Origin of the sequence: Micromonospora sp. C28SCA-DRY-2, assembly GCF_030519475.1 — a bacterium.
Lineage (GTDB): Bacteria > Actinomycetota > Actinomycetes > Mycobacteriales > Micromonosporaceae > Micromonospora.
Genome location: NZ_JAUMKD010000008.1, coordinates 228,332 through 283,574, shown reverse-complemented (window position 1 = coordinate 283,574; position 55,243 = coordinate 228,332). Strand labels below are relative to the sequence as shown.

Sequence of the window (55,243 nt, the reverse complement as noted above, 5' to 3'; positions counted from 1 at the left end):
AGCAGCTCCCGCAGGGTGACCGGCGGCCCCAGGTAGGCCAGGTGGCGACACATCAGCCGGCACCGCCGCCCGCGCGCCGGGTGGCTGGCGCCGCTTGGCTGGTACGCGTCGCGGCTGCCGGGGTCACCCGTGCGCCTCCTCGGCGGTGGCGTCGCGGGCGCAGCGGAAGCCGCTGAAGATCTGCCGGCGGATCGGGTAGTCCCAGTTGCGGAAGGTGCCCCGGCAGGCGGCCCGGTCGGTGCCGAACGACCCGCCGCGCAGCACCCGGTAGTCGTCGCCGAAGAAGACCTCCGAGTACTCCCGGTAGGGGAAGGCGGTGAAGCCCGGGTGCCCGCGGAAGGTGGTCGAGGTCCACTCCCACACGTCGCCGATCAACTGGTGCACGCCGAGCGGCGAGGCGCCGTCCGGGTAGGCCCCGACCGGGGCCGGCCAGAGGTGCCGCTGGCCCAGGTTCGCGTGCGCGGCGGTGGGGTCGTCGTCACCCCACGGGTAGCGCCGGGAGCGGCCGGTGGCCGGGTCCCAGCGGGCCGCCTTCTCCCACTCCGCCTCGGTGGGCAGGCGCTTGCCCGCCCAGGTCGCGTACGCCTGCGCCTCGTGGAAGCAGACGTGCACCACCGGCTCGTCGTCGCGGACCGGGGTCCACCGGCCGAAGCGGCGGCAGGTCCAGCCGTCGCCGTCGCGCCGCCAGTGCATCGGCGCGGTCAACCCGGCCTCGGTGCGGTGCCGCCAGCCCTCCGGCGTCCACCAGCGCGGGTCGTGGTAGCCACCGTCGGCGATGAACGCGCGATAGGCGCCGTTGGTGACCGGCGCGGCGTCGATGACGTACGCGGGCAGCTCGACCCGGCGGGCCGGGCGCTCGTTGTCCAGCGCCCAGGGGTCGGTGTCGGTGCCCATGGTGAACGGCCCCGCCGGCACCAGCACCTCGGCGCCGACCCGGGCCCGCGGCTCGGGCGGCGGGGGCGCGTCCAGCACCGCCGGGCCGGCGCGCAGCTGGTGGGTGGCGAGCATCGTCTCGTCGTGCTGCTGCTCGTGCTGGACGATCATCCCGAAGGCGAACCCGTCGGCGACCAGCGGCCGGTCGGTGAACCGGATCCCGTCCAGCAGGTCGAAGACCTTGTCGCGGACGGTGCTGACGTAGGCGCGGGCCTCGGCCGGGGGCAGCAGCGGCAGGGCCGGGCGGTCCTTGCGGGGCTGCTTGAACGCGTCGTAGAGGTCGTCGATGTCGCGCCGGACCGGCTCGCGCCCGCCCACGTCGCGGACCAGCCAGAGTTCCTCCTGGTTGCCGACGTGGGCGAGGTCCCAGACCAGCGGGGACATCAGCGGCGAGTGCTGCCGCATCAGGTCGGCGTCGTCGACCACCTCGGTCAGCAGGGCCGTGCGGGCGCGGGTCCGTGCCAACTCCTCGGCGATCCGGCCGCGCAGCCGTTCCAAGCCGTCCCGCTCGGTCACTTCTCCGGTCACCGGTGTCCCCTCTCCGCGACGGCGCGCCGCCGCCGTACGCCTCGGTGGATCTCGTCGTGCAGCGCCGCCGGCAGGTCGAGCCGGGGCAGCGCCGCCAGGGCCAGGTCGAACAGGGTCGCCGCGGCGGCGGCCAGCGCCCGGTCGCGCAGGCCGAACCGGGCGGCGGCGTGCCAGCGGTGCGCCACCGGCGCGGCGACCGCCCGGGCCGCGTCGACGGTGTCGGGGCCGCTGAGCAGGGCGGCGAGCACCCCCAGCGGCAGCGTCCAGCCGCGGCCGGGCTGCGCGTCGAGGTAGCGCAGTTCCAGGTAGCCGCGCGGGCGCACCGGCGGGAAGAGCGTGCTGACGTGGTATTCCAGGTCGTCGGTGGTGGGCGGCCGGGGCAGCGCGCCGTCGATCCAGTCGGCGAAGGTGACCCCGGGTGGCGGGGTCCAGTCGGCGCCGGTGCCGCGCAGGCAGAGCAGCGGCGCCGCCAGCACGTACGCCGTCCAGGCCGGCACCGGGTCCAGGTCGGCGTGCCGCGGCGTCCAGACCGGCCGGGTGCGGGCCGGGTCGATGCTCAGCCAGGCGGCCATCCGGGCCGACGCCCAGCCGGTGGGCCGGCCGGCGTGCCGGTCGGCGGTGGCGAAGGCGGCCAGCAGCGGCGGACCGACCGCGTGCACCAGTGCCCAGCGGGCGGCGAGCCGCTCCGGCTCGCCCGCGTCGAGGCAGATCTGCAGGCCGGCGGTGCTGTACATCATCGTCCGGCCGGCCGGCCCGCGACGGTCGAAGACCTGCCGCATGGCCCGGTAGCGGGGCGTCTCGACGACCGGGCGCGGGAGCCGGTGGGGGTCGATGCCGCTTCGCCCGAGGGTCAGCCCGGCGCCGGCCAGCAGGCCGGTGAGCTGGGCGATGTCGGCCTCGGTGGCCTGGACCAACGCGGCGATCGAGGGCCGCGGCGCGGTGGAGACCTCCAGTTGCCCGCCCGGCTCCACGGTCACGGTGCTGCCGTGCCGGAGCTGCTCGGCGGGGCTGGCGGGATCGAGGGTGACGGGGCTGTGCCGCCCCAGTGCCGTCCGGAGCCGCTCGCCGCCGATCGGGCGGGCGGGATCGGCGGCGTCGTGCACGGTCCATTCCAGTTCGACGCCGGTGCGGGTGGGCGGGCCGGTCTTGAAGCAGATCCGGGCGAGGTGGCGGGCGGCCGCGCCCGACTCGCGCAGCACGGTGGACTGGTCCAGCTCCGGCGACGTCACCACGGGATTCCCCCTCTCCCTGCCGACCTTGGGCCACCGTAACCCGGCCCACCGACAACGACGCGGGCGTCCGCGGCGATCAGCCCCGGGTAGCGGCGCACGGCGCACGGGGACCCGGCCGTGCGAGCGGCCGGCGCCCAGGTGGGCCGGGCCGGCGGTGTCCAGGCAGCCGGCCGGGCGGTGCTGCGCTTTGAGCTGGGCGGACCGGCGCCCGTCCCGGCCGCCGGGGTGGGCGGGAGCGCCGGGCGTTCCCGTGGAACGGCGACTCGAGCGGGGCGAGAAGGGGCCGGCAACCCGCCGGGGCGGGCGCAGGGCCGGTGCTACCGGGGCGCGGCGCCTCGGAGCCGGACGAACGGGGGCCGGGTCAGCCCGCCCGGGGCAGGGGCGGGGTCGGTGTTACAGCGGCGCCTCGGAGCCGGACGGATCGGGCCGGTCAGCTGGCCCGGCGGGCGGGCGGCCTCGGGTTCCGGCCGGCCGGCGGAGCGTCCGGGTCCGCCGACGGAGCGTCCGGGTCGGCCGACGGGATGTCGCGGCCGGCGGCGGGCGCGGCGGGCGGATCGGCGGCGGGCCGGTTCGCCGGCTTGGCCTTCGAGGACTTCTCCGGCTTGGCGTTCTCGGACTTCGCCGGCCTGGCGCTCGCCGGCGTGGCCGGCTCGGCCGCGGGAGACCCGCCCGGCTCGACGGCGTCGGGCGCCAGGGCGTGGCAGTAGTCCTCGACCCGGTCCCGACCACCGGCGGCGGTGACCAGCCGGCCGAACGCCGGCGTGTCCAGCGCCTTCGCCCGCTGCGCCGGCGACTTCGCCAGGAACGCCCGGCACAGCCCGGCGAGCTGCTGCTCCCCGGCGGGCGACGAGGGCCCGCCGGCGGGTCCGCTGGTGGGTGCCGCCGGGTCGGGCGCCTCGGTGCCGCCGGGCGTGGCGGGTCCGCCGCCCCGCTCGCTGCTCGGGGCCGGCGCCGGGGTGGCCGGCGGGGCCGGGGGCACCGGATCGTCCGGGCGGTCCAGTGTGGCGGCGGCGAACGCCGCGCCGGCGGTCGCGGTGGCCGCGATGCCGGCGATCCAGGCCACGGCGCCGGCGGTGAACCCGCGACGGCGCGGGGCGCGCGCCGGCGCGGCGGCCGGACCGGCCGCGCGGGCGGCGCGGAAGGCGGCCAGCGCCGCTTCCTCACCGGCCAGCTCGCCGGGACGGGCCGGGGCGGCCGCCGCCGACAGCAGCCGGGCGAGCGGATCGGTCCCGGTGTCAGCGCCGGGACCGGCGGCGTCGAGCAGCCGGTCCGACTCGGTGCGGTCGGCGGGCCGACCGGACCGGCGCAGGCTCATCCTGAATCCCCTCACGTCAACCGTCCGCCGGCTCGGCGTGCGGCGTCTGCCGCCGCCCGGTACGGGCACGGGGCGGGGTGGTGCTCTCCGACGTGGCCGGCTGGTCGGCGGGGTCGTGGCGTTCCATCAACGCGGCGAGCCGCCGCAACCCGCGGTGCGCGGCGGTGCGCACCGCGCCGGGCCGCCGACCGAGCACCCGGCCGGCGGTCTCCGCGTCCAGCCCGATGACCGCCCGCAGCAGCACGGCTTCGGCCTCCCGGGGCGGCAGGGTGGAGATCAGTGCCAGCGCCGCCTCGGTGCCGATCGTCTCGCCGGCCCGTTCGGCGGTGTCGGCGTCGCCGGCGAGTTCGCTGAGCGCCTGCACGGGCACCGGCAGGGACGGTCGGCGGCGCTGCCGGCGCAGGTGGTCCATTGCCCGGTTGCGGGCGATGGTCACCGTCCAGGCACGGAACTCGCCGCCGGTGAAGCTGGGCAGGTCGCGGGAGATCTGCAGCCAGGTCTCCGAGGCCACGTCCTCGGCGTCCGCGCCGACCAGGGCGGTGAGGTAGCGCAGCAGGCCCGGCTGGAGGCTGCGGTAGAGGTAGCGGAACGCGTCCTCGTCGCCGGCCTGGGCGGCGACGACCGCCTCGGTCAGTTCACCGGACATGGGTCCGCCGGCTCTGGGGCAGGGTGCGGCGGCGCACGCCGGACGTGGCGTGCGCGACGCCAGCCCGGTCCGGCAGCCGGACCTGATCCCGCACCCTCAGCCCCCCGCTGACCTGTTCGCACCCCCGACCGCCGTGGCTCGGACGGTATGTCTGGACACTCGCCACGGCGCGGGCCGGCGGCGTGGGGCCGCGGCGGGGCCGTGGGGCGGGCCCGAGTTCGGCTAACGCTAGGAGCCGGTGGCCGATCCGACAAGTCGGTGACCGTGGGGAAAAGAGTGAGATTTATCTGGCCGAACGGACGGCGAGTCGCCGTAACACCATCCGCGCACGGGACGCTGCGGCGTCACGAATGGGACGACCAACGCGGTCTTTCCGGCCATTCGCCCAGCCCAGCGCGGACCCGAGCGGATCACGTCACGCATCGTCCCGGCCCGGTCACAGCGTATCGGAGGAGATCGAGGTTCCGCTGCCCCGCCCGCCCCGGCCCGCCGCCGGGGACGCCCCGGTCGCGGCGCGTGCTTTCCGGCACCGCTGGGTACGGTAATGCCTGTGTTGTCATCGGAGGTCGTGCTCAGCGGTCGCTACCGCTTGGACGAACGTGTCGCCACCGGCGGCATGGGCGACGTCTGGCGTGCCTCGGACCTGGTCCTCGGCCGTTCGGTCGCGGTGAAGGTGCTGCTGCCGGCGCTGGTCTCCGATCCCGACTTCATCGCCCGCTTCCGCGCCGAGGCACGGATCATGGCCGCGCTGCGGCACAAGGGCATCGTGCAGGTCTTCGACTGCGGTGAGGACGAGCTGCCCGACGGCTCCCGGGCCGACTACCTGGTCATGGAGTTCGTCACCGGCGAGCCGCTGTCGAAGCGGATCGAGGCGCTCGGCCGGTTGGACGTGGCCGAGACGATGTCGATCGTGGCCCAGGTCGCCCAGGCGCTGCACGCGGCGCACACCGGCGGCATCGTGCACCGCGACGTCAAGCCGAGCAACCTGCTGGTGCAGGAGGACGGCTCGGTCGTGCTGGTCGACTTCGGGGTCGCCCGGTCGACCAACGTCACCAGCATCACCAGCACCAACGCGGTGCCCGGCACCGCCCTCTACATGGCCCCCGAGCAGGCCGCCGGCCGGCCGGTCTCCGGCGCCACCGACATCTACGCCCTGGGCGCGGTGGCGTACTGCTGCCTGACCGGCAGCCCGCCGTTCACCGGCGACAACCCGCTCCAGGTGGCCGTCCGGCACCTCGACGACGAGCCGCCGGAGCTGCCGCACGACATCCCGGAGGCGGTCCGCGCCCTGGTCGGGCGCGCCCTGGCCAAGGATCCGGCCGACCGGTTCAGCAGCGGCGCGGCGATGGCCGCGGCGGCCCGGGCCGCGGTCTCCGACCCGTCCGCCCCGACCGCCATGGTGCCGGCGGCGGCGGGCGGGCTGCGCAACGCCGGGCCGGACACCCGCACCGACGTGCCGGCGGCGGTCGGCACGCCGGGCGGGCGGCGGCGCGGCACCCTGGTCGGCGCGGGCGCGGCGGTGCTGGTCGCGCTCGCCGCGCTCGGCGCGGCGCTGGGCGCGGCCCGCGAGGCCAACGCGCCGGCGGTGGAGATGCCGACCAGCGTGCCGGCGACCGCGCCGAGCGGCCAGGCGGAGCAGCCGGTGTCGGACGGCGAGAGTTCGGTCAACCCGGGAAACCGGCCGTTCCGCCCGGCCGGCTCCACCGGCAGCCCGTCGGCCTCGGTCAGCCCGACCCCGAGCGCGCAGCCCAGCGAGACCACCAGCCCTAATCCGGTGCCGAGTGAGACCGCCACGACGCCGGACGATCCCCCGACGTCGTCGTCGGCACCCCCGCCCGCGTCGGACCCGCCCGTCACGCCGTCGACGGAGGCGGGTGGCGGCGGTTCGGCGCAGTGAGCACGGGCCGCCGGGCACTGCCGTCCCACTGACCCCGTTGTTCCCAAAACGGACTCATGATGGCAAGGACGGCGCTATGGTCGGGGGCAGGCGGGGCTTCGGCGCGTACCCCAGGAGGGCAGCCGCGCCGCGGCACCGGTTGACCCGGCACCGCTGGCCGGTCCCACCGCCCTGACGGGCGGCGGGACCGGCCGGCGGGTGTCACCCGGGCGCGGTCACTGGTCGCCGAGGGCCTCCACCACCGGCCGGGACAGTGCCCGGCGGGCCGGCAGCACCGAGGCGCCCAGCGCCGCCAGCACCGCGACGCCCAGGATGAGCCCGAGCTGTCCCAGCGGCAGCACCACGTGGAAGTCCCCGCCGATCCGGCCGAGCAGGGCCATCGCGGCGGCGCTGACGCCGGTGCCCAGACCCACCCCGAGCACCGCGCCGACCAGCGCCATCAGCACCGCCTCGACGGCCAGCATGGCGCGCATCCGGCCCCGGGTCAGCCCGACGGCCCGCAGCACCGCGTTCTCCCGGGTGCGCTCCACCACCGACAGGCTCAGCGTGTTGGCCACCCCGACCAGCGCGATCACCACGGCCAGGCCGAGCAGTGCGGTGACGAACGCCAGCAGCATGTCCACCGTGCTGGTCAGCATCTGCTTGTACGCCCCCTGGTCCATCAGGTTGACCGTCGGGTAGCGGGCCAGGACCGCCTCCACGGCGGCGCGGGCCGAGCCGGCGGAGACCCCGTCGGCCGGGTCGATCTCGGCCAGGAAGCCGCGCCGGTCCGGGAAGAGCGCGGTGAAGTCGTCGTCCGCCACCTCGATCACGTGACCGGGCGGTACCGAGCTGCCCGCCGGCCCCGGCCCGTCGTCGGTGACCACGGCGGCGACCCGCAGCGCCCGGTCCCGCACGGTGACCGTCGAGCCCGCCGTCCAGCCCCGCGCCCGCGCCAGTTCCCGGTGCACCAGCGCCGTGCCGGGGCCGAACCGGTCGAGGTCGCCGGCGACCACTCCGGTCAGCGTCCGGGCGACCAGCGCCGGGTGGGCGGCCCGGATCTCCATTCCGGCGCTGACCGCGCTGCGCTGCTCGTGCACCACGCCCAGCTCGGGGCGGGCGCGCAGCTCGCCGGCGAGGGTCGCCGGCAGGTCGCCGCCGATCCCGGTGACCACGAGGTCCACCCCGATCTCGGCGTCCACGCTGCGCTCGATGCCGTCCTTGGTGCTGCGGGCACCCACCACGAAGGCGGAGACCAGCCCGATCCCGATCACCAGCGCGGTGGCGGTGGCGGCGATCCGGCGGGGATTGCGCACCGCGTTGGCCACGGCCAGGCCGGCGGTCGCCCCGAACAGCCGGCAGGCCGGCCAGCCGAACAGCCGCACCAGCGCCGGCACCAGCACCGGCCCGAACAGCACGATGCCGAAGAAGGCCAGCACCCCGCCGGCCGCGACCAGCACCACCTGGACGGCGAACGCGGCGCCGACCAGCGCGGCGATCCCGGCCGCGAAGACGACCGCGCCGACGGCCAGCCGGAACCGGCCGGCATCCCGGGTGGGCTGCACCGCCGCGTCGGTGAGCGCGGCGACCGGGGCGACCCGGGTGCCCCGCCAGGCCGGCAGGAGGGCCGCGCCGACCGTGATCGCGGTGCCCAGCACCAGACTGAGCAGCACCGTCGGTGCGGTGACGGTGAGCCCGCCGGAGGCCGGCGCGTCGAGGCGGGACATCAGCTCGCCCAGGCCGGCGGCCAGGCCGACGCCGATCAGCACGCCGGCCGCCGAGGCGGCCAGCCCGACCACCGCCGCCTCCAGCAGCGCGGCGCGGAACAGCTGGCCGCGGGTCGCGCCGACCAGCCGCAGCAGCGCGGTCCGCCGGGTCCGCTGGGCCAGCACGATGGCGAACGTGTTGGCGATGACGAACCCGGCCACCACCACCGCGACCGCGGCGAAGGTGAGCAGCACCATGTTGAACTGCTCCAGGCTGCGGACCGCCTCGTCGACCGCGTCGTCGAGGATCTGCTGGCGGGTCTTCACGCTCGGCCCGGCGCCGGCCGCCGCGGCGACCCGGTCGACCAGCTCCGCCTCGGACACACCCGGCCGGGCGGCCACCATGATCCGGCCGTAGCCGCGCTCCCCGGTGACCGCGAGGGCGTCGGAGCCGACCAGGCCGATGAACGGGCCGCCGACGTCGCGCGCGGTGTCGGCCACGTCGACCGTGCCCACCAGGGTGTACGGCCGGGCCGCTCCCCCGGCCCCGCCGACGCGGACCGGGGCGCCGAGGGTGAAGCCCTCGGCGGCGACCGTCGGGGCGTCCAGCACCACCTCGCCGGGACGGTCCGGCAGCCGCCCGGCGACCACGTCGTACGAGCGCAGGGCCGGCTCGACCGGGATGGCGGCGAGCACGGCGTAGCCGAGCACCGGCCGGCCGTCGGTGCCGAGCACGCCGCCGGAGCCGGTCAGCTCGCCGGCCGCGGCGGCCACCCCGTCGACCGCGCGCACCCGGTCGACCAGGGCCGGCGGCAGCGCCTCGGACTCGGCGTAGACCCCGAGGTCGGTGTGCCGGTCGAAGGTGCCGGCCCGCTCGTACGCGCCGGCCCGCATGCCGTCCACGAAGATCAGCGTGCCGGCGACGAACGCCACGCCGAGCACGATGGCCAGCGCGGAGAGCAGCAGGCGCAGCGCCTCGGCGCGCAGTGAGCGCAGGGTCAGCCGGATCACCGGGCCACCGCCTCGCGGGTGGCCGGGCCGGCCGGGTCGAGCCCGGCGAGCGCGTCCAGGACCCGCTCGGCGGTGGGCGCGGTGAGGTCGCGCACCAGCCGGCCGTCGGCGAGGAAGACCACCCGGTCGGCGTGCGCGGCGGCCCCCGGGTCGTGGGTCACCATGACGACGGTCTGCCCGAGGGTGTCGACCGCCTCGCGGAGCAGCCGCAGCACCTCCGCGCCGGCCCGGGAGTCCAGGTTGCCGGTGGGCTCGTCGGCGAAGACCACCCACGGCTTGGTGATCAGGGCCCGGGCCACCGCCACCCGCTGCTGCTGGCCGCCGGAGAGCTCCGCCGGCCGGTGCCGCAGCCGGTCGGTTAGCCCCACCGCGGCCACCACCTGGCGCAGCCAGCCGGGGTCGGGGCGGCGGCCGGCGATGGCCAGCGGCAGCACGATGTTCTCCTCGGCGCTCAGCGCGGGCAGCAGGTTGAACTTCTGGAACACGAAGCCGACCCGGTCGCGGCGCAGCAGGGTGAGCCGGCGGTCGTCCAGTCGGCCAAGGTCGGCGTCGCCGATGCGCACCGCGCCGGCGGTGGGCCGGTCCAGGCCGGCCAGGCAGTGCATGAGGGTGGACTTGCCGGAGCCGGACGGGCCCATGATGGCGGTGAACCGGCCGGCGGCGAAGTCGACGTCGACGCCGTCGAGGGCGACGACGGCGGCCTGGCCGCTGCCGTACCGCTTGGACAGGCCGCGGGCGGTGACCGCGACGCCGGCGGCGGCGTGCGCGGGAGGTGCGACGGACACGTGGGACTCCCCGTGGAGATCGTTTGGTGGGACGTCTCCGACGCTATGGGCGGGCCGGCCCGGTGGCGTCCACCCGCGCGCTCGACCCCGCTGCGACCTCGGGCTCCCCTGACCGGGCGGACCCGTACGACCTGGGTCGTACGCCGGCTCAGCCGCCGGGGGTCACCAGCCCGCTCTCGTACGCCAGCACCACGGCCTGCACCCGGTCGCGGAGCTGGAGCTTGGCCAGGATCCGCCCCACGTGGGTCTTCACGGTGGCCTCGGCCACGTGTACCCGGGCGGCGATCTCGGCGTTGGACAACCCCTGCGCCACCAGCAGCAGGATCTCCCGCTCCCGCTCGGTGAGCTGGGCCAGCCGGGGATCCTCGGTCGGGCCGGGGCCGAGCTGGCCGGCGAACCGGTCGAGCAGCCGCCGGGTGATCGACGGGGCGACCACCGAGTCGCCCCGGGCGACCACCCGGATCGCGGCCAGCAGCTCCTCCGGCGGGACGTTCTTGAGCAGGAACCCGCTGGCCCCGGCCCGGAGGGCGGCGAACGCGTCGGCCTCGGTGTCGAAGGTGGTCAGGACCAGCACCCGGGGCGGGCCGGCGGGCCGCCCGGCGCAGAGCCGCCGGGTCGCCTCCACCCCGTCCATGGTCGGCATCCGGATGTCCATCACCACCACGTCGGCGGCGACCCGGTCGAGCACCCGCAGCGCGTCGGCGCCGTCGATCGCCTCGCCGACCACCTCGAGGTCGGGCTGGGAGTCGAGCACCATCCGGAACCCGGCGCGCACCAGCGCCTGGTCGTCCACGATCACCACGCGGACCGTCATGCCGCCACCACCTCCGTTCCGGCGCTCGACGGTAGCGGCAGCCGCGCCCGCACCTGCCAGCCCCCGGCCAGCCGGGGTCCGGCGATCAGGCTGCCGTCGTACACCGCCACCCGCTCGCGCATGCCGACCAGGCCGTGACCGCCGGCCGGCGCCGGGCCGACCACTGTCCGGCCGCGCCCGTCGTCGACCACCTCGACCAGCACGGCGCCGGGCTCGTGGGCGAGGGTGACCTCGACGGCGGCGCCGACCCCGGCGTGCTTGAGCGCGTTGGTCAGCCCCTCCTGCACCACCCGGTAGACGGTCAGCTCCAGCCCGGCCGGCAGCGGCGCCGGCTCGCCGGTCACCGTGTGCCGCACCCGCAGGCCGGCGGCCCGGAACCGGTCCAGCAGCGCGGGCAGTTCGGTCAGCGCCAGCCGGCGGTGCTCCGGGTCCGCGGCCACCCCGGCGCCGCCGGGCTCGGCCGCCGCGCCCGGTCCGGCCGCCGTCTCCGGCCGGCCCTCCTCCCGCAGTACGCCGACCAGCCGGCGCATCTCCTCCAGCGCCGCCCGGCCGGTGTCGGCGACCACCTTGACCGCGGCCCGGGCGGTCTCCGGGTCGCGGTCGAGCATGTACCGCGCCCCGTCGGCCTGCACGATCATGACGGCCATGCTGTGCGCCACCACGTCGTGCAGCTCGCGGGCGATCCGGGTGCGCTCGCCGGCGACCGCGGCCCGCGCCTCGGCCTCGCGCTCCCGCTCCAGGGTGGCGGCCCGCTCCTCCAGGCTGAGCACGTACAGCCGGCGGGTGCGCACGTTGAGCCCCATCAGCCAGACCGCCCCGGTGACCAGGGCGAAGTAGATGGCCGTGGTCCACCAGGAGAGCACTCCCCTGGTCTGCACGGCGGCGAGCACCACCCCGACGGCGGCGACCGCGCCGGCCAGGATCCCGTCGCGGAGCCGGTCGGCGTACTTGACCACGCTGTAGAGGGCGATCAGCACGCCGAGGTCGAAGGCCAGCGGGCCCCAGCCGGCGAACACCTGGACCAGGGCGAGGACGGCCACCACGGCGGCGACCGCCGACGGGTGGGTCCGGCGGAACAGCAGCGCCACCGCCATCGCCACGCCGACCAGGGTGGCCTTCCACCCGCCCGGCTGGGCCACGACGCCGGCGACGGCGAAGAGCACCACCACGCCGGAGACGAAGGCGTCGAAGGCGACGCTGCGCAGCGGGCGGCCGAAGATCGTGCGGTTCACGGTCACCCAGCGTACGTGCCCGGTCGGTCGGGCGGGCGGTCCATGATCGTCGCGGCGGGCCGGGCGGGTCAGGAGGCGAGGAGTTCGCGCATCCGGTCGATCTCGACGGACTGTTCGGTGGCCACCGAGTTGGCGAACTCGGAGAGGGTCAGCTCGGAACCGACCTTGAGCAGTTCGGTGGCCATCTCGATGGCGCCCTGGTGGTGCTCGGTCATCATCCGCACGAAGAGCCGGTCGAACTCGGCGCCCCGGGCGTCGGCGAGCCGGCGCATCGCCTCGGCCGACTGCATGCCGCGCATGCTGCCGTGGTCGTGCCCGTCGACCTGCTCGGGCAGGCCACGGGTCTGCAACCAGCCGCGGAGCATGCCGATCTCCGGGCCCTGGCTGGCCCGGATCCGGTCGGCGATGGCCCGCACGTCCGGGTCGGCGGCCCGGTCGGGGGCGAGTTCGGCCATCGCCAGGGCCTGGCCGTGGTGCGGGATCATCATCCGCACGAACTCGACGTCCATCGCGTTGTGCGGGCGCTCGGCGGCGCGGACCTGCTCGGCGGGGCGGACGGCCGCCGACTCACCAGGCCGGCCGGGCACGATGACCGGCGGACCGGTCGGGGCGGGGGTGGCGGTCGCGGCGGCCGGCCGGGCCGCGTCGGACGCCGGGTCGGCGCTGGCGCGGACCACGATCAGGACCACCAGCGGCAGCACGAGGGCCAGTGTGACGACGGCCAGGGTCCGCGCGCGCCGGTTGGTCATGGGCCACTCCCTGAGGTCGAGGTCACCGCGATGGTATCCATTGACGGACCTGATGAGATGTGACCCAGGTCACATCGACGCCTGTCGTCGGACGGTAAGGTGTGGACAATCGTCACCCCCCTTGCGAAGGGCTCGCCGATGATCAGATTCCCCACGCCGCGGACCCGGCGGTTCAGGGTCGTCAGCCTGGCCGCGGCCGGGCTGCTCCTGGCCAGCGTCGTGACCGCACCACCGAGCAGCGCCGGCCTGGCGCCGCAGCCGGCGTCGGCCGGCACAGTGGACACCACCAACACCATTCCCGGCGTCGACGAGATCGTCAGCAGTCCCAACCTGCGACTGATCGCCAACCTGCCCAAGCAGGCCCCGCTGGACGCCACCAACAGCGACCTGGCGTTCCAGGGCCGGTACGCCTTCGCCGGCAACTACAACGGCTTCGTCGTCTGGGACATCTCCCGGCCCAGCGCGCCGACCGTGGTGTCGTCGGTGTTCTGCCCCGGTTCGCAGAACGACATCTCCGTCCACGACGACCTGCTCTTCCTCTCCACCGACTCGCCGCGCAGCGACGACTCGTGCAACAGCACCGGCCTGCCGGCCACGGAGAAGGAGTCGTGGGAGGGCATCAAGATCTTCGACATCCGGGACAAGGCCAACCCGCGCTACATCAAGTCCGTCGAGACGGCCTGCGGCTCGCACACCCACACGCTGGTGCCGGCCAAGGACAACCGCTCCGTCTACCTGTACGTCTCCTCGTACAGCCCGCGGGCGGAGTTCCCGGACTGCCAGCCGCCGCACGACTCCATCTCCATCGTCAAGGTGCCGCTGAAGAAGCCCACCGCGGCGGCGGTGGTGGCCACGCCCAACCTGTTCCCGGACGGCGGCTACGAGGGCGTGCCGGGCGAGAAGTCGGCGACCACCGGCTGCCACGACATCACGGCGTACCCGCAGAAGGACCTGGCCGCGGGCGCGTGCATGGGTGACGGCATCCTGATGGACATCCGCGACCGCGAGGCGCCCCGGGTGATCAACCGGGTACGGGACACGACCAACTTCGCGTTCTGGCACTCGGCCACCTTCAACAACGCCGGCACCAAGGTCGTCTTCACCGACGAGCTGGGTGGCGGCGGCGCCGCGACCTGCAACGAGACGGTCGGGCCGAAGCGGGGTGCGGACGCCATCTACGACATCACCGGCCGCGGTGACAAGCGGACGATGGTCTTCCGCAGCTACTTCAAGATCCCCCGGACCAACGCCGACACCGAGAACTGCGTGGCGCACAACGGCTCGCTGATCCCGGTGCTCGGGCGGGACATCATGGTCCAGGCGTGGTACCAGGGCGGCGTGTCGGTGTGGGACTTCACCGACTCGGCCAACCCGAAGGAGATCGCGTTCTGGGAGCGCGGGCCGATCTCGACGGAGGCGCCGGTGGGCGGCGGCTCGTGGTCCGCGTACTACTACAACGGCTACATCTACTCCAACGACATCGCCAAGGGCTTCGACGTACTGAAGCTGACCGACTGGCGGACCTGGACGGCGGAGCTGGTCCGGTACCGCGAGTTGAACGTGCAGACCCAGCCGCGCTACCTGGGCTGGTAACCCACGCGACAGGCCGGGCCCGGTCCCCCGTTCGGGGGCCGGGCCCGGCCACGTCAGCGGCCGGAGCCGCTCGCCTCAGCCCGCGGGCGGGTACGGGTCGTCCTGGTAGGTGTACTCCGTCTCGATCTTCCCGTCCGCGGTGTGCACGACGAGCTGGCTCGGCTCGTTGCCGTGCGCCGCCTCGCGGCCCGCCTCGACGGCACGCTGCTTGGTGTCGAAGGTGCCGACGACCTGGTTGCCCCGCTCGACCTTCCAGCCGCCACCGTTGGGTACGACGTGGTATTCGTTGCGCTTCATGCCACCTGCCTCTCGTTCGTGGCGGTTCAGGTACCCGGCTCCAGCGGACCGAAAACCGGGCCGGTGGACAACCGTCTATCGCTGCCCTAGCGTCCAACAGATATGCGGAGGACTCTGTGGGGCGCCGGTGTCGCCCTGGTGCTGGCCGTGACCGCCTGTTCCACACCCGACCCGGCCGGCCCCGCACCGGCCACGCCCGCCGTGACCGGCACGCCGATCGCCTCCCGGCAGGACCCGGGCCAGGTCGAGCAGACCCTGACCAGCCTGCGCAAGGTCGACGACCTGCCGCTCTACGAGATGACCTACGTCGGGGCGTACGACCCGACGGTGGGCACGGACGCCAACCCGACCACGAAGCCGTTCGGCTGCTCGCTCTTCGTCGCCGCCGGCGACCCGGCCCGGCCGCTGTTCGCCCGCAACTTCGACTGGGACGCCAACCCGGCGATGGTGCTGCGCACCGACCCGCCGGACGGCTACGCGAGCATCTCCGTGGTGGACATGTCCTACCTCGGCGTCGGTGCCGACCCGACCGGCGACCGGCGGCTGCTCAACGCCCCGCTGCTGCCCTTCGACGGCATGAACGAACGCGGCCTGGCGGTGGGGCTGGCCGCCGACGACGGCGCCCGGGCCGACCGCGACCCGGGCAAGCCGACCGTCGGGTCGGTACGCATCCTGCGGCTGGTGCTCGACCAGGCGGCCACGGTGGACGAGGCGGTCGCCGTGTTCCACCGGTACAACGTGGACTTCGACGGCGGGCCGCCGCTGCACTACCTCATCGCCGACGCCACCGGCGCCTCGGTGGTGGTCGAGTTCACCGACGGCCGGCTGCGCGTCGAGCGGGGATCGGGCGGCTGGCAGGCGCTGACCAACGTGCCGGTCGCCGGGGTGCCGGAGCAGCGCCGCCGGGAGGACCGCCGGTACCAGGTGATCGCCGAGGCGCTCAGCCGCACCGGTGGGGTGGCCGACGCACCGGCCGCCTTCGCGATCCTCACCGACGTCCGTCAGGCACACACCCGCTGGTCGGTGACGTACGGCCTGCGCAGCGGCGAGGTCCGGCTGACCACCGCCAGCGGCGGCGGCGAGCGGCGCTACCAGCTTCCGGTGAGCTGACGCCCTCCGGCGCGCCGCGACGGCCGGCGGACCGGCCACCGCGCGCTGCCTCCGATCCGGGCGGCCGGCGCGTCGCGCGCGCCGGTGCGCCGGCCGGGGTCAGCGGTCCGGGATCCGGTCGAGCTGCGCCCGGATCGCCTCGGTGCTCAGCGCCGGGCGGCCGCCCGGGTGGCCGACGGTGGCGCCGGCGGCGGCGACGGCGAAGCGGGCCACCCGGTCGCGGGGTTCGTCGCGGAGCAGGCCGAGGGTGAGCGCGGCGACGAACGCGTCCCCGGCCCCGGTGTCGTCCACCGTGGGCGTCTCGCTCAGCGGCACGAACACCTCCCCGTCCGGCCAGACGAACGCGTTGCCGACCCCGGACACCTCGACGGCCAGCAGCGACGGGCCGCGCCGCAGCAGCTTCCGCCCGGCCGCCAGGCCGCTCTCGGGGTCGGTCGGCTCGTCGCCGGTGAGCAGCTCGACCTCGTGGGCGTCCGCGCGCAGCACGTCGGCGAGGGCCAGCAGTTCGTCGGCGGCCGGGTCCTCGGGCGCCCCGTCGAGCACCACCAGCCGGTCGGCCGACCGGGCGACCCGGGCCGCGGCGAGGGCCGCCGCCGGTGGCTGCTGCAACTGCACCAGCACGGCCCGGGCGCTCCGCAGCGCGTCGGCGGCCGCGGCGACGTCCTCGGGGGTGAGCAGGGTCGCCTCGGGCAGGTCCTCCAGGTAGCGCCAGCGGGCCGCCCGGTCGACCAGGTCGACGATCAGCCCGCTGCGGGTGCCCGCCCGGCGCACCACCGGACCGACGTCCACGCCGTCGGCGCGCGCCCGGGCGAGCAGCCGCTCCCCCACCTCGTCGTCGCCGACCACGCCGAGCAGCCCGACCCGGGCGCCGAGCTGGGCCAGCGCGACGGCCTGGTTGGCGCCCTTGCCGCCGAGCAGTTCCCGGCGCCGCCGCACCGGGGCGCTGCCCCCGGCCGCCGGCACCTCGTCCACCAGCAGCACGAGATCCCGGGCCACCTGCCCGACCGTCAGCACGTCCAGTCCCGCCATGTCCGGGCTACTACCCCCGGCCGGTGCCGGCCACGCCCCGTCCGAGCCGACCGCCCGCCCGGGTGCCACCTTCCGGGAGGTGCCCGCGCGGCGCGCCCGTCCGGCGCCCGGGGTCTTGCCGACGCGCCGCGCCGGCCATAAGCTTTGCATTGCAAAGCTATCGCTGACGCAAAGCCAGATGGGAGTACGCCATGGAGCCCGGCGCCACCGGACAGGCCGAAGACACCCTTGCCGCCCTGGAGCGGTTGCGCCGACGCAGCCACCGGCGCGCCCACGGCGGCGCCTGGTTGCCCGCCCTCGGCATCGCCGTACTGCTGCTGGCCAGCACGGCGCTCTACCGGCACCCGCTGACCTCCCCCACCTCCATCGCGGCCGAACACCCCTGGTGGGCCGGGCTGCCCGACGAGCAGCGCAGCCCGGTGGCCTCCTACGCGTTCTGGTTCGTCGGCACCCCGCTGCTGTTCGCCGGCATCGGCCTCTGGTACCGCTGGCGGGCGCGGCGGCTCGGCGTCCGGGTGGCGTGGCCGGTCGTCGCCGGCACCGGGCTCGGGGTGCTGGCCCTGCTGGCCGTGCTCGCCGCGGTGCCGACCGGTCCGGTGCCCGACGGGCTCGCCGCGCCCGACGGGCCGTACTGGCCGGGGCTGCTCACCCCGCTGCTGCCGCTCGCCGCCGCGGTCGTGGTGCTCGGCCGGGCCGAGCGCAGTCCCGGGCTCCTCGCGGCCGGGGTGTGGATGGGCCTGCTCACGGCCTGGCTCTGCACCTCGTTCCCGCTGGGCGCGCTGCCCGGCTGGGCGGGCCGGCTGCTCGGCGGGGGCAGTGGCCTCGGCGGCCAGCTCGGGCTGCGGCCCGGCCACTATCTTGTCCTGATGGCACTTCCCCTGCTCGCGGTCGCCGCCGTCCGGCTGGTGTCCGGCCGCGGTCCGGACCGCGCGTGACGCAGCAGCACCCACCGCACCCCGCCACGGCCCTGGACGACGTGGTCCACCAGCGGGTCCGGCTGGGCATCCTCACCGTGCTGAGCGAGGCGCACGAGTGCCGGTTCGCGGTCCTGCGCGACGAGCTCGGGCTGACCGACGGCAACCTCAACCGGCACCTGCGCATCCTGGAGGAGGCCGGCCTGCTCCAGGTGACCAAGGGCTACGAGGGCCGCCGTCCGTGCACCTGGGTGCGGCTCACCCGGCAGGGCCGGGCCGCGCTGCGGGCCGAGGTCGCCGTGCTGGAGCAACTGGTGGACCGGATCCGCACCGCCACCGACCGGCCGGACGCCGACGGCTGAGCCCACCGCCGCCCACCGTCGCGGCGGGCGGCGGTGGCGCCGTCAGCCGTGCCGCACCGGGAGCTGGAGTTCGGTGACCCCCTGCTCCGGCGCGTCCGGGCAGTAGTCCAGGTAGACCTCCCGGGCGAACCCGTCGGCCCGGTAGCCGTTCTCCTCGATCCAGCGGGCCAGCACCTGCATGCTCTGCTCCACCTCGTCCATCGGGCCGTGGTGGATCACCGTCGCCGCGGCGGGCACCGCCGGCAGGTCGACGACCGCGACGCCGGCCGCCGGGTCGGGGTCGACGCCGACGACCACCCCGGCGTGCACCACGACGGCCTCGCCGCCGGGCTCGCCGGCCGGGGAGTACCAGGCGATGCCCGGCCCGCTCGCCCGGATCCCCGCGGCGTCCAGCCGGCGGAACAGCTCCGGGTAGAGCGGCTGGATCACCGGGCCGACGTCCTCGGTCTGGTAGCTGCGGGCGGTGGCGCTCAACTCGGCGAGGCGCACCGGCGCGATCGGTTTCAGTACGACGTCCTGGGTGGTCATCCGACCCTCCGTCTCGATCATCCGGAGCCTCGCCTCGATCCCGGCCAGCCGGGCGGTGTCCGCGGCCACCTGCGCCTCCAGTTGCGAGCGGCGCAGCCGCAGCATGCCGCGCAGTTCGGCGACGTCGACGGCGTCGTCGAGGATCGCCTGCACCTGGGCCAGGGTGAGGCCCAGCTCCTTCAGGGCGATCACCCGGTTGAGCCGGCGCAGCTGCTCGGCGGTGTAGTAGCGGTACCCGCTGTGCGGGTCGACGGCGGCCGGGCGGAGCAGGCCGATGCTGTCGTAGTGGCGCAGCATCCGCACCGACACCCGGCCCAGCCTGGCGAAGTCTCCGATGGTGAACATGGCGCTCCCTACGGTCGGCGCTGACACCGTGTCAGAGTCAACCGGGGCGCGTCGGCTCAGCCCGGCAGCGGTGCCTCCTCGTCGCCGCGGGTGCGGCGCGGGCCGACCAGCCGGCGCACCATCGGCGCGGCGTTCCACCGCGCCGCGCCGACCAGGTCGCGGGCGTGCTCCAGCACCGTGTAGTCGGGCCGGGCCCGGCCGGCCGCGATGGCCCGGTCCAGGTCGTTGCCGCAGCGGGTGAGCACGGTGTCGAAGTCCCGGCGGACCGGCTCCAGCAGGTGGTAGCCGAACTGCCGGTGCAGCCGGGCGAAGAGCGGCTTGTAGAGCCGGGCCCGCTCGTGCAGCCCGGACGAGTACGACATCGGGTTCTTCGGCCGCCGCCGCACGTAGTCCGGCAGCAGGTCGGCGAAGGCCCGCCGGACGATCCACTTCTCCTGACCCTCGCGCAGCTTCAGCGTGACCGGCAGCCGCATCGCCAGCTCCACCACGTTCTGGTCGAGGAACGGCACCCGGGCCTCCACCCCGTGCCCCATGCTGGCCCGGTCGACCCGCTGCAACTCGGTCCGGCACAGGTTGCGGATCCGGTGCAGGAAGAGCCGGCGGGACGCCTCCGGCCCGACCTCGTGGTACATCGGGTAGCCGCCGAACAGCTCGTCGGAGCCGTCGCCGGTGAGCACCACCTTGACGCCGAGTTCCCGCAGCCGGCGGAAGATCGGCACCGAGACCACCGCGTTGATGATGTCGCCGTACTCGGTCAGCTCGGAGATCCGGATCGCGTCCCGGATCTCGGCCAGCCGGATGTCGCGCGGGCGCAGCTCGACCACCTCGTGCGGCACGCCCAGGTCGGCCGCGAGCCGCCGGGCGTACGCCACGTCGGGGCTGTCCGGCACGCCCACGGTGACCGCGACACAGTCCGGGTGCATCTCGCGCACGTGCAGCAGGGCCAGCGAGCTGTCCAACCCGCCGGAGAGCACCACCCCCACGGTGAGGTCGGTGTCCACCCGGACCCGGATGCTGTCGGTCAGGGCGGCACGGACGAGCAGGGCGGCCTCGTCCGGGTCGTCCACCACCGGCAGCCCCTCGCCGAGCCGGAGCAGGTCGAGGTACGGGCGCAGCCGCACCCGCCCGTCGGCGTCGGCCCAGCCGTGGTGCCCGGGCGGCACCTCGGCGATCCGGGTGCGGTGCCCGACCAGCGCCTTGACCTCGCTGGCCAGGTGCAGGCAGCCGGGGGTGCGGGTCCAGTAGAGCGGCTTCACCCCGAGCGGGTCGCGGACCAGGTAGGCGCGGCCGGTGGCCCGCTCGACGATGGCGAAGGCGTACTCGCCGCGCAGCCGGTCCACCATCCGCTCGCCCCACTGCAGGAACGCGGCCAGCACCACCTCGGTGTCGCTGACGCTGCGGAACCGGTGCCCGAGCCGCGTCAGCTCCCCGCGCAGCTCGTGGTGGTTGAAGACCTCGCCGTTGTAGCAGAGCACCCACCGTTCGTCGGCGGAGGTCCACGGCTGCACCGCCCGCTCCCGGTCCACCACCCGCAGCCGCCGGACGCCGGCGAGCAGGCCGTTCTCGTACCGGGTCTCGGTGACCTCGCCGCGCGGGGCGAGCACCGTCAGCATCCGCCGGAAGATCGCCGGGTCGGCCTCCGGGCCGAGGCTCAGCACGATGCCGCACATCGCTCAGATCCCCATCTCGGCCTCGTACGCCCGGCGCAGCCGCCGCCGCGCACCGGGCGCGAGGCAGACGTGCCAGGCCTGGCCCTCGTCGACCACGTTGGCCTCGCCGGCCTGTTGCCGGGCCAGCAGCAGCGCGGCCAGGGTCTCCCGGGCGCCGAACCGCTCGTACCAGGCCAGCTCCACGTCGACCGCCCAGCCGAGGCAGTGCCCGCTGGGCACCATGGCGGCGTAGCCGAGGCGGCGCAGCCGGTACTGGTGCTCGGCGCTGCGGACCAGGCTGGTCACCCAGAGCGGCGGGGTGCCCGGTGGGGTGCTGGCGGCGAACTCGCGGGCGACGTCGTTGAGGAAGGCGACCATCTCCCGCCGGGCCCGGCGGAACAGCAGCCCCGCGGTGCGCGGTGTGGCGTCCGGCCGCAGCCGGCGGCGCAGCGCCCGCACGCCGCGCCCCAGGATGGTGGCCGGCTGCTCCTGGTAGCGGAAGCGCAGCAGATCCCGCCGGCGCAGCCACTCCAGGTCCACCAGGTCCTGGCTGGCGTTGACCTGCTCGTCGGTGAGGTAGGTGGGCGCGTCCCGCCACCACATCACGTCGATCCGGGAGAGCAGGTAGATCCGGACCAGGGCGGTCAGGTCGGCGGCCGAGCTGCGCTCGTTCGGCTGGTAGCGGGCCATCTCCAGCAGCAGCGTCTCGCGGGCACCGACGAAGCCCTGCGGGGTGGCGTCGAGCACCGCCGCGATGGCCGGTTCGCGCAGCCGGGCGTCGATCAGCACCTGCCGGGCCGCGGTGGACGGCGCGGTGGCCAGCGCGCCGACCTCCACCAGCAGCTCGGCCACCGCGGCCCGGTAGGCGTCCAGGTCGGGGCCGGGCGACGGGACGCGGCGCGACGGGCCGGCCGGCGGCCGCCGACGGGCCGGGGCGCTCGACGCCGCGGGCGGACCGGGCTGGTGCCCCGGGCTTCGGCTCGGCACTCGCATGGTCGGTCCTCTCTCCCGTCACGACAACGGTGGGCAACCTCTGCGGCACACCGTAATCGGCCGGACCGGGTCAAGCCCGAACAATCCTCCTATCTTCCTCCGAAGGGATACGAGCAGGTCAGGACGGCTGCGGCGCGGCCCGCGGGGGACGAACCGCTACCCGGCGGACGGGTCACCCAGCCGCTGCGTCTCGGCGTACGAGGGCAGCCCCGGCGGGACGCCCGCGCCGTCGAGGACGGCGAGCGCGCCGGCGAGCGCGGCCCGGAACAGCAGGGAGCCGGTGCTCACCCGGGCCACCCCGAGCGCGCCCAGCTCGGCCGGGGCCGGCCCGCCGGGCGACAGCAGCACGTTGAGCGGGGCGTCGATCGCGGCGGCCAACCCGGCGATCAGGTGGGGGTCGGCGACGCCGGGCACGAAGACCCCGTCCGCGCCGGCGTCCCGGTAGGCACGGGCCCGGCGCAGCGTCTCCGGAAGCGGGTCGGGCGTGCCCAGCCACCAGGTGTCGGTCCGGGCGTTGACGAACAGGCCCGGCACGGCCGCCTTGACCGCGGCCACCGTGGCGGCGGTCAGCTCGGCCGGGGCGAGGGCGCCGTCGGCCCGGCCGTCCTCGACGTTGATCCCGACCACCCCGAGCGCGGCCAGCTCGGCCACCAGGTCGGCGACCTCGGCCGGGTCGTCGCTGAACCCGGCCTCCACGTCGACGGTGAGCAGCACCGGAAGCCGGCGCAGCAGCCGGGCCAGCCGCACCGTCTCCGCCCGGGTGGCGGCCGCGCCGTCGGGCAGGCCGGCGGCCGCGGCGACGCCGAGGCTGGTGGTGCCGATCGCCCGGTACCCGCGGGCGGCGAACGCGGCGGCGCTGGCGTGGTCCCAGGCGTTGGGCAGCAGCAGCGGCCGGTCGGCGTGGTGCAGGGCGTGGAAGGCGGCGAAGCGGTCGGTCATCGGGGGCATACCTCCAGTCGGGTCGGCACGCGCAGCAGCGCATGCGGTTCGTGGCGCACCGGCGCGGGCACCGGCCGGCAGCGGCGGCGCAGCACGTCCACCACACCGGTGGCCAGCGCCAGGGCGTGCCGCTCCCCCGGGCAGCCGCGCGGTCCGGTGCCGAAGGTCAGCGCCGCGCCCGGGCGGCCGGGCAGCAGGCGGTCCGGCTCGGCGAAGACCGCCGGGTCCCGGTTCGCGGCGTCGAAGCGCAGCAGCACCGCGCTGCCCGGTGCCAGGTCCCGCCCGCCGAGCCGGACCGGGCCGGTGGTGACCCGCCGGGTGCCGCGTACCGGCGGGTCGAGCCGGAGCACCTCGGCGAGCAGGGCCCCGGTGGGCACGTCGGCGGGCCAGGCCAGCACGTGCCGGGTGGCCGCGCCGATCAGGCCGGCGGTGGCGTCGCCGGCCTGGACCAGCAGGCCGATCCGGTTCGCCCGGACCTCCGGCGGGTCGGGTGGGGTCAGCTCCAGCAAGGCGGCCACGGCCCGGTCCGCGCGCCGCACCGTGGCCGGGTCGGCGCCGGGATGGTAGGCGGCCGCGACAGTGGTCACCGCCGGCACGGCGGCGTCCAGGTCGGCCAGCCCGAGCCGGGCGGCCAGCACCCGCAGCGGTACGCGGCGGGCGAGCACCGCCATCACGTCCAACCGGTCGCCGGCGCGGTCGAGCGCTTCCCCGGTGCGCCGGGCGGCCGCCTCGCGCAGCTCGTCGGGGTCGAGCGCGGCCAGCATGGCCGCGCCGGCGGCGCGCCGGGTCGGGTGGGTCGCGGGCGGGCTGAACCGGCTCACCGTGCCGCGCAGCCAGGCGAGGGTGCCGGGCGGGCCGGGCCGGGCGACCGGCACGTGGCAGGCCGGGTCGAGCAGCGCGGCGCGCACGTCGGCGTGCCGGGTCACGGTCCAGCCGGTGGCCGGGTCGAGGACGGGCGGGCCGCACGGCGGCGTGCCGGTGGCGGGATCGAGGAGGTGGGTCACGACTGTCACCCGGCCGACGGTAGGGCCGGATCGGTTCGGTCCCCGCCGAAGAACGCGCGACCCGACGGGCTGATCCGCCCGACTCCCGCGATGTCGCGGTATCGATGACGCCCGGAGGACCCGAGGTCCGGAAACCGGAGTGGAGCACGCGGCGCCGGTCCGGGAGTCGCGGTACCGACGACGCCGGGGCGACCCGAGGTCCGGGAACCGGAGTGGAGCACGCGGCGGCCGATCCGCGCCCGCCGGTACGGGGATCAGGCGCGGCCGCCGCCGGTGTCCGTGCTGGTGGCGGGGGCGAGGTCGGTGACGGTCAGGCCGAGCGCGCCGGCCAGCGCGGGCCCGCCGGCCGGGGTCAGCCGGACCGCCCGGCCGGTGCCCCGGGTGAGCCAGCCGAGGTCGAACAGCCGGCCGCAGAGCGCCGCGCCGAGCACGCCGGCCAGGTGCGGGCGCCGCTCGGTCCAGTCCAGGCAGTCGCGCAGCAGCGGACGCCGGCCCGCCGCGGCCACCGGCACGTCGAGCCCGCCCAGCCAGTCCCGACCGGCCGGGGTCAGGGTGAGCCCGGCCCGCTCGTCGAGCAGCCCCCGGGCCAGCATGGTGTCGCGCAGCAGCACGCCGAGCCGGCCGGCCAGGTGGTCGTAGCAGGTGCGGGCGTACGCCAGCGCCGCGTCGGCCCGCACGGCGCGCAGCGAGCGGGCGGGCCGGTCGGCGCCCGGCGCGTGGCCGGCCAGGTCCTCGACCAGCTGGGCCACCGACGGCCCGGCCAGCCGGAGGTAGCGGTGCCGGCCCTGGCGTTCCTCGACCAGCAGCCCACCGGTGACCAGGCGGTCCAGGTGCTCGCTCGCGGTCGACGGGGCGACCCCGGCGGCGCGGGCCAGCTCGCCCGCCGTCCAGGCCCGGCCGTCGAGCAGGGCCAGGCAGAAGCTGGCCCGGGTGCGGTCGGCGAGCAGGGCGGCGAGGCGGGCCAGCGCCGCGCCGTCGGTGCTGGTGGCGCTCATCGGCCCATGCTGGCACGGGCACGGTTCGGCGCGCACCGACGGGTCACCGACTCTTTACAACGTTGTATCCATCGTTGTAGAAACGGACGGAGTCACCCTCGTCGACATTCCCCCACCCGAGGCAGGTCTGATGGGACAACTCCGTCGTGGCGGTGCGCTCGCCGCCGCACTCGGTCTGCTGCTGGCGGCGACGGCGTCCGCGCCGGCCGTCGCCACCCCCGACCCCGGCTACCGCAACCCGGTCTCGGCCGCCTTCGCCGACACCTTCGCCGACCCGGTGATCGTCCGTGGCGACGACGGCTACTGGTACGCCTACGGCACCACCGACCCGCTGCGCGAGGGCGAGCGGCAGTTCCACCGGGTGCCCATGGCCCGCTCGGCCGACCTGGTGGACTGGGCGTACGTCGGGGACGCCTTCGGCGCCGACCAGCGGCCCCCGTACGCGGCGCCCGGGGCCGGCTTCTGGGCGCCCGACGTGCGCCGGATCGGCGACCGCTACGTCATGTACGTGACGGTCACCGACACCACCGTCTCGCCGGAGGGCAGCGACTTCGCCATCGGTGCGGCGACCGCGCCGACCCCGACCGGCCCGTGGACCTTCGCCGACCAGCCGGTGGTGGCGCCCCGCCCCGGCGGCGGCGGCGGCTGGCTGTGGACGATCGACCCCACCCAGTTCACCGACGTCGACGGCACCAGCTACCTCTACTACGGCAGCTACTACGGGGGCATCTCGGTCACCGAACTCTCCCCCGACGGGCTGCGCGCGGTCGGCCAGCCGACCCTGGTGGCGATCGACAACAAGTTCGAGGGCAGCTACCTGCTGCGCCACGACGGCTGGTACTACCTGTTCGCCTCGACCGCGAACTGCTGCGCCGGCCCGGCCACCGGCTACTCCGTCCACGTCGGCCGGTCACGCAGCCCGCGCGGCCCGTTCCTGGACCGCGACGGCATCCCGCTGACCGCCTCCCGGGCCGGCGGCACGCCGGTGCTCACCCAGAACGGCAACCGGTGGATCGGCACCGGCCACAACGGCTTCCTCACCGACCTGTCCGGCCAGGACTGGATCGTCTACCACGCGATCGACCGGGCCGACCCGTACCTGGACGAGCCGTTCGGCATCAACGAGCGGCCGATGCTGCTGGACCGGCTCGACTGGATCGACGGCTGGCCCACGGTCAACGCCGGGGCCGGCCCGTCCGACGGAAACCGTCCCGCCCCGGTGACCACCGGCCGGGTGGACGAGCGGTTCGACGCCGGGCTGGCCGGCTGGCGCGGCACCGGCGGCTGGCGGGTCGCCGACGGCCGGCTCACCGGCAGCGGCACGCTGACCAGCCGGAGCACGCTGGGTGGTGACGTGCGGGCGGAGACCGACCTGCGGCTGGCCGGCGCCGACGCGGCCGGGCTGACCCTCGGCCGGGTCGAGGTGCGCGTCGACGCGGCGGCCGGCCGGCTGGTGGCCCGCGACGGCGGCCGCACCGCCACCGCCGCGCTGCCGCCCGGCCACCGCCTGACCGACCGGCACAACCTGGCCGTCGAGGTACGCGGCCGGCAGCTGGTGGCCGAGCTGAGCCCGGCCCGCCAAGGCGACCAGCTCGCCACGGTCACCCTGCGGCTGGACCGCCCGGCGCCCGGGCGGCTCGGGTTGACCGCGACCGGCGGGGCCGCCGAGTTCGACAACGTCAGCCTGGCCCGGCTGCACCGGCCGGCCCGCCACGCCGTGCCCGAGCCCCGGACCGGCGCCCTGCTGCCCGGCTGGTCCGACGAGTTCACCGACGGCCTCGACCCGGCCTGGAGCTGGGTGCGGCCGGACCCGGCGGCCACCGTGTCCGGCGGGGCGCTGCGCTGGCCGACGCAGGCCGCCGACCTGGTCGGCACCGGCAACACCGCCGGTGTGCTGCTGCGCGACGCGCCGGCCGGCGACTACGTGGTGGAGACGAAGGTGACCCTCGACCTGGGCGAGGAGACGGTGCGCAACTACCAGCAGGCCGGCCTGGTCGCCTACGTCGACGACGACCGGTTCGCCCGGCTGGCCCAGGTCGCGATCTGGAACACCCGCCAGGTGGAGTACGGCTACGAACTGCCGTTCGCCGGCCAGCCGGTGTACGGCGGCAATATCGTCGGCACCCCGGCCACCACCACCTGGCTGCGGCTGGCGCACCGGGTCGACCCGGTCACCGGCGAGCACGAGTTCCGGGCCGGCTCCAGCCGGGACGGGAAACACTGGACGTGGGGCGGGGTGTGGACCTTCCCGGCCGACACCACGCCCCGGATCGGCCTGGTCGCCCACGGCGGCGCGCAGCCGCCGGTCACCGCCGAGTTCGACTACCTGCGCTTCCACCGCTGACCCGGCGGTCGGCCCGGTGAACAGCTCCCGGACCTGGCTCACCCCGGTCGGGGAGGCCTTGTCCGGCTTGTAGACGGCGGTGACCCGCACCGCGCCGTCGTTCGCCCCGGCGGCGTAGTTGCCGGCGGTGGCCGGCAGCATCCCCTCGTAGTCCACCGAGGTCAACGACTTGACCGCCTTGAGCAGCCCGGCCCGGGTCAGGTCGCCGTCGGCCACCGCCTTGGCCAGCGCCGCCTTCATCGGGTACGACCAGACCCACCCGGAGGTGTAGCCGTCGTTCGGGGTGACCCCGGGCAGCGCCTCGCGCAGCGCCCGGTGCCCCGGGGTGTCGGTGCTCCAGGTGTTCCACGGCGCGGTCTGCTCGTAGCGGGCCAGCAGCGCCGGGGCCGCCGGGCTCTGCAGCAGCGCCGGGTTCCAGGTCGGGCTGGTGCCGATGAACCGGCCGGCGAAGCCACGGGCCACCGCCTGCCCGACGATGGTCGCCGCGTCCGCCGGCCCCATGGTGAGCACCACCAGGTCCGGCTTGCCGGCGAGGATGGCCTGGATGGCGCCGGCTTGCTTGTCCGCCCCGGAGTCGGTCTTGACGTCGGTGAAGGTCATCCCGAGCGTCTGCGCGGCCAGCTTCACCCCGGCCGCGGCGTCGTCGCCGTAGTCGCCGGCCAGGTGCACCGCCATCACCGACTTCGGCGCGTACGTCTCGCGGGCGTAGTCGAGCGCGTTCATCGACTCCACGCAGTAGTTCGCGCCGGACTCGATGATGACGTCCTCGAAGGCGTAGCCGGAGGTCCAGGCGGCCGGGGCGGCGATCACGTTGCTCGCCTTCATGTCGCCCAGGATGGCGCCGGTGGTGGGCGAGCCCAGGCTCTGCGCCAGCGCCAGCACGTTCGGCTTGATCTCCTGGTAGACCTGGTTGTGGGTCTGCGGGTTGTACTTGTTGTCCCGCACGTACCGGGTCACGTCCACCTCGTAGTCGCCGATCCCGCCGGCGGTGTTGACCCGCTTCCAGAACGCCTTCTGCGCGTCGGTGATCGGCACCGCGAGGGCCCGGAACGGCCCCTCGGTGAGGTCGGAGATGATGCCGAGGTAGATGCAGCCCTTGTTGCGGTCGACCGCCTCCGGGCACGGCTCGGCGGTGACGCCGACGTCGGTGCGCAACCCGGATTCGTCCGTTGTGCTGTCCCCGCCACGGCACGCGGTGAGCGTGCCGGCCAGCAGGATCAGGGCCACCCCGAGGGCGGTCCGCGACGTCCGTAGTGCCATGGCTTCCTCGCTCGGGTCAGTAGGAGAACGGCCACGCCTTCCAGTAGGCGCGGGCCCGGACCCAGAGCCCGAACAGCCCGCGCGGTTCGAAGATCAGGAAGACGATGATGAGTACGCCGTAGAGGATCGTCTCCACCTGGAAGACGTTCGGCACCTCGTTCGGCTGGGTGCTGATGAACGGCACCCACGCCTGCAGTTCCCGGGTGAGCCGGGGCAGCAGGGTGATGAAGAACGCCCCGGCGATCGCGCCGGAGATGGTGCCCGCGCCGCCGATCAGCACCATGGCGATGTACTGCACGGACAGCAGCAGGCTGAACGAGCTCGGGTCGAAGAAGCCGGTGACGGTGTAGAGCAGCGCCCCGGCGCAGCCGGCGTAGGCCGACGACACCGCGAACGCCAGGGTCTTGTACCGGGGCAGGTTCACCCCGATCACCCCGGCGGCGATGTCCCGGTCCCGGATTGCGGTGAACGCCCGCCCGATCCGGGAGCGGGCCAGGTTCCGGGCGGCCACCGCGAAGACCACCAGCAGCGCCAGCATCAGCCAGTACAGCTTCTGGTCGCGGGTGGCGGTGGCGTCGGTGACCGCGAGCGGCTGGCCGAGGAACTCCAGGGTGGCCGCCGGCCGGCCGACCCCGGCGCCGCCGGTCAGCGCCGACCACTCGTTGAACACGTGCTGACCGATGAAGACCAGGCCGAGGGTGACGATGGCCAGGTAGAGCCCGCGCAGCCGGGTGGCCAGCGGGGCGACCAGCACCCCGGCCAGCGCGGCCACCAGGCCGGCCGCGGGCAGCCAGACCGCGATGTCGGTGACCCCGAGGCCGATCACCCGGCCGGCCGGGTCGCCGCTGATCGCCGCCGCGGTGTACGCGCCGATGCCGAGGAAGAACGCGTGGCCGAGGGAGACCTGGCCGGCGTACCCGGTGACCAGGCCGAGGCCGATCGCGCCGATCGCGGCCACGCAGCAGACCGCGAGCAGTTGCAGCAGGTCGTCGGTGAGCAGGAAGGGCAGCGCGAGCGCCAGCGCCAGCAGCGCGCCGGTCCACCACCGCTTGGCCGGGGTGTCCAGCAGCGCCAGGTCCTGGGCGTACGAGGTGCGCAGCAGCGGCCGGTGTCTCATACCCGCTCGACCTCCCGGGTGCCGAACAGCCCGTACGGGCGGACCAGCAGCACGACCAGCATCAGCACGTACGGGGTGATCACCGAGACGTTGCCGCCCAGCCAGGCGAGGTCGTTGGCGTAGGTGGCGGTGAGTTCCTGGAGCACGCCGACGGCGAGCCCACCGACCACCGCGCCGGGCAGCGAGTCGAGCCCGCCCAGGATGATCACCGGCAGCGCGGTCAGCGCGATCAGCCAGAGCGCGGCGTCCACGCTGGCCCCGGCGGCGGCGAAGGTGCCGGCCACCGCGGCCAGGCCGCCGGCCAGCGCCCAGCTGACCGCGAAGACCGCGCCGACCGACACGCCGTGCGCGAGCGCCGCCTCCTGGTCCAGCGCGGCGGCCCGCATCGCCAGCCCGGTGCGGGTGAACCGGAAGAACGCGAAGAGCCCGGCGACCAGCAGGCCGGTGGCCGCCACCGCGGCCAGGTGCCGCTGTTGCAGCTCCACCGGGCCGAGCGACAGGGTGCGCAGCCCCCACGGGTCGCCGACGTGCCGCACGTCCAGGCCGATGAACGCGTTGACCACCACCCGGACGGCGACGTCCACGCCGAGGGTGATGATGGCGACCACGAACGCCGGGCGGCCGACCATCGGCCGCACGGCGGCGCGCTCGACGCCGAGCGCGAGCAGGCCGGTGCCGACCGCCGCCAGCGGCACCGCCGCCCAGAAGCCGACGGCCGGCGCGAGGTAGGTGACCGCGACGACGCCGGCCAGCATGAACGCCGGCTGGGCGAAACTGATCACCCGGGTGGCCTTGTAGATGATGACGAAGCCGAGGGCGAGCAGGGCGTAGACGCTGCCGGTGCCCAGCCCGCGCAGCACGCTCTCGGTCAGTTCGGTCACCGGTCACCGCCCGGCGCGTACAGCTCGTCGACCAGGTCGGCGAAGGCCCGGGTGACCGCCTCCCGGCGGACCTTCTGGGTCGCGGTCAGCTCGCCGTCGTCCTGGTCGAGTTCCTTGGGCAGCAGCCGGAACCGCCTGATCCGCTCGACCCGCGGGTGCCGGGAGTTGACCTCGTCCACCACGCCGCGGATCAGCTCGACCACCTCCGGCTTGGCGCTCAGGTCGCGGTAGGTGGTGTACGGCAGCCGGCGCCGCTGCGCCCACTGCCCCACCGTGTCGGCCTCGATGCCGATCAGCGCCACCAGGTAGGGCCGGCGGTCGCCGATCAGCACCGCCTCCTTGACGTACGCCGACGCCTTCAGCTCGTTCTCGATGCCGGCCGGGCCGATGTTCTTCCCACCAGCGGTGATCATGATGTCCTTGGCCCGGCCGGTGATCCGCACGTGCGTGCCGTCCACCCACTCGCCCACATCGCCGGTGTGCAGCCAGCCGTCCGGTTCCAGCACCGCGGCGGTGGCGGCCGGGTCGTCCAGGTAGCCGGCGAAGACCCCGGGGTGGCGGGTGAGGATCTCCCCGGTGGTCTCGTCGACCCGCAGCTCGACGCCCTGCTGCGGCTCGCCGACCGTGCCGAGCTTCACCCGGCCGGGCCGGTTGCCGGTGGCGATGGCGGAGTTCTCCGTCATCCCGTACACCTCGTGCATCGGCACCCCGATGCCCATGAAGAAGCGGAGCACCTCGGGGGCGATCGGGGCGGCGCCGGAGGCGGCGTAGCGCACCCGGCGCACGCCGATCCGCTCGCGCAGCGCCCGGTAGCAGAACAGCCAGCCCACCGCGTACGCCAGCCGGCTGGCGGTGGTGTGCCGGCCCCCGGTGGCCACCAGGGTGGCGCCGATCCGGTCGGCCACCCGCAGCCAGAACCGGGCCACCGCCCGCTTCAGCGGGGACGCCGAGGCCACCCGGATGGTGACCGTGGCGAGGATCTTCTCCCAGATCCGGGGCACCCCGAACAGGATGGTCGGCTGCACCTCGCGCAGGTTCGCCGGCACGGTGGCGACCGACTCGGCGAAGTTCACCTGCACGCCGGCGCCGGCGCTGCTCCAGGTGGTGAAGACCCGCTCGGCGACGTGGCAGAGCGGCAGGTAGGACAGGAGCAGGTCGTCCGGGCCGGGCGGGGGGTCGGCCAGCCCGCCGCCCTCGGTGACCGTCCGCACCGCGAAGTCGACGTTGGCGACGGTGAGCATCGCGCCCTTCGGCCGGCCGGTGGTGCCGGAGGTGTAGATCACGGTGGCCAGGTCGGTGCCGGTGGCGGCGGCCATCAACTCGTCCACCGCGCCCGGGTGGGCGACCCGGTGGGCGGTACCGAGGGCCAGGAAGTCGTCCCAGTACAGCAGCGCCGGGTGCGGGTAGCGGCCCCGGACGCCGCGCGGTTCGAGGTAGACGACGCGGTCCAGGTCGGGGCAGTCGTCGAGCACGGCGAGGGCCTTGTCGACCTGCTCCTGGTCCTCGGCGACGAGCACCCGCGCGCCGGAGTGGGCCAGCAGGTAGCCGATCTCGGCGGCCGGGTTGGTCGGGTAGAGCCCGACGGTGGCGCCCCGGACGGCGACGGTGGCCACGTCCGTCCAGAGCCACTCGCGCCGGTTCTCGGCCAGCACCGCGACCCGCTCTCCCGGGCCGACGCCGAGGGCCAGCAGGCCGTGCGCCACGGTCTGCGCGGTGTCCCAGTACGCCGCCCAGGTCACCTCCTGCCAGATCCCGCGGATCTTCTCCCGCAGCGCCACCCGGTGCGGGGTGGCCCGGGCGCGCTCGCGTACCCGCGCGGCGATGGTCGGGACGGCGGCGCCGGCGGTGTCCGTGCCGGGCGTGCCGGTCGGCGCGCTGGTGGTGCTCATGCCGCCGCTCCGCTTCGCTCCGCGGCGCCACGAGGCACCGCCGGGCCGTGTCGATGGTTCGCTCGCCGGCGCTCGCTCACGTGGTGGTCACCTCCCCCAGGTAGGCGCGGATCACGTCGGGGTGGTGCTGGATCTCGGCCGGGGTGCCGGTGGCCACCGGTTGTCCGAAGTCGACCACCAGCACCCGGTCGGCGAGGTCCATCACCAGGCCCATGTCGTGCTCGACCAGCACCACCGGGATGCCCAGCTCCTCGCGGACGTCGAGGATGTAGCGGGCCATGTCCTCGGTCTCCTCGAGGTTCATCCCGCCGACCGGCTCGTCGAGCAGCAGCAGCTTCGGCTCCATGGCCAGCGCCCGGCCCAGCTCCACCCGCTTCTGCACCCCGTACGGCAGCAGCCCGACCGGCATCCGCCGCCACTGCTCCAGCTCCAGGAAGTCGACGATCTCCTCCACGGCGGCCCGGGCGGCCAGTTCGGCGCGCCGGGCCCGGCCCCGCCAGAGCACCGCCGCCAGCGGCCCGTACCGGAGGTGGTGGTGCCGGCCGAGCAGCAGGTTCTCCAGCACGGTGAGGTTGGCGAAGAGCTCGACGTTCTGGAAGGTGCGGGCCAGCCCGAGCGCGGCGATCTGGTGCGGTCGCCGGCCGAGGAGATCGACACCGTCGAAGACCACCCGGCCGGCCTGCGGCCGGTAGACCCCGGAGAGCACGTTGAAGATCGACGTCTTGCCGGCGCCGTTCGGCCCGATCACGGCGAACAGCTCCTGCCGGCCGACCGTGAAGCTCACCCCGTCGATCGCCCGGACACCGGCGAAGCTCAGCCGCACGTCGGTGAAGCGCAGGATCTCGTCGGTCATGACAGCCACCGCTTCCGTCGCCGGTAGTGCTTGACGTCGCGGAACGAGCGCCGGCCGGTGTCCGCGCCGGCGTGCAGGCCGAGGTAGAACTCGCGGACGTCGTCGTCGGCGAGCAGCTGCGCGGCCGGCTTGTCGAGCACCACCCGACCGGTCTCCAGCACGTAGCCGTGCGCGGCGACCGAGAGCGCCATGGCCGCGTTCTGCTCGACCAGCAGCACGCCGGTGCCGGCGGCGTTGATCCGCACGATCAGCTCCCGGACCTGCTCGACCAGGCGCGGGGCGAGGCCGAGGCTGGGCTCGTCCAGCAGCAGGTAGCGGGGGCCGGCCATCAGCGCGCGGCCCATCGCCAGCATCTGCTGCTCGCCGCCGGAGAGGTAGCCGGCGGTGCGCCGGCGCCGCTCGGCCAGCACCGGGAAGAGTCCGTACACCTCGTCGAGCCGGCCCGGGATCCGGCGCGGGTCGGTGTGCCCGCCCAGGCGCAGGTTCTCCTCCACGGTCAGCTCGCCGAAGATCCGCCGCCCCTCCATCACCTGGGCCACGCCGCGGCGCACGATCGCGGCCGGGCGCAGCCGGTGCAGCGGCTGGCCGTCCAGGGTGACCTCGCCGCGGACCACCTCGCCGTGGTGGATGTCGAGCAGCCCGGTGATGGCCCGCAGCAGGGTGGTCTTGCCCGCGCCGTTGGCGCCGAGCAGCGCGACGATCCCGCCCGGCGGGACGGTGATGCTCAGGCCGCGGAGCACCAGCATCACGTCGTCGTAGACGACCTCGAGGTTGCGCACCTGCAGCATGGCCGGCGCTCCCGGGGGCTCGAGTGTGGCGTGCGCCACAAGTTACCGAGCATTAAACCGCGCGGAACGTCCCGGCAAAAGATCGGAACGGTTGGATCCGCCGCTCCCGGTCGACGGTCGGCCCGATCCCGCCGGCGGGTGCCCGTGCGCGGCGACGCGGTGGGCCGCCGCGAGCACCGGTTTGGCGGTCAGCCGGCCGGCGTGCCGAGCGGGTGGACCGAGCGGGTCGCGCCGTGGTAGCTGCGCGCGGCGACGAACTCACCGGCCGGCCGGGTGTCACCGACCACCGCCCGGGCCAGGCCGGCGTCGGCGTCGCGGAACCGCAACGCCAGGCTCAGGTGCGGCCGCCAGCGCCGCGGCGCGTGCCAGGGGTTGCGTCCGTCGGCGTCGGCGAGGACGTGCCACACCGCCGCGTGCAGCGCGGTCAGCTCGGCGCAGGGGCGCACCAGCCAGACCAGCGGCGCGCTGCCGTCGAGGACCGCTACCTCGCCGAGCCGGGCCGGCAGCGGCAGCGCCGCGTCGACCAGCGCGGCCAGCCGGGCCACCGCGCCCGGCGGGAACTCGTCGGCCGCGGCCAGGGTCAGGTGCGGCCGGTTGGTCGGGTGGGTGTTGCGGGCCAGGCTGGGCAGCCCCGCCGCGGCCAGCCGGCCCCAGGCGGCCCGGACGGCGGCGTCGAGCCCCGCCGAGCAGACCAGTTCGACCGTACGCACGGCGTGAGGTTAACCGGGTGTGGTGGCCCGTGGCGGGGTCCGCGCGGCGGTCGAGGGCGGCTAGAGCCAGCCGGCCTCGCGGGCGATCCGCACCGCCTCGGCGCGGTCGGCCGCGCCCAGCTTCTGCACGCTCGCCGCCAGGTGGTTGCGGACCGTCCCGGCGGCCAGGTGGGTACGCCGGGCGATCACCGCGACCGGGGCGCCGAGTTCGGCCAGTCGCAGCGTCTCCAGCTCCCGGGGGGTCAGCGGGCACTCGGGCAGGGTAAGCGCGTCGGCGGCCAGCGACGGGTCGACGTACCGCCCGCCGGCGTGCACCCGGCGGATCACGTCGGCCAGCGCGCCGCCGGGCGAGCCCTTGGGCAGGAAGCCCCGGGCCCCGGCGGTGAGCGCCTGCCGCAGGTGGGCCGGCCGGCCGTGGCCGGTCAGCAGGACCACCGCGCACTCGGGGCGGGCCCGGGTCAGCTCGGCGGCGACCTGGATGCCGGTGAGCCCCGGCATCTCCAGGTCCACCACCGCCACGTCCGGCCGGTGGGCCAGGGCCGCGGTGACCGCGGCCGGCCCGTCGGCGGCCTGCGCCACCACCTCGAGGTCGGGTTCCAGCGCGAGCAGGGCGGCGACCGCCACCCGGACCAGCTCCTCGTCGTCGGCGAGCAGGACCCGGATCATGAGGCGACCGGCACGGTGGCCTCCAGGGTGAACACCGCACCCTCCCGGCGGACCCGCAGCCGGCCGCCGGCCGCGCCGAGCCGGTCGGTCAGCCCGCGCAAACCGCTGCTGCGCGGGTCCGGCCCCCGGTCGGTGGCGCCGTCGTTGGTCACCGTCATCCTGGCCACGGCCCCCTCCTGGACGATCTCGATCCGGCACCAGCCGGCCCGGCTGTGCCGCAGCACGTTCGTGCTCGCCTCGCGCAGCACCGCCGCCAGCTCGCTCGCCGCCGCCGCCGGCAGGTCGGCCGGCGGGGACGGCACCGTGCACCGTACGCCGCACGAGCGCAGCACGCCGGCCACGGCGGCGAGCTGCTCGCCCAGGTCGACGGTGCGGTAGCCGTGCACGGTCCGGCGCACCTCGGTCAGCGCGGCGGCGGCCAGCCGCTGCACCTCGGCCGCCTCGCGGCCGGCCCGGGCGGGGTCGCTCGGGGCGAGCCGGGCGGCCAGCTCGGCCTTCAACGCGATCACCGTCAGGTCGTGCCCGAGCACGTCGTGCACCTCCCGGGCCAGGCGCAGCCGCTCCTCGGCGGCGGCCAGCCGGGCCTGCGCGGCCTGGCCCTGCCGGGCCTCGACGAGCAGGTCCCAGAACCAGACCTGGAACCAGTTGAGCAGCGCGATGCCGGCCCCCACCCCGCCGGTCACGGCGAGGTGCCGGCCGAGCGAGCCCCCGGTCCAGCCGGCCACGCCGGCGGCGACCGCGACGGCGAGCGCCGCCACCGCCAGGGCGACCGGCGGGCGGACCAGCAGCGGCGCCATGCCGACCAGGGAGGCGCCGAGCCACGCCCAGGTGGGCCAGTCGCCGGCGGCGACCGGACCGACGGTGGGGACGCTGAGCACCGCCGCCGCGGCCAGGCACGCCTGGAACCGCCGGCGCCGGCGCTGCGCCAGCCAGGGCGTGGCCGCCGCGTACAGCACGGCGGCCTGGGCGGCGGCGAAGGCGAGCACGCCGGCCGCGCCGAGCACCGCGCGCCCCGGGTCGGGCTCCCGCAGCACGCCGACGGCCGGCAGCAGCAGGCTGGCCCAACCGCCGGTGGCCAGCGACACCAGGGTGGCGAACCGGGCACGGCGCAGCCGCCGGTCCGCCCGGGGTACCGCCGCCTGCTGCGCCACGCCGCAGATCCTAGGGCGGCCGGCCGCCCGGTTCACCCGTGAGAATCGCACGGTCCGGCCGTGCGGTCCGCCCGGAAATCCGGTGCCGAACGCGGCTGTCGGGCGGAGCGGCACCGCCGGCAGGGTCGAGGGCATGAGAGAGACCCTGACGCCCTCCACGGTGGTCCCCGCTCCGCCGCCGGCCGCCCACCCGGCCGGCGGCGGACGACACCTGCTGCGGCACCTCGGCGAGATGGTGCTGGCGATGGTCGCCGGAATGCTGCTGCTCGGTCCGGTGTGGACGCTGGTCGGCGAACCGCTCGGGATCGCCGCCACGCTGGCCCGGCCGGACGTCGCCGCACTGGTGATGGCGACGAACATGACCGTCGGCATGACCGTCTGGATGCGGCACCGCCGGCACTCCTGGGCCGCCACCGGCGAGATGGCCGCCGCGATGTACCTGCCGTTCCTGCTGCTGTTCGGGCCGTACTGGGCGGGGCTGCTCGGGGCCGACGCGCTGATGCTCGGCGGGCACCTGCTGATGCTGCCCGCGATGGTGCTGGTGGCGGTGCGGCACCGGCACGCCGAGCCGGTCCCGGTACGCCGGCACCCGGCCGTGGTCGCGCTGGCCCGCCGGTGGCCCACCCTGGTCGCCCTGCTGATGACTGTCAGCCTGTGGGCCGCACCGGACGTGCCGAGCCCGTGGCTGATGCTGGTGCTGCCCGGGGCGTACCTGCTGATCGGCGCGGTCCGGGGCCGGCTGCGCGGTCCCGGCGGGCTCGGCCGGCAGCTGGTCGGGCTGGCCGCCTGGTCGGCCCTGGTGGCGGTGGCGGTGGTGGTCGACGGCCGCACGGCGGCCTGGCTGGTGGCCGCCGGGTGGCTCGCCCACGCCGGCTGGGACCTGCTGCACCACCGCCGCGACGAGGTGGTGCCCCGGGCCTACGCCGAGTGGTGCGGGGTGCTCGACGCGGCCATCGGCGTCTCCGTCGTGCTGGCGATCCTGTCCGGCTGAGGGAGTGGTCGGGCCGGCCGGCGGACGGGGGCGGCCGGCCCGACGCGGGTTGTGCCGGTCGCCGCACCGCCCGGCCGGCGGTGATGAAAGGCTTGTCACATGAGTTCCGCACCCGTACCGCCCGAACCACCCGCCCGTCCCGCCGCCGACCCGGACCCCGGGGCGGGTGCCTTCGCGGACCTCGGCCTGCGCGCCGAGCTGCTCAACGCGCTGACCGCGCTCGGCTACGAGGAGCCGACCCCGATCCAGCGGGAGGCGATCCCGCCGCTGCTGGCCGGACGGGACCTGCTGGGCCAGGCCGCGACCGGCACCGGCAAGACGGCCGCCTTCGCGCTGCCGCTGCTGCAGCGGATGCCGCCGCAGCGCGCCGGGGGCGACCCGATGGCGCTGGTGCTGGTGCCGACCCGGGAGCTCGCCGTGCAGGTCTCCGAGGCGTTCCACCGCTACGGCAAGGACCTGGGTACCCGGGTGCTGCCGATCTACGGCGGGCAGCCGATCGGCCGGCAGCTGCGCGCGCTGGACGCCGGGGTGGACGTCGTGGTGGCCACCCCCGGCCGGGCGCTGGACCACATCGCCCGGGGCACCCTGCGGCTGGGCGGGCTGGCCACCGTGGTGCTGGACGAGGCCGACGAGATGCTCGACATGGGCTTCGCCGAGGACATCGAGGCGATCCTGGAGCACGCCCCGGAGCAGCGGCAGACGGTACTCTTCTCGGCGACCATGCCGGCCCGCATCGACGGGATGGCCCGCCAGCACCTCACCGACCCGGTGCGCATCCTGATCGCCCGGGAGCAGCCGGTGGCCGGCGAGGCGCCCCGGGTGCGGCAGAGCGCGTACATCGTCGCCCGGGCGCACAAGCCGGCGGCGCTGGGCCGGGTGCTGGACGTCGAGTCGCCCACCGCGGCGATCGTGTTCTGCCGCAGCCGGGAGGAGGTGGACCGGCTCACCGAGACGATGAACGGGCGCGGCTACCGGGCCGAGGCGCTGCACGGCGGGATGAGCCAGGAGCAGCGCGACCGGGTGATGGGCCGGCTGCGCTCGGGCACCGCCGACCTGCTGGTGGCCACCGACGTGGCGGCCCGGGGCCTGGACGTCGAGCAGCTCACCCACGTGGTCAACTACGACGTGCCGTCGGCGCCGGAGTCGTACGTGCACCGGATCGGCCGGGTGGGCCGGGCCGGCCGGGAGGGCGTGGCGATCACCCTCGCCGAGCCGCGCGAGCACCGGATGCTCAAGACCATCGAGCGGGTGACCGGCCAGCGGATCGCCATCGACAAGATCCCGACGGTGGCCGACCTGCGCACCCGGCGGCTGGAGCTGACCCAGGCCGCGCTGCGGGAGAGCCTGCTGGAGGACGACCTCGACCCGTTCCGGGCCATCGTGGAGTCGCTGACCGACGAGTTCGACCTGGTCGAGGTGGCCCTCGCCGCGGTGCGGCTGGCCCACGAGGCGACCTCGCCGGGCGCCGCCGACGAGGAGGAGATCCCGCAGGTCCCGGTGCGCGGCCCGCGGGAGGGGCGGCCGGAGGGGGGCCGGGCCGACCGGCGCGGTGGGCGGCCCCGCGCGGGCGGCACCACGCAGGTCTTCATCGGCCTGGGCCGGCGGGCCGGGGTACGCCCGCAGGACCTGGTCGGGGCGATCACCGGCGAGACCCGGGTCAGCGGCCGGGACATCGGCTCGATCGAGATCGCCGACCGGTTCTCCCTGGTCGAGGTCCCGTACGCGGTGGCCGACGAGGTGATCGCCGGGCTGCGCGGCAGCACCATCAAGGGGCGCAAGGCGACCGTGCGCCGCGACCGTGACGGGGACGGGGACGGGGACCGCCGGCCCGGCGGCGGCGCCGACCGGCGGCCGTACCGCGACGGTGACGGCGACCGGCGGCCGCGCCGGGACCGCTACTGAGGCCGTACGCCACGCGGCCCCCGGGCCGTCGCGCGGTGCGACGGCCGGGGGCCGCGGGTGTCGGCGCCGGTCAGGCGGCGGCGAGCGCCGGTCCGTCCAGCGACTCCGTGTCGATCTCGGCCGGGCGCAGCGCCAGGGCGAGCACGTCGGCCACGTCGGCCAGGGTGTGGATGGTCAGCGCCTCGCGCACCTCGGTCGGCAGGTCGTCCAGGTCCGGCTCGTTGCGCTTCGGGATGATCACCTCGGTCAGGCCGGCCCGGTGGGCGGCGAGCAGCTTCTGCTTCACCCCGCCGATGGGCAGCACCCGCCCGGAGAGGGTCACCTCGCCGGTCATCCCGAACTCGGGCCGCACCGGCCGCCCGGTCACCAGGGAGGCCAGCGCGGTCACCATGGTGATGCCGGCGCTGGGGCCGTCCTTGGGCACCGCGCCCGCCGGCACGTGCAGGTGGATCCGGCGCCCGGCGAGGGCGTTCGGGTCCAGCCCGTACCGGCGCCCGTTGGAGCGCAGGTACGACCACGCGATGTGCGCGGACTCCTTCATCACGTCGCCGAGCTGGCCGGTCAGGGTCAGCCCCGGCTCCCCCTCCATGCTGGTGGCCTCGATGAAGAGCACGTCGCCGCCGGCGCCGGTGACCGCCAGGCCGGTGGCCACGCCGGGCACCGCCGTGCGCTCGGCCGACTCCGGGGTGAACTTCGGCCGGCCCAGGTAGCGGGCCAGGTTGCCGGTGTCCACCCGGACCGGGGTCGGGTCGGTGGCCAGGGTGACCGCCACCTTGCGCAGGATCTTCGCCAGCGCCCGCTCCAACTGCCGGACGCCGGCCTCCCGGGTGTACTCCCCCGCGATCCGGGCCAGCGCCCCGTCGGCCACGGTCACCTCGTCGGCGGTCAGCCCGGCCCGCTCCCGCTGCCGGGGCAGCAGGTGGTCGCGGGCGATGGCGACCTTCTCGTCCTCGGTGTACCCGTCCAGGGTGACCAGCTCCATCCGGTCCAGCAGCGGGCCGGGGATGGCCTCCACCACGTTCGCGGTGGCCAGGAAGAGCACGTCGGACAGGTCGAGGTCGACCTCCAGGTAGTGGTCCCGGAAGGTGTGGTTCTGCGCCGGGTCGAGCACCTCCAGCAGCGCGGCGGCCGGGTCGCCGGAGTAGCCGGCGGCCAGCTTGTCGACCTCGTCGAGCAGCACCACCGGGTTCATCGAGCCGGCCTCGCGCAGGGCACGGACGATCCGGCCGGGCAGCGCGCCCACGTAGGTGCGCCGGTGACCGCGGATCTCCGCCTCGTCCCGCACGCCGCCCAGGCTGACCCGGACGAAGTTGCGGCCCAGCGCCCGGGCGACGGACTCGCCGAGGCTGGTCTTGCCGACGCCGGGCGGGCCGGCGAGGGCGAGCACCGCGCCGGAGCCGCGCCCGCCGACCACGCCGAGGTTGCGCTCGGCGCGGCGGTTGCGCACCGCCAGGTACTCCAGGATCCGGTCCTTCACGTCGGTCAGGCCGGCGTGGTCGGCGTCGAGCACCGCGCGGGCCGCGGCCAGGTCGGTGTTGTCCTGGGTACGCGTGTTCCACGGCATCTCCAGGACGGTGTCCAGCCAGGTCCGGATCCAGCCCGCCTCCGGGGAGGCGTCGCTGGCCCGCTCCAGCTTGCCGACCTCGCGCAGCGCCGCCTCGCGGACCTTCTCCGGCAGGTCGGCGGCCTCGACCCGGGACCGGTAGTCGGCCGAGCCGTCCGGCTCGTCCTCGCCGAGCTCCTTGCGGATCGCGGCGAGCTGCTGGCGCAGCAGGAACTCCCGCTGCGACTTCTCCAGCCCCTCGCGGACGTCGTTGTTGATCTGCTCGGTGACCTCCTGCTCGGCCAGGTGCTCCTTGACCCAGCCGACCAGCAGCTCCAGCCGGGCGGTGACGTCCGGCGCGGCGAGCAGCTCGCTCTTCTGGTCCAGGCTCAGCCAGGGCGCGTACCCGGCGGAGTCGGCCAGCTCGGAGAGGTCGGTCATCCGCTCCATCGCGTCGATGACCTGCCAGGCGCCCCGCTGCTGGAGCACCGAGGTCATCAGGGCGCGGTACTCGCGGGCGAGTTCCCGGGCCCGGCCGGCGGGAGCGGGTTCGTGCAGTTCGGCCGCCTCGACCCAGAGGGCGGCGCCGGGGCCGGGCACGCCTGAGCCGATCCGCGCCCGGGACAGGCCGCGGATGACGGCGGCCGGCTCGCCGCTGGGCAGCCGGCCGACCTTCTCGATGGTGGCCACCGCGCCGACCGGGCCGTACTCGCCGTCGAGGCGGGGCACGGCCAGCAGCTTGCGGTCGCCGGTGGCGCGGGCCGCGTCGACCGCGGCCTGGGTGGTCGGGTCGAGGGTCACCGGGATGACCATGCCGGGCAGCAGCACGGCGTCGGTCAGGGGAAGTACCGGAAGAGTTGCCATCGAACACCTGCTATCGCGTTGTCTTGAGCCTGTCTCGCTCAAGTAACAAAGCGTTCCCCTTGTTCCGGTGTGTGACCCACACCACTCCCGGTGACCGTTCGAGCCGGCACCCGGACCAGGTCGCGCAGCAGCCCGGCACCGCCGCCGAGGGCCACCGCGAGCGGGATCGCCAGGCTGGTCAGGGCCAGGGCGGCGACGGTCGGCCCGGGCATCCCGGCGAGCCAGGCGAGCCCGGTCAGCACGGTGAAGACCAGCAGCTTGACCCGGGTCCGGCCGACCGGCACCAGGGCGGTCGGCGGGGTGGGCGCGGTGGCGGGCATCGGTGTTCCCCTCTCCGGTTCGTGCGCGCGGCTTCATCGCGCAGCTTTCGTCGCTCGGGTCGTTCGCCCGGGTTCGTCGCCCGGGTTCGTCGCTCAGAGCAGGAGCAGCAGGGCGGCGCCGACGGCGGCCGCCGGGATGGTGGTGATCACGGTGGCCAGCGCGGCGGAGTGCCGGCGCATCGCGGCGAGCGGGATCAGGGCGTCGCCGTCCTGGCTGATCGCGTTGGCCACCAGGGTGGGCAGCGGCAGGCCGCCGCTGACGTAGAGGCCGGTGAAGACGATCTGCACGGCGCAGCCCGGGATGAGTCCGATCGCCGCGCCGACCAGCACGCCGAGGATGCCGGTGAGGGCGATCTCGGATCCGTCGAAGCCGGTGCTGGTGCTGAACACCTGCCAGGCCAGGTAGGCCACCGCCACCCAGACGGTCACGAAGGACGCCTCGTGCGCGCTGTGCCGCAGCGTCTCCCGGAACGACCGGGCCTGCGCGGTCTCCAGGGTGTCGTCGGCCAGCCGCCCCCGCCCGGCGGCGAAGATCAGCATGGCGGTCAGCGTGCCGAGCACCCCCAGCGCGAGGTACGGGTCGACGCCGCCGAGCCGGTCGGTCAGCACCCCCGGGTCGACCATCTGGAAGACCACCGGCACCGACACCAGGAAGGCCGGCGTGGTGAGCCCCCAGAACGCGGTGGAGGCCGGCACCCGGGGCAGCAGCCCGCCGAGCAGGCGGCGCGTACCGGCGAGGTCGGGCCCGCCCGCGGCGGCCAGACCGGCCGGCGCGGCGGCCGGTACGGCGGCGGGGGCGAGCCGGCGCCGCGCGGCGCGGGCCGGGTCGATGCCGAGCGCGTCGACGACGTAGCCGGTGACCAGGCCGACCCCGAAAAGCAGCAGGTGGATCTGGAGCGCGAAGATCGGGTTCCACGCGATCACCACCCAGGACGAGTCGCCCATGGTGGCGGCCAGCGCGGCGACGACGGTGCCGAAGGAGACCTTCCCCCGGGCGTAGAGCGGCATCAGGACGATCGCCCCGCCGCAGCCCGGGCTGACCCCGAGCAGCGCGCCGACCAGCGGGCCGAGCCGGCGCCGGCGGGTCAGCCCGTCGGTGACCCGGTCGCCGTAGCGCCACCGCAGCCAGCCGAAGAGCGCGACCATGACGGCGACGTACACACCCACCTGCATGAAGGCGTCCGCCAGCGGGCGGAGCAGGAGTTCGGTCACGGCACACCTCCTCCGGTACGGGCACCGCCGGACCGCCCGCCGAGCGGACGGTCCGGCGGAGGGTCGTCAGGTGACCTTGCTCTTGACCTTGTTCACGACGCCGCCGGCGAGGCCGGGGTTGGTGCCGTACAGCCGCGGGTCGCCGGGCGGGAGCACCGGCTCGGGCGCGTGCGCCCGCGGGCTGTGGTCGTAGCGGAACTGGCCCTTGCCGTCCGGCGTCGGTCCGGACGCCCACCGGCCCTCGGCCGCGTCCTGGCCCGGGGAGAAGTCCAGGTACGTGTAGCTGAACTCCTCGGTGAACTCCTTGGAGTCGGGGAAGGCGTCCGGCACCGGCATCTCCTCCAGGCCGTCCTCCTTGAGCTGCTCGATGGCGGCCATCCACATGTTCTGGTGCATGGTGTCGCGGGCCAGCAGGAAGCGGAGCATCTGCTTGACGCCCGGGTCGTCGGTCATGTTGAACAGCCGGGCGACCTGGAGCCGGCCCTGCGCCTCCGCGGTCACGTTGAGCTGGAAATCGGCCATCAGGTTGCCGCTGGCGGTGATGAAGTTGCCGTTCCACGGCACGCCGGCGCTGTCCACGGGCAGCGCACCGCCGCCGCCGTGGATGAAGTGCGCCGGGTTGGAGCCGCCGTAGATCGCCCCCACCATCGGGTTGTCGTCGGCGGCCTCCTGCAACGACAGCGGCGCGTTCTCCAGCAGTCGGGTGATCATGGTGGCGATCATCTCGACGTGGCCCATCTCCTCGGTGCCGACGTCGAGGAAGAGATCCTTGTACTTGCCGGGCAGCCGGCAGTTCCAGCCCTGGTAGAGGTACTGGTTGGCGACGGTCATCTCGCCCCACTTGCCGCCCAGGACCTCCTGGAGCCGGCGGGCGAACGCAGCGTCGGGGCCGTCCGGCTTGGCCTCGAACTGCAGGTCCTTCATGTGGGTGAACACGGGTCCTCCTCGGTGCCACTGGTTCGGTACCGAGGACAGTTCCCGCCGCGCTGACCCGCCCGGGCCAACCGGTGGCCCCGCCGGGTCAGGTCGTCGCGGCGCCCCCCGGCAGCAACACCTCCAGCGCCACCCCGCGCGGACGCAGCCGGTGCGCCCGCACCGTGCCGCCGTCGGCGGCCAGCAGCCGCCGGACGATCCACAGCCCCAGGCCGGACATCCCGGTGGCCGGCGTGGGCCGGCGCAGCGCCGCCAGCAACGCGTCGTCCACCCGCCCCTCGTCGGTGACCAGGATGCTCAGCCCGGCCCGGCGCACCGAGGCGTAGATGCCGATCCGCCCCTCCGCCGGCCCGTGCCGCAGCGCGTTCTGCACCAGGTTGACCAGCACCTGCCGGGTCCGGCTGGCGGGCACCGGGCAGTCGGCGGCGCGCCGGGTGACCCGCACCCGGCGCCGGTGCCGGGGCACCAGGGCGGCGACCCCGCGCAGGACCTCCGCCAGCGGCACGGTCGCCGGCTCGGGCTGCGCGGCGAGCGCCAGGGCGCCGGTGCTGGCCGCCGCGTCCCGCAGCAGGTCCTGCAGATGGACGGCCTGGTCCCGGGCGAGTTCGCTGATCGCCCGCCGGTCGTCGCCGCTCAGCTCGCGACCGCCGTCGGCGAGCGCCCGGGTCAGCGAGGTGAGACTGCTGACCGGGGTGCGGAACTCGTGGCAGAGCACCCGGAGCAGCAGCTCCGGGTCGCCGGGCGCGGGCGCCGCGGGCCGGCCGGCCCCGCCCCGCCGGAACCCGCGCAGCAATCCCTGGAAACCGTGCCGTCCGCGCATCGTCCGCCTCCCCCTCGTCCGGCCGCGCCGCATGATCGGTACCCGCTGGGGAAGGGACCAGACATGCCGAACTCCCCCACCCTCCGGCTGGCCGTGGTCGACGACCACCCGCTCTTCGTCCGAGGGCTGGAGCTGCTGCTGCCGGCCGCCACCGGCAAGCGGGCCGAGGTGGTGGGTTCCACCGGCGACGCGGCCTCGGCGGCCTCGCTGGTCAGCCGGTGCCTGCCCGACCTGGCCCTGGTCGACCTGCACATGCCCCCACCGGGCGGGATCCGGGCGGTGGCCGCGATCCGCCGGACCAGCCCCCGGGTGCGGGTGGTGGCGATGTCCGGCGGGGACGAGCCGGAGCCCGCGCTGGACGCGCTGCGCGCCGGCGCCGAGGGCTTCCTGCCCAAGACCGCCGAGCCCGAGGAGCTGCTGCCGCCGCTGCTGGCCATCCTCGACGGGTGGGCGGTGCTGCCGGCCGAGCTGCTGCGGGCGCTGCTGCGGCCGTCCCGGGCCGCCCCGGTCGACCTGGACCCCGAGGAGCGCCGGCTGCTCCAGGCGATCGCCGCCGGCCGGAACACGCTGGAGATCGCCGACCAGCTGCACGTCTCGGAACGGACGGTCAAGCGGATGACGGCGGCGCTGCTGCGCAAACTCCGGGTGTCCAGCCGCGCGGAGGCCGCCGCGCTGGCCGGCCACGCCGGTCTGCTCAACGGGTGAACGAACCGCTTTCCCGGCCGCCGCCATTTGCACAGCGAAACGACCCGCCGAAATGAAAACAGCGGAATTGTTGCGGGTGTGCCGCGGGATGGGTCAAACTTTGACCACACCCCGCCGCACACAGGGAGTAATGGGCGATGGCAAGAAAAGTAATCACGGTGCTGACCGACGATCTGGACGGCGGAAAGGCCGACCGGACGGTCGAGTTCGGTCTCGACGGCGTGGCGTACACCATCGACCTCTCCGACGAGAACGCGGGAGTCCTCCGTAAGGCGCTGGACCCGTACCTCACCGCCGGCCGGCGGATCGGCCGGGGCACCCCCGACACCGGCCGGGCACCCCGGCGGGCGGGCGGAACCGGCGGCGCGGGAATGGATCGCGAGCAGAATCGCGCCATCCGGGAATGGGCCGCCAAGAACGGTTTCCAGATTTCCGAGCGGGGCCGGATCCCGGTCGAGGTCGTCGAGGCGTACAAGAACCGGTGAGCCGGGCGGGACGCGGTCCCGCGGGCGGGGTCGGGCTGGCGGGCAGCCCGGCCCCGCCGTTCGCTGTGGCGGGCGGTGGGCGCACCACCCCCGGACCACCGCGCCGGGGCGGCGCGGGGGCGTACGCCCTCGCGCCGCCCCGCCGCGGTCGGCTCAGTTGACCTCGATGCGCACCGCGTCGAAGGCCGGGGTCTGGTTGGCCCGCTCCATCATCGGGATCCGGTGCGAACCGTCACCGGCCCAGACCGCGCACTGGGCGATGCCCGACTCGGGCAGCCCCGGGATCTGGATGGTCACCTCGTCCGGCTCGGCGCCGCCGCGGCTGTCCTCGGTGGCGACGAAGAACGCGGGCACCTCCTGGGGCGCCGGCGGCTGGTCGAGGCTGTCCAGCATCCGGCAGGCGGTGTGGAAGTGGCCGCGGACCAGCCCCTGCTCGTTGAGCAGCGAGCTCTCCACGTAGTAGCCGCCCTGGCCGGCGGCGAGGAAGCGGTCCCGGACCAGGTTCCGGGTGGAGACCCGCAGGGTGAACGGCTGGTTGGCGCCCACCTGCTCGGGGAAGTCGGTGATCAGCAGTGACGGGTTGTTCGCCGCGGCCCCGACCTCGCCGAACGCGGTGCTCACGCAGCGGTTGCCGTTCTGGAAGCCGTCGTGTGGCTGCAGCTGGCTCTCGTCGCAGTCGTTGGCCAGCACGCCGAGCCCGGCGCCCGGACCGCCGTTGTTGCCACCGTTGTTGCCACCGTTGTTCCCGCCGGTGTTGCCACCGTTGTTGCCGCCGCCGGTGTTGCCTCCGCCGTTGTTGCCGCCACCGGTGTTGCCGCCGGTCGGCTGCACCTGGCACTCGGCGAGCTGGCGCAGCCCCTGCGGGCGCGGGCCGAACCGGTCGATCGCCGTGGTGATCCGGTCCAGCGTCGCCCGCCGCTTGCCGGCCAGCGGTTGCAGGATCGAGTTGCGGATGAAGGCCTCGCCCTTGTCGCCCTCGGCGGCGAGCCGGCGGTCGGCCTCGGCGATCTGGGTCTGCAGCAGGTTCAGGTTGCGCTCCACCTCGGCCCGGGCCCGGCGGGGCACCTCGGGCAGCTGCCCGGCCACGTCCGGGCAGGCGATCGCGGAACCGCCGTTGGGCGCCTCGCCCTCGCGGACCTCCTGGCACTCCTCGACCGTCTGCTGGCCGTCGCCCCAGTGGTTGCGCACCCACCGGCCGTTCTGCCAGGTACGCGTGGTGCCGTCCCGCCCGCTCGGCGCGGTCGCGCCGGGACTGGGCGCCACGCAGGCCGCGGCCGCCGGCCGGGTGCGGTTCGACCGCCGGTCCTCGGCCGACGAGATCTGGGTCACGGCGACGACGCCACCGAAGACCGCGAGCGTGCCGACGACGGCCAGCAGACGCTTGCTCCGCGCGTTACCGGATGACCGGCGCGCCCGTGTGGACCTGCGCATCGAATTGCACTCCTTCTCGATCCGGTACTTGATTCGTGACCTCGGCGGACCGACGGAATTGAGGTGGCACGCCCCGACGGAAACCGTCCGGGCGGACCGGTGGCATGTCGACGACCGACGATGCCCTTTCCGCACCGTCTCCCGCGTCCCGTGACGCGGATGGGGAGATCCTGTCCATTCCCGCAGGAGTACGAAGCGGCAGCCGCCACGGTTCAATGCGGATCGGACAAAAATTCGCGGCCGGTCACGACGGCCGCACCGGGACCCGGTCGGCGCCCGAACGGCATGGGCGCGCTCGGCGCCCGGGCGGCAACGAGGCGGTCCGCGCCGGAACGGCGACCGGCCGTGCCGGGGCGGAAAGGGGAATCAGTCCACGCAGAGATGGTCGAAGGCGAAGCCGTTCGCCAGTTCGTCGCGCCGCGCCCGCAGCCCGCGGATCTCGGCGCGCAACTCGTCCCGGGAGACCAGGGCCGGCGGATCGGCGTCCAGAGCGGTCAACCGCTCCCCGACGGCGACCGCCGCCAGGTCCTCGGCGAGCCGGGCGGCGTCCACGCCGCACGAGAACCGGTGCTCCCAGACCGACACCCGCTCCACCAGGCAGGCGCCGGGGCGCACCTCGACCCAGCTCCAGCCCTCGGCCGGCCCGTCCTTCCAGGTCACGTGCAGCCCCCGTACGATCGGGTCGGCCAGCCGGCGCGCCACGTACGCCTCCACGGCCGCCGCCCGGGCCAGCGCGCCGAGATCGTTGACGGGCCCGGTACGGCCGTCCGGCAGCCGGCCGAGGATGTCCCGGAAGCCGATCCCGGCCTCCCCCGGCTCGCCGCCCTCGGCGTACCCGCGCGCGTCGATCACGTACGCCACGATCCGCCGGCCGTGCTCGGCGGCCCGCAGCGTCGGCGACTCGATCCGCAGCACCTCCAGGCCGACGGCCGCGCCGACCGCGTTCTTCATCCGTTCGGCGCGCTGGGCCGCGGAGCCGGCCGGCGCGGCCGGGCCGATCTCGACGGCGAACAGCGGCCGGCCGCTGTCGCCGGCGCAGACCACGAAGTCGAGGCCCGCCCGGATGGCCGTGCTCCACTGGTGGCCGGTGATCCCCGGCGGGCGGCGCTGCACCAGGTCGCCCATCCGCCGGTCGGCGTGCACCACCTGCCCACCCCGGGTCAGCACCGGGGCGCGGCCGTCGTCGGTCGGGATCGCGCGCAGCCAGGAGGCGTGGTCACTACCGGTGCTCGTCATCGCCTGATCCATCCGTCGTCCGTGGGCCGGCCCGAGTCTAGGCGGTCGATCATGGTCGCCGCCTCGTCGGTGCGGCCGACCCGCCCGGGCCGGCGCGGCGCACCCGTCGACCGGGACGAGCCCGGCGGGCCGCCGCGCACCGGCGGGTCGGCGACCCGGTGCCGGGCACCGCGGGCGGTCGGGCAAAACCGGTTGAGCCGCGGGGGTGGCCGGGCTGGGATGGGCCGGTGACCGTATTCCTCACCACCGAACGGCTGGTGCTGCGCGAGTTCACCGAGACCGACGCGGACCTGCTGGTCGACCTGGACAGCGACGCCGAGGTGATGCGCTACCTGACCGGCGGGCGCCCCGCTGCGCCGGAGGTGATCCGCGACCGGACCCTGCCGGCGATCCTCGCGCTCTACCGGCGACCGCCGGGCCTCGGCTTCTGGGCGGCCGTGGACCGGGCCGGCGGCGAGTTCCTGGGCTGGTTCGAGTTCCGCCCGACCCGCGACGGCGACGTCGGCGAGGTGGAACTCGGCTACCGGCTGCGCCGCTCGGCGTGGGGTGGCGGCCGGGCCACCGAGGGCTGCCGGGCCCTGATCGAGAAGGGCTTCACCGAGCTGGGCGTGCGGCGGATCACCGCGAACACCATGGCGGTCAACTCGGCCTCGCGCCGGGTGATGGAAAGGTGGGCCTGCGGCACGTGCGCACGTACCACGGCGACTGGCCGGAGGCGATTACCGGCTCCGAGCACGGCGAGGTCGAGTACGCCCTCACCCGCGAGCAGTGGCGCGCCGACCGCGACCGCGTCGGGCCGGCGGCCGGCCGGACCGGCTGAGCCGCCGCGGCGACCCGGTCCGCCGGCGACCGCACCGGCGGGCCGGCGGGGACGCGGCGGCCGCCAGTGCCCGTCCTCGCCGGGGTTCAGCCGGGCCGCCTCGCGGTGCGGGTGGCCGGCCGGGGGCCGTCCGGCCGGCTCATTCGGCGCCCATCACCAGGCCCTCGATGGTGTGCTTCTGCCGGATGGGCACCAGCGCGTCCACCACCGGGCACGGCAGGTGGGCGCGGACCGACTCGGGCAGGCTCTCCCAGTAGCCCCTGGTGACCGCCATGTCGTGGTGGCCGGCGTTGCCGGCGCCGGGGGCGTCCACGCCGAGCACCAGCACCGGACGGGCCAGCGACGACACGTTCGGGGTGCCGCGGTGGATGGTGAGCGCGGACCGCGCGGAGATGTCGCCCCGCCGCGGGTACTTGCGCACCGCACGCCGCTCGTAGCGCGGGTAGCGCTCCTTGGGCGGGAACATCTCGTGGTCGAAGTCCCGGCCGTCGTCCCACTGGGTGCCCGGGGCGATCTCGAACGGGCCCATCTCCTCCACCGTGTCCACGGTGGTCAGGTTGAACGCGAGCGAGGTCAGCCGGCGCTGGCGGCGGGTGTCCTCCGGCATCGGGAAGTCGCGGTGCCACGGCTGCATGGCCGCACCCGGGAACGGGATGTCGAAGCCCAGCTCGACGATCTCGTAGTCGGGGCCGAGGACCGCCCGGCAGACCGCCACCACCCAGGGGTGGGTGACCAGGTCGACGAAGCCGCGCAGCTGTTCCGGGTGGATCTCGACGTACCAGCGCTCCGGGCCCCGCCCGACCGCCCCGTCCGGCCGGGAGCGCGCCTCGCGGAAGGCCGCGTCGATGTCCTCCCCGACCCGGTCCACCCAGTCGACGGAGAACGCGCCCGGGCACGCCGTGATGCCGTCACGGTAGAGGTCGCCGAGCGCCTCGACGGGCACCTCGTCGTCGCCGAACCGGTCGGTGCCGCGCGACGCGACGCGGGTGTCGGACTGCCCGGCGCGCGGCGCGGGTGGACCGGAGTGGGGCCTCATCGGGAACCTCCTGGTGGGGTCGACGCGAGTATTCCAACGTTGTAGAGCGCTGGCAAGGGCGCCGCCGCAGGGTGCCCGGGCCACCCGGACCGGTGCGGGGCCGGGCCGGCGGGTCGGGCATGATCGGCACGACCTGCGCACGAGGAGGTACGCCGGATGCGGGTGGTGTCGCTGGTGCCGTCGCTGACCGAGGCGGTGGCCCGTACCCTGCCCGGGCTGCTGGTCGGCGCCACCGACTGGTGCACCCACCCGGCCGGGCTGGACGTGGCCCGGGTCGGCGGCAGCAAGTACCCGGACCTGGACCGGGTGCTCGCCCTGCGGCCGGACGTGGTGCTGCTCAACGTCGAGGAGAACCGCCGCGCCGACGCCGACGCGCTGGCCGCCGCCGGGGTGCCGGTGCGGATCACCTACCCGCGCACGGTGGACGGGGCGCTGGCCGAACTGGCCGCGCTCCTGACCGAGCTGGGCGCCCCGGCCGACCCGGACTGGCTGCGTGCCGCCCGCCGGGCCTGGGCGGCGCCGCCCGCGCTCCCGGTCCGCCGGGCCGTGGTGCCGGTCTGGCGGAGACCGTGGGTTGTGCTCGGCTCCGACACCTTCGCCGGCGACGTGCTGCGCCGGCTCGGCGTACGCAACGTCTACGCCGGGCACGCCGACCGCTATCCCCGCCCCGGCCTCGACGAACTGCGCGCGCACCCGCTCGACCTGGTGGTGCTGCCCGACGAGCCGTACCGGTTCACCGAGCGGGACGGGCCGGAGGCGTTCCCCGGCGTACCCTGCGCCCTGCTCTCCGGGCGGCACCTGACCTGGTACGGCCCGTCGCTGGCCGAGGCGCCCGCGGTGCTGGCCGCCCAGTTGGCCCGCCCGGTGACGCACCCGCCCGGCCGAGCGGCGGCCCGCTAGCCGCCCGCGTGGCGGCGCTCGTGCCGGGCGGTGACCACGCTCCAGCCGATGGAGATCGAGAGGGTCAGCACCACCACGGCCAGGGTGATCCAGACCGGCAGTTTCCCGACCGGGGTCTCGGCCAGCATCAGCTTCAGCCCGGCGAAGGCCAGCAGCACGGCCAGCCCGTACCGCAGGTAGCCGAAGTGGCGCAGCAGGCCGGCCAGGCAGAAGTAGAGGCTGCGCAGGCCGAGCACGGCGAAGGCGGTGGCGGTCCAGACGACGAAGGTGTTGGTGGTGATGGCCAGGATCGCGGCCACCGAGTCGATCGCGAAGATCACGTCGGTGGCCTCGATGGCCACCAGCGCCACCAGCAGCAGGGTGGCGTGCCGCCGGCCGCGCACCCGCACGATGAACCGGTTGCCGTGGAAGCGGGGCTCGGTCGGCACCAGCCGGCGGAACACCCGGACCGCGACGTTGCGCTCCGGGTCGACGTCCGGCTCGCCGCGCACCGCGAGCCGCCAGCCGGTCCAGATCAGGAAGGCGCCCAGGACGAACCCGACCCAGGCCAGCCGGTGCAGCAGCTCCGCGCCGGCGAAGATGAAGACCAGCCGGAAGCCGAGCGCCCCGATCACGCCCCAGAACAACGCCTTGTGCTGGTAGCCGGCGGGCACCCGGAAGTAGCCGAAGAGCAGCGCGAAGACGAAGACGTTGTCCACCGACAGCGCCTTCTCCAGCAGGTAGCCCGAGTAGTAGGCCAGCGCCGGTTCACCGCCGCGCCAGAGCCAGATCAGCAGGCCGAAGGCGAGCCCGGCGGTGATCCAGACCGCGCTCCAGGCCACCGCCTCGCGCAGTTCGATGACGTGGTCGCCGCGGTGGGAGAGCATGTCCACCGCGAGCATGACGGCGAGCACCCCGCCGACCGCCAGCCAGGCCCACAGCGGTGCCGTGAACGTCGCCTCGTCCACCCGGCGCCCTCCGCATCCGTGCCGGCGGCTCTGTGCACGCGTGACGCGCGGCGGCGGCACCGGAGACGCGTCGTACCGAGCCTAGGCGAGCCGCCCGGCGCCCGGCGGCGGTCCGGCGAAGTCCGCCGGGCCCCGCCCCGGCGGGGACGGGACCCGGCGACGCGCTCAGGCCACCGGGGTGGGCCGGCCGTCCACGTCGACCAGGGCGTGGTCGTCCACGTCGTACGCGATCGTGTTCGTCACCCGCACCACGCCGCTGACCTGGCCGGCCAGCCGCCCCGCCAGCTCGACCGCGGTACGCCGGTCGAGCCGGCCGTCCAGGGTCACCTCGCCGTCGCGGACCCGCACGGTGACCAGGCCGTCCTCGACCGCGAGCACCCGGCGCAGCACCTCCTGGACGACGTCCTCGCGGATCTCGGCGTCCGTGCGCAGGTGCACCCGCAGCAGGTCGCCCCGGGTGACGATGCCGACCAGCCGGCCCAGGTCGTCCAGCACCGGCAGCCGCTTGACCTGCTCCCGGTCCATCTGCCGGGCCGCGGCGGGCAGGCTGGCGCCCGGGTACGTGGTCACCGGCGGCGCGGTCATCAGGTCCCGGGCCAGCAGCGCGTCGGCCTTCTCCCGCGCGCTGCGCCGGCGCCGGCCGGCGAAGACCCGCCGCTCGTCCGGGTGGCCGGCGCGTTCGATCTTGTGCAGCAGATCCGCCTCGGACACCACGCCGAGCACCCGGCGGAAGCGGTCCACCACCGGCACGGCGCTGATGCCGCGCCGGACCAGCACGTCGACGATCGCCCGGTACGGGGTTTCCTCGTCCACCGTCGCGACGTCCCGGGTCATCACGTCGCCCACCTGCCATGTCCTCATCACGACCTCCTCGCCGCTGGCACCTGCGACGCTACGGCCGGCGCCGGCGCCGGATCAGGGTCACCGGACCGGTACCCACCCGGCCGAGCGGACCGGTGCGACCGGGGTCCAAAGTCCCGGGCGGTTCGGGCCCGGTCGGCCCTGACCCGCCCGGCACCGGCGGGCGTCCAATGGAGATGCCACCGGGAAGCGCGGTGCGAGGCACGAAGGGACGTGGAGACCATGACCGCGACGATCAGGCGGACCACCGCCGAGACCACCGCTCCGGTGACCGAGACCCGCCGCGAGCGGGCCACCCGCTACCTGCTCGCCGGCCTGCGGCTCGCGCTGGGCTGGATCTTCCTCTGGGCCTTCCTGGACAAGCTGTTCGGCCTGGGCATGGCCACCGAGGCGAAGAACGCCTGGCTGGACGGGGGCAGCCCGACCAAGGGCTTCCTCACCTTCGGCGCCACCGGCCCGTTCCAGGACTTCTACCAGGGCATCGCCGGCGCCGCCTGGGCCGACTGGCTCTTCATGATCGGGCTGGCCGCCATCGGCACCGCGCTCATCCTCGGCATCGGGGTGCGCGTCGCCGCCGCGGCGGGCGGGCTGCTCCTGGTCATGATGTGGACCGCCGTGCTGCCCCCCGAGAACAACCCGTTCATGGACGACCACCTCGTCTACGCCGCGGTGCTCGCGGTGCTCGCCCTGGCCAACGCCGGCGACACCTGGGGCCTCGGCCGGATGTGGGCCAGGCTCCCGATCGTCCAGCGGTACGGCTGGCTCCGGTAACCGATTCCGATCCCTGCCCGCGGCGGGCGTCACCACCGGTGACGCCCGCCGATCCGCGCGCGGCGGACCGGCGCGGGTGCGGTGGGGCCGCTCGCGAGCGGGTCCGCCGGGCATCGGCGGGCCGCTATCCGGCAGGATCGGCGGTGACCGGACATCACGACCAGTACGGCAGGAGACCCGCGAATGAACCAGGCAGCAGGCGACCGCCCGGGCAAGCCCGAGGTGGGTCCGATCGAGGGCGCGCCGCCGGCCGACCTCGTGATCGAGGACATCACCGTCGGTGAGGGCCCGGAGGCCCGGCCGGGACAGCTGGCCAACGTCCACTACGTGGGGGTGGCGCACTCGACCGGCCGCGAGTTCGACGCGTCGTGGAACCGCGGGGAGGCGTTCGAGTTCCCGCTCGGCGGTGGCCGGGTCATCGCCGGCTGGGACCAGGGCGTGGTCGGCATGCGGGTCGGCGGCCGGCGCCGGCTGACCATCCCGCCGCACCTGGGCTACGGCGACCGGGGCGCCGGCGGGGTCATCAAGCCGGGCGAGACGCTCGTCTTCGTCGTCGACCTGCTCGGCGTCCGCTGACCGGCTGAGCCGACGCGGCCGGGGCGGTGACATCCGTCGCCGACCCCGGCCGCCGCTCGCTCAGCAGGCCACCAGCTCCCGGTCGGAACACTCCTCGACGATCGGGATGACCCGGTGCAGCCCGGTGGCGCGCAGCACCCGGCGGACCGTCGGGTCGGGACCGACCAGCACCAGCTCGCCGCCCCGGCCGCGGACGCGCAGGTGCGCGGCGACCAGCGCACGCACCCCGGCGGCGGAGAGCACCCGGACGCCGGACAGGTCGACCCGCAGCACGGACCGGGCCGGGGCGGCCCAGAGGGCGGACCGCAACGCGCCGACGGTGGCGATGTCGATCTCGCCGGTCACCCGCACCTCCACCGCGTGACCAGCCGCGCTGATCTGCACGTGGAGGCGGTCGTCGCGTTGTCCCATGCCGTCGAATCTAGCCGGCACCCCTGACAGTTCCGACCTGCCGCGGGCCGAATCCGGGTACACCCAGGGTTCGACCCCGAGGCTCACGGGATCCCCCTCAGGGATGACCTTCCCGCCCGCTCGGGGGCGGCGCGGCGGGCATCGGCGGACGAGAATGGCCGGATGGCCGTCCCCCGTCCGCGCGCGCCCTGGCTGATCCGTCCCGTCCGCGAGCCGGCCACCGTGCCGCCGCCGC

Annotated in this window: 52 protein-coding genes and 2 pseudogenes (2 of these 54 cut by a window edge); 16 read left to right on the top strand and 38 right to left on the bottom strand. The window is 75.5% G+C overall.

The features are described 5' to 3' along the window. From egtC to Q3W71_RS27210, 5 genes are all read right to left on the bottom strand, one after another. A protein-coding gene (gene egtC / locus Q3W71_RS27230) for an ergothioneine biosynthesis protein EgtC (RefSeq protein ID WP_302922324.1) crosses the window boundary here: on the bottom strand, positions 1-53 show its 5' end (the start). 694 nt of this gene lie to the left of the window's left edge; the window shows 53 of its 747 coding nt (coding positions 1-53); it begins with the start codon at positions 51-53; its stop codon lies beyond the left edge, outside the window. Between the two features lie 70 nt (positions 54-123). Then, positions 124-1,461: an ergothioneine biosynthesis protein EgtB gene (egtB, locus tag Q3W71_RS27225; RefSeq protein WP_302922323.1), complete on the bottom strand. Its 1,338-nt coding sequence runs from the start codon at positions 1,459-1,461 to the stop codon at positions 124-126. Beyond that, the gene (gene egtA / locus Q3W71_RS27220; protein ID WP_302922322.1) at positions 1,458-2,693 is read right to left on the bottom strand and encodes an ergothioneine biosynthesis glutamate--cysteine ligase EgtA; all 1,236 of its coding nucleotides are present in this window, start codon (positions 2,691-2,693) and stop codon (positions 1,458-1,460) included. The genes egtB and egtA overlap by 4 nt, the downstream gene beginning before the upstream one ends. Positions 2,694-3,123: 430 nt before the next feature. Next, complete coding sequence (locus Q3W71_RS27215; RefSeq protein ID WP_302922321.1) at positions 3,124-4,008, bottom strand: hypothetical protein; 885 nt, start codon at positions 4,006-4,008, stop codon at positions 3,124-3,126. A gap of 16 nt (positions 4,009-4,024) precedes the next feature. Beyond that, the gene (locus tag Q3W71_RS27210; RefSeq protein WP_302922320.1) at positions 4,025-4,654 is read right to left on the bottom strand and encodes an RNA polymerase sigma factor; all 630 of its coding nucleotides are present in this window, start codon (positions 4,652-4,654) and stop codon (positions 4,025-4,027) included. Positions 4,655-5,198: 544 nt separating this feature from the next. On the opposite strand from Q3W71_RS27210, the gene Q3W71_RS27205 reads away from it, so the two are divergent. Beyond that, entirely contained in the window at positions 5,199-6,551 is a 1,353-nt protein-coding gene (locus Q3W71_RS27205) for a serine/threonine-protein kinase (protein ID WP_302922319.1), read from the top strand. 215 nt (positions 6,552-6,766) lie between these two features. Here the strand turns inward: Q3W71_RS27205 and Q3W71_RS27200 are convergent, their stop codons facing one another. From Q3W71_RS27200 to Q3W71_RS27180, 5 genes are all read right to left on the bottom strand, one after another. Continuing rightward, complete coding sequence (locus tag Q3W71_RS27200; protein WP_302922318.1) at positions 6,767-9,247, bottom strand: ABC transporter permease; 2,481 nt, start codon at positions 9,245-9,247, stop codon at positions 6,767-6,769. Then, on the bottom strand, positions 9,244-10,032 hold the full coding sequence (locus Q3W71_RS27195; protein ID WP_302922317.1) for an ABC transporter ATP-binding protein: 789 nt from the start codon (positions 10,030-10,032) through the stop codon (positions 9,244-9,246). The genes Q3W71_RS27200 and Q3W71_RS27195 overlap by 4 nt, the downstream gene beginning before the upstream one ends. A 148-nt stretch (positions 10,033-10,180) precedes the next feature. Further along, on the bottom strand, positions 10,181-10,846 hold the full coding sequence (locus tag Q3W71_RS27190) for a response regulator transcription factor (RefSeq protein WP_302922316.1): 666 nt from the start codon (positions 10,844-10,846) through the stop codon (positions 10,181-10,183). Next, positions 10,843-12,084, bottom strand: a complete 1,242-nt coding sequence (locus tag Q3W71_RS27185; protein WP_302922315.1) for a sensor histidine kinase — start codon at positions 12,082-12,084, stop codon at positions 10,843-10,845. The genes Q3W71_RS27190 and Q3W71_RS27185 overlap by 4 nt, the downstream gene beginning before the upstream one ends. Positions 12,085-12,146: 62 nt before the next feature. Continuing rightward, a complete protein-coding gene (locus tag Q3W71_RS27180) occupies positions 12,147-12,827 on the bottom strand; it encodes a DUF305 domain-containing protein (protein WP_302922314.1) in 681 nt (226 codons plus the stop codon). Positions 12,828-12,965: 138 nt separating this feature from the next. Between Q3W71_RS27180 and Q3W71_RS27175 the strand changes: the two genes are divergently transcribed. Then, complete coding sequence (locus Q3W71_RS27175; RefSeq protein ID WP_302922313.1) at positions 12,966-14,420, top strand: LVIVD repeat-containing protein; 1,455 nt, start codon at positions 12,966-12,968, stop codon at positions 14,418-14,420. 75 nt (positions 14,421-14,495) lie between these two features. On the opposite strand, the gene Q3W71_RS27170 is transcribed toward Q3W71_RS27175, so the two are convergent. After that, positions 14,496-14,717, bottom strand: a complete 222-nt coding sequence (locus tag Q3W71_RS27170) for a DUF2188 domain-containing protein (protein WP_302922312.1) — start codon at positions 14,715-14,717, stop codon at positions 14,496-14,498. Positions 14,718-14,819: 102 nt separating this feature from the next. Here Q3W71_RS27170 and Q3W71_RS27165 point away from each other — a divergent pair, with 102 nt between their 5' ends. Beyond that, complete coding sequence (locus Q3W71_RS27165) at positions 14,820-15,827, top strand: C45 family peptidase (RefSeq protein ID WP_302922311.1); 1,008 nt, start codon at positions 14,820-14,822, stop codon at positions 15,825-15,827. 99 nt (positions 15,828-15,926) lie between these two features. Here Q3W71_RS27165 and Q3W71_RS27160 read toward each other — a convergent pair whose 3' ends face one another. Continuing rightward, entirely contained in the window at positions 15,927-16,856 is a 930-nt protein-coding gene (locus Q3W71_RS27160; protein ID WP_302922310.1) for a PfkB family carbohydrate kinase, read from the bottom strand. A 191-nt stretch (positions 16,857-17,047) separates the two neighbouring features. On the opposite strand from Q3W71_RS27160, the gene Q3W71_RS27155 reads away from it, so the two are divergent. Both Q3W71_RS27155 and Q3W71_RS27150 read left to right on the top strand, forming a co-directional pair. After that, positions 17,048-17,791: a hypothetical protein gene (locus tag Q3W71_RS27155; RefSeq protein WP_302922309.1), complete on the top strand. Its 744-nt coding sequence runs from the start codon at positions 17,048-17,050 to the stop codon at positions 17,789-17,791. Beyond that, positions 17,788-18,132, top strand: coding sequence for a transcriptional regulator (locus Q3W71_RS27150; protein ID WP_302922308.1), 345 nt, complete (start codon positions 17,788-17,790; stop codon positions 18,130-18,132). The genes Q3W71_RS27155 and Q3W71_RS27150 overlap by 4 nt, the downstream gene beginning before the upstream one ends. Positions 18,133-18,174: 42 nt before the next feature. On the opposite strand, the gene Q3W71_RS27145 is transcribed toward Q3W71_RS27150, so the two are convergent. The 6 genes from Q3W71_RS27145 to Q3W71_RS27120 form a co-directional block, all read right to left on the bottom strand. After that, a complete protein-coding gene (locus tag Q3W71_RS27145) occupies positions 18,175-19,005 on the bottom strand; it encodes a MerR family transcriptional regulator (RefSeq protein WP_302922307.1) in 831 nt (276 codons plus the stop codon). A gap of 56 nt (positions 19,006-19,061) precedes the next feature. Then, complete coding sequence (locus Q3W71_RS27140; RefSeq protein WP_302922306.1) at positions 19,062-20,675, bottom strand: asparagine synthetase B; 1,614 nt, start codon at positions 20,673-20,675, stop codon at positions 19,062-19,064. Between the two features lie 3 nt (positions 20,676-20,678). Next, complete coding sequence (locus tag Q3W71_RS27135) at positions 20,679-21,647, bottom strand: DUF5715 family protein (protein WP_302922305.1); 969 nt, start codon at positions 21,645-21,647, stop codon at positions 20,679-20,681. A 156-nt stretch (positions 21,648-21,803) separates the two neighbouring features. Then, positions 21,804-22,586: an isocitrate lyase/phosphoenolpyruvate mutase family protein gene (locus Q3W71_RS27130; protein ID WP_302922304.1), complete on the bottom strand. Its 783-nt coding sequence runs from the start codon at positions 22,584-22,586 to the stop codon at positions 21,804-21,806. Next, positions 22,583-23,599: a cytochrome P450 gene (locus Q3W71_RS27125; RefSeq protein ID WP_302922303.1), complete on the bottom strand. Its 1,017-nt coding sequence runs from the start codon at positions 23,597-23,599 to the stop codon at positions 22,583-22,585. The genes Q3W71_RS27130 and Q3W71_RS27125 overlap by 4 nt, the downstream gene beginning before the upstream one ends. Before the next feature lie 245 nt (positions 23,600-23,844). Next, positions 23,845-24,585 carry a helix-turn-helix transcriptional regulator gene (locus Q3W71_RS27120; RefSeq protein ID WP_302922302.1) on the bottom strand — a complete coding sequence of 247 codons (741 nt, stop codon included), beginning with the start codon at positions 24,583-24,585 and terminating at the stop codon, positions 23,845-23,847. A gap of 130 nt (positions 24,586-24,715) precedes the next feature. Between Q3W71_RS27120 and Q3W71_RS27115 the strand changes: the two genes are divergently transcribed. Then, positions 24,716-26,929, top strand: coding sequence for a family 43 glycosylhydrolase (locus Q3W71_RS27115; protein ID WP_302922301.1), 2,214 nt, complete (start codon positions 24,716-24,718; stop codon positions 26,927-26,929). 147 nt (positions 26,930-27,076) lie between these two features. Here Q3W71_RS27115 and Q3W71_RS27110 read toward each other — a convergent pair. From Q3W71_RS27110 to Q3W71_RS27070, 9 genes and pseudogenes are all read right to left on the bottom strand, one after another. Beyond that, a pseudogene (locus Q3W71_RS27110) lies at positions 27,077-28,189 on the bottom strand (ABC transporter substrate-binding protein); the annotation flags it as partial. Between the two features lie 16 nt (positions 28,190-28,205). Next, on the bottom strand, positions 28,206-29,306 hold the full coding sequence (locus Q3W71_RS27105; protein WP_302922300.1) for a branched-chain amino acid ABC transporter permease: 1,101 nt from the start codon (positions 29,304-29,306) through the stop codon (positions 28,206-28,208). After that, positions 29,303-30,187 carry a branched-chain amino acid ABC transporter permease gene (locus tag Q3W71_RS27100; protein WP_109901615.1) on the bottom strand — a complete coding sequence of 295 codons (885 nt, stop codon included), beginning with the start codon at positions 30,185-30,187 and terminating at the stop codon, positions 29,303-29,305. The genes Q3W71_RS27105 and Q3W71_RS27100 overlap by 4 nt, the downstream gene beginning before the upstream one ends. Continuing rightward, entirely contained in the window at positions 30,184-32,076 is a 1,893-nt protein-coding gene (locus Q3W71_RS27095; protein ID WP_302922299.1) for a long-chain fatty acid--CoA ligase, read from the bottom strand. Before Q3W71_RS27095 ends, Q3W71_RS27100 begins: the two co-directional genes overlap by 4 nt. 76 nt (positions 32,077-32,152) lie before the next feature. Further along, a complete protein-coding gene (locus tag Q3W71_RS27090; RefSeq protein WP_302922298.1) occupies positions 32,153-32,929 on the bottom strand; it encodes an ABC transporter ATP-binding protein in 777 nt (258 codons plus the stop codon). After that, positions 32,926-33,717 carry an ABC transporter ATP-binding protein gene (locus Q3W71_RS27085; RefSeq protein ID WP_302922297.1) on the bottom strand — a complete coding sequence of 264 codons (792 nt, stop codon included), beginning with the start codon at positions 33,715-33,717 and terminating at the stop codon, positions 32,926-32,928. Before Q3W71_RS27085 ends, Q3W71_RS27090 begins: the two co-directional genes overlap by 4 nt. Before the next feature lie 188 nt (positions 33,718-33,905). Beyond that, positions 33,906-34,427, bottom strand: coding sequence for a 2'-5' RNA ligase family protein (locus Q3W71_RS27080; RefSeq protein ID WP_302922296.1), 522 nt, complete (start codon positions 34,425-34,427; stop codon positions 33,906-33,908). Between the two features lie 60 nt (positions 34,428-34,487). Next, a complete protein-coding gene (locus tag Q3W71_RS27075) occupies positions 34,488-35,093 on the bottom strand; it encodes a DNA-binding response regulator (protein ID WP_302922295.1) in 606 nt (201 codons plus the stop codon). Next, positions 35,090-36,244, bottom strand: a complete 1,155-nt coding sequence (locus Q3W71_RS27070; RefSeq protein ID WP_302922294.1) for a sensor histidine kinase — start codon at positions 36,242-36,244, stop codon at positions 35,090-35,092. The genes Q3W71_RS27075 and Q3W71_RS27070 overlap by 4 nt, the downstream gene beginning before the upstream one ends. Before the next feature lie 133 nt (positions 36,245-36,377). Between Q3W71_RS27070 and Q3W71_RS27065 the strand changes: the two genes are divergently transcribed. Together Q3W71_RS27065 and Q3W71_RS27060 are read left to right on the top strand one after the other, a co-directional pair. Then, positions 36,378-37,235, top strand: a complete 858-nt coding sequence (locus Q3W71_RS27065; protein ID WP_302922293.1) for a hypothetical protein — start codon at positions 36,378-36,380, stop codon at positions 37,233-37,235. Between the two features lie 99 nt (positions 37,236-37,334). After that, a complete protein-coding gene (locus Q3W71_RS27060) occupies positions 37,335-39,137 on the top strand; it encodes a DEAD/DEAH box helicase (RefSeq protein ID WP_302922292.1) in 1,803 nt (600 codons plus the stop codon). A 70-nt stretch (positions 39,138-39,207) separates the two neighbouring features. On the opposite strand, the gene lon is transcribed toward Q3W71_RS27060, so the two are convergent. The 5 genes from lon to Q3W71_RS27035 form a co-directional block, all read right to left on the bottom strand. Further along, positions 39,208-41,544, bottom strand: coding sequence for an endopeptidase La (lon, locus tag Q3W71_RS27055; RefSeq protein WP_302922291.1), 2,337 nt, complete (start codon positions 41,542-41,544; stop codon positions 39,208-39,210). Positions 41,545-41,582: 38 nt separating this feature from the next. Beyond that, a complete protein-coding gene (locus Q3W71_RS27050) occupies positions 41,583-41,864 on the bottom strand; it encodes a hypothetical protein (protein WP_302922290.1) in 282 nt (93 codons plus the stop codon). Positions 41,865-41,957: 93 nt separating this feature from the next. Further along, entirely contained in the window at positions 41,958-43,076 is a 1,119-nt protein-coding gene (locus Q3W71_RS27045; protein ID WP_302922289.1) for a putative manganese transporter, read from the bottom strand. Between the two features lie 66 nt (positions 43,077-43,142). Beyond that, complete coding sequence (locus Q3W71_RS27040) at positions 43,143-44,012, bottom strand: manganese catalase family protein (protein ID WP_302922288.1); 870 nt, start codon at positions 44,010-44,012, stop codon at positions 43,143-43,145. An 85-nt stretch (positions 44,013-44,097) separates the two neighbouring features. Then, positions 44,098-44,829, bottom strand: a complete 732-nt coding sequence (locus Q3W71_RS27035) for a sensor histidine kinase KdpD (protein WP_302922287.1) — start codon at positions 44,827-44,829, stop codon at positions 44,098-44,100. A gap of 63 nt (positions 44,830-44,892) precedes the next feature. Here Q3W71_RS27035 and Q3W71_RS27030 point away from each other — a divergent pair, with 63 nt between their 5' ends. Next, entirely contained in the window at positions 44,893-45,534 is a 642-nt protein-coding gene (locus Q3W71_RS27030; RefSeq protein ID WP_302922286.1) for a response regulator transcription factor, read from the top strand. A gap of 137 nt (positions 45,535-45,671) precedes the next feature. Beyond that, positions 45,672-46,019, top strand: a complete 348-nt coding sequence (locus Q3W71_RS27025) for an Lsr2 family protein (RefSeq protein ID WP_302922285.1) — start codon at positions 45,672-45,674, stop codon at positions 46,017-46,019. 153 nt (positions 46,020-46,172) lie between these two features. Here Q3W71_RS27025 and Q3W71_RS27020 read toward each other — a convergent pair whose 3' ends face one another. Both Q3W71_RS27020 and Q3W71_RS27015 read right to left on the bottom strand, forming a co-directional pair. After that, positions 46,173-47,450, bottom strand: coding sequence for a hypothetical protein (locus tag Q3W71_RS27020; protein WP_302922284.1), 1,278 nt, complete (start codon positions 47,448-47,450; stop codon positions 46,173-46,175). Positions 47,451-47,816: 366 nt separating this feature from the next. Then, positions 47,817-48,686 (bottom strand): hypothetical protein, encoded by an 870-nt coding sequence (locus Q3W71_RS27015; RefSeq protein WP_302922283.1) that lies wholly within the window; start codon positions 48,684-48,686, stop codon positions 47,817-47,819. 158 nt (positions 48,687-48,844) lie between these two features. Between Q3W71_RS27015 and Q3W71_RS27010 the strand changes: the two are divergent. Further along, positions 48,845-49,297, top strand: a pseudogene (locus Q3W71_RS27010) (GNAT family N-acetyltransferase); the annotation flags it as partial. 74 nt (positions 49,298-49,371) lie between these two features. Continuing rightward, entirely contained in the window at positions 49,372-49,506 is a 135-nt protein-coding gene (locus Q3W71_RS27005) for a hypothetical protein (protein ID WP_302922282.1), read from the top strand. A gap of 139 nt (positions 49,507-49,645) precedes the next feature. Here Q3W71_RS27005 and Q3W71_RS27000 read toward each other — a convergent pair whose 3' ends face one another. Next, entirely contained in the window at positions 49,646-50,542 is an 897-nt protein-coding gene (locus Q3W71_RS27000) for a phytanoyl-CoA dioxygenase family protein (RefSeq protein ID WP_302922281.1), read from the bottom strand. A gap of 156 nt (positions 50,543-50,698) precedes the next feature. On the opposite strand from Q3W71_RS27000, the gene Q3W71_RS26995 reads away from it, so the two are divergent. Continuing rightward, the gene (locus Q3W71_RS26995; RefSeq protein WP_302922280.1) at positions 50,699-51,442 is read left to right on the top strand and encodes a helical backbone metal receptor; all 744 of its coding nucleotides are present in this window, start codon (positions 50,699-50,701) and stop codon (positions 51,440-51,442) included. On the opposite strand, the gene Q3W71_RS26990 is transcribed toward Q3W71_RS26995, so the two are convergent. Together Q3W71_RS26990 and Q3W71_RS26985 are read right to left on the bottom strand one after the other, a co-directional pair. Then, the gene (locus Q3W71_RS26990) at positions 51,439-52,323 is read right to left on the bottom strand and encodes a TerC family protein (protein ID WP_302922342.1); all 885 of its coding nucleotides are present in this window, start codon (positions 52,321-52,323) and stop codon (positions 51,439-51,441) included. The genes Q3W71_RS26995 and Q3W71_RS26990 overlap by 4 nt on opposite strands. A gap of 231 nt (positions 52,324-52,554) precedes the next feature. Further along, positions 52,555-53,250 carry a CBS domain-containing protein gene (locus tag Q3W71_RS26985; RefSeq protein ID WP_302922279.1) on the bottom strand — a complete coding sequence of 232 codons (696 nt, stop codon included), beginning with the start codon at positions 53,248-53,250 and terminating at the stop codon, positions 52,555-52,557. 213 nt (positions 53,251-53,463) lie between these two features. Here Q3W71_RS26985 and Q3W71_RS26980 point away from each other — a divergent pair, with 213 nt between their 5' ends. Continuing rightward, a complete protein-coding gene (locus Q3W71_RS26980) occupies positions 53,464-54,021 on the top strand; it encodes a DoxX family membrane protein (protein ID WP_302922278.1) in 558 nt (185 codons plus the stop codon). A 183-nt stretch (positions 54,022-54,204) separates the two neighbouring features. Beyond that, entirely contained in the window at positions 54,205-54,597 is a 393-nt protein-coding gene (locus Q3W71_RS26975) for an FKBP-type peptidyl-prolyl cis-trans isomerase (protein WP_302922277.1), read from the top strand. 60 nt (positions 54,598-54,657) lie between these two features. On the opposite strand, the gene Q3W71_RS26970 is transcribed toward Q3W71_RS26975, so the two are convergent. Continuing rightward, positions 54,658-55,008, bottom strand: a complete 351-nt coding sequence (locus Q3W71_RS26970) for an STAS domain-containing protein (RefSeq protein ID WP_302922276.1) — start codon at positions 55,006-55,008, stop codon at positions 54,658-54,660. Between the two features lie 162 nt (positions 55,009-55,170). On the opposite strand from Q3W71_RS26970, the gene Q3W71_RS26965 reads away from it, so the two are divergent. Then, on the top strand, positions 55,171-55,243 hold the beginning of the coding sequence (locus tag Q3W71_RS26965; protein ID WP_302922275.1) for an SMP-30/gluconolactonase/LRE family protein. Its footprint extends 947 nt past the window's final position; 73 of the gene's 1,020 nt are visible here — the first part of the coding sequence; its start codon is at positions 55,171-55,173; the stop codon falls past the right edge of the window.

Excerpts from the sequence above, each read along its gene's own strand:
- Q3W71_RS27215 (WP_302922321.1), bottom strand. The coding sequence starts at position 4,008 with ATGAGCCTGCGCCGGTCCGGTCGGCCCGCCGACCGCACCGAGTCGGAC.
- Q3W71_RS27210 (WP_302922320.1), bottom strand. The coding sequence starts at position 4,654 with ATGTCCGGTGAACTGACCGAGGCGGTCGTCGCCGCCCAGGCCGGCGAC.
- Q3W71_RS27205 (WP_302922319.1), top strand. The coding sequence starts at position 5,199 with ATGCCTGTGTTGTCATCGGAGGTCGTGCTCAGCGGTCGCTACCGCTTG.
- Q3W71_RS27190 (WP_302922316.1), bottom strand. The coding sequence starts at position 10,846 with ATGACGGTCCGCGTGGTGATCGTGGACGACCAGGCGCTGGTGCGCGCC.
- Q3W71_RS27180 (WP_302922314.1), bottom strand. The coding sequence starts at position 12,827 with ATGACCAACCGGCGCGCGCGGACCCTGGCCGTCGTCACACTGGCCCTC.
- Q3W71_RS27175 (WP_302922313.1), top strand. The coding sequence starts at position 12,966 with ATGATCAGATTCCCCACGCCGCGGACCCGGCGGTTCAGGGTCGTCAGC.
- Q3W71_RS27170 (WP_302922312.1), bottom strand. The coding sequence starts at position 14,717 with ATGAAGCGCAACGAATACCACGTCGTACCCAACGGTGGCGGCTGGAAG.
- Q3W71_RS27165 (WP_302922311.1), top strand. The coding sequence starts at position 14,820 with ATGCGGAGGACTCTGTGGGGCGCCGGTGTCGCCCTGGTGCTGGCCGTG.
- Q3W71_RS27160 (WP_302922310.1), bottom strand. The coding sequence starts at position 16,856 with ATGGCGGGACTGGACGTGCTGACGGTCGGGCAGGTGGCCCGGGATCTC.
- Q3W71_RS27155 (WP_302922309.1), top strand. The coding sequence starts at position 17,048 with ATGGAGCCCGGCGCCACCGGACAGGCCGAAGACACCCTTGCCGCCCTG.
- Q3W71_RS27145 (WP_302922307.1), bottom strand. The coding sequence starts at position 19,005 with ATGTTCACCATCGGAGACTTCGCCAGGCTGGGCCGGGTGTCGGTGCGG.
- Q3W71_RS27140 (WP_302922306.1), bottom strand. The coding sequence starts at position 20,675 with ATGTGCGGCATCGTGCTGAGCCTCGGCCCGGAGGCCGACCCGGCGATC.
- Q3W71_RS27135 (WP_302922305.1), bottom strand. The coding sequence starts at position 21,647 with ATGCGAGTGCCGAGCCGAAGCCCGGGGCACCAGCCCGGTCCGCCCGCG.
- Q3W71_RS27130 (WP_302922304.1), bottom strand. The coding sequence starts at position 22,586 with ATGACCGACCGCTTCGCCGCCTTCCACGCCCTGCACCACGCCGACCGG.
- Q3W71_RS27120 (WP_302922302.1), bottom strand. The coding sequence starts at position 24,585 with ATGAGCGCCACCAGCACCGACGGCGCGGCGCTGGCCCGCCTCGCCGCC.
- Q3W71_RS27115 (WP_302922301.1), top strand. The coding sequence starts at position 24,716 with ATGGGACAACTCCGTCGTGGCGGTGCGCTCGCCGCCGCACTCGGTCTG.
- Q3W71_RS27105 (WP_302922300.1), bottom strand. The coding sequence starts at position 29,306 with ATGAGACACCGGCCGCTGCTGCGCACCTCGTACGCCCAGGACCTGGCG.
- Q3W71_RS27095 (WP_302922299.1), bottom strand. The coding sequence starts at position 32,076 with ATGAGCACCACCAGCGCGCCGACCGGCACGCCCGGCACGGACACCGCC.
- Q3W71_RS27090 (WP_302922298.1), bottom strand. The coding sequence starts at position 32,929 with ATGACCGACGAGATCCTGCGCTTCACCGACGTGCGGCTGAGCTTCGCC.
- Q3W71_RS27085 (WP_302922297.1), bottom strand. The coding sequence starts at position 33,717 with ATGCTGCAGGTGCGCAACCTCGAGGTCGTCTACGACGACGTGATGCTG.
- Q3W71_RS27075 (WP_302922295.1), bottom strand. The coding sequence starts at position 35,093 with ATGATCCGGGTCCTGCTCGCCGACGACGAGGAGCTGGTCCGGGTGGCG.
- Q3W71_RS27065 (WP_302922293.1), top strand. The coding sequence starts at position 36,378 with ATGAGAGAGACCCTGACGCCCTCCACGGTGGTCCCCGCTCCGCCGCCG.
- Q3W71_RS27060 (WP_302922292.1), top strand. The coding sequence starts at position 37,335 with ATGAGTTCCGCACCCGTACCGCCCGAACCACCCGCCCGTCCCGCCGCC.
- lon (WP_302922291.1), bottom strand. The coding sequence starts at position 41,544 with ATGGCAACTCTTCCGGTACTTCCCCTGACCGACGCCGTGCTGCTGCCC.
- Q3W71_RS27050 (WP_302922290.1), bottom strand. The coding sequence starts at position 41,864 with ATGCCCGCCACCGCGCCCACCCCGCCGACCGCCCTGGTGCCGGTCGGC.
- Q3W71_RS27035 (WP_302922287.1), bottom strand. The coding sequence starts at position 44,829 with ATGCGCGGACGGCACGGTTTCCAGGGATTGCTGCGCGGGTTCCGGCGG.
- Q3W71_RS27030 (WP_302922286.1), top strand. The coding sequence starts at position 44,893 with ATGCCGAACTCCCCCACCCTCCGGCTGGCCGTGGTCGACGACCACCCG.
- Q3W71_RS27025 (WP_302922285.1), top strand. The coding sequence starts at position 45,672 with ATGGCAAGAAAAGTAATCACGGTGCTGACCGACGATCTGGACGGCGGA.
- Q3W71_RS27020 (WP_302922284.1), bottom strand. The coding sequence starts at position 47,450 with ATGCGCAGGTCCACACGGGCGCGCCGGTCATCCGGTAACGCGCGGAGC.
- Q3W71_RS27015 (WP_302922283.1), bottom strand. The coding sequence starts at position 48,686 with ATGACGAGCACCGGTAGTGACCACGCCTCCTGGCTGCGCGCGATCCCG.
- Q3W71_RS27000 (WP_302922281.1), bottom strand. The coding sequence starts at position 50,542 with ATGAGGCCCCACTCCGGTCCACCCGCGCCGCGCGCCGGGCAGTCCGAC.
- Q3W71_RS26995 (WP_302922280.1), top strand. The coding sequence starts at position 50,699 with ATGCGGGTGGTGTCGCTGGTGCCGTCGCTGACCGAGGCGGTGGCCCGT.
- Q3W71_RS26990 (WP_302922342.1), bottom strand. The coding sequence starts at position 52,323 with ATGCTCGCGGTGGACATGCTCTCCCACCGCGGCGACCACGTCATCGAA.
- Q3W71_RS26985 (WP_302922279.1), bottom strand. The coding sequence starts at position 53,250 with ATGAGGACATGGCAGGTGGGCGACGTGATGACCCGGGACGTCGCGACG.
- Q3W71_RS26975 (WP_302922277.1), top strand. The coding sequence starts at position 54,205 with ATGAACCAGGCAGCAGGCGACCGCCCGGGCAAGCCCGAGGTGGGTCCG.
- Q3W71_RS26970 (WP_302922276.1), bottom strand. The coding sequence starts at position 55,008 with ATGGGACAACGCGACGACCGCCTCCACGTGCAGATCAGCGCGGCTGGT.